This window comes from Bremerella sp. JC817 (assembly GCF_040718835.1).
GTDB lineage: Bacteria > Planctomycetota > Planctomycetia > Pirellulales > Pirellulaceae > Bremerella.
Map to the genome: position 1 here is coordinate 1 of NZ_JBFEFG010000259.1, position 54,559 is coordinate 54,559.

Below are 54,559 nucleotides of genomic sequence, written 5' to 3' on the forward strand. Positions count from 1 at the left end.
CGTGCGAGTAGGGCCGCATAAATTTGCCCGCCAGCTTCATGCTGAGGCGAGCCACGGCGATCAGGTTGTTTTGCTTCGTGCTCATGCCTGATAATCTAACGCTGGGGAATTGAAAACGGAAGATTGGTTTTCAACAGGGCAAATATTTTCAAAAACCTAAGCCCTCAAGAGCGAGAAAGCATCCGCCTTTATGTCCCGGCGATAGTTGACACCACTATTCATTCACTGCTCTCCATGCTTGATGAAGACAAATACGGAATTCGCGTGACTATCGAAGATGCTGGCGTCGACAACATTGCCGATATAAGCGATGGACTGCCACACGAACTATCGACAGAGGATGGATGGATAGCTAAGTACAGTCGTTACCCCGAGATTCGATAGCCAGGGTGCCATGGCAACGCCCCTGCGTGGCGACGCTTTGCACCGTGAAAAGATCACGCACTTCGCACTGGCCAGAGGCCAGTGGCACACGTAGGATGCGGAAGCAGGTGTTAGGTGTTGCCAGTGCCGCCTGGCCGAACAACGGCATTTAATCGCGCTGGGGTTACCCTTCATCTCCTGAAACAGCTTGGTTATTCCGGAGATGTCACCCAATTGCAAAAAGACGCAAGCAACAACTTGACCGTCATACGTATCGAAGGAGAAGTCGTGGGTTTCCTACCGGCCGCGGGATTTCCTCCCACCATCGTCAATATTCAAACCAGTGATCCTGGTCTGCCGGAGAATCTCCAGGAACGATGGGACCAGAAAATCATTGCAGGTTTCGTTCAACGCCACTCAATGGACTTCCTGCTTACCTCGTTAAGAAAGATCGTGGAGGGATCACAACACATGGCGCTGCGATTCTGTTCGCTAAAGGGAGCAATAAGACAGCACCGGTCGCGATTTGTTATGGCTGCGTGCACTACCATTGCCTTACTGCTTATCAACACGGCCATATGCGAGAGACAAGTCTACGCCGTGGACCCCACAACTTTAACGCAAAGCCAGCTTCAAGCGATCGTTGAGAAGGCATTTGACGAAGAAACGACAGTTGAACTAACCATGGCCCTTGTCGCTGCACAACGTCTCAAAGTTACTACCCTGATAAATCAAGAGAGGGCTGACATCAATGCAAAAGGGAATTTTGGCGTACGTCCGATTCATTTCGTGACCGACTGCGGGACGTTGGACAGCGTGAAGCTGGCACTTGAATTTAAGGCAGATCCGAATGTGGTTAGCCAAAGTCACCTGACACCTCTGTACCTGGCGACTAAGAATCCTGAGTCTTTTGGCAAGTTCAAGTTATTACTTGCAAATGGAGCAGATCTCTCCTTGGCGGATGAACATGCCATGGTCGGGTACAACTACGGGCTGGCATTTCGCCTTTTAAGGCACTCCTGGAAAGATGGTCGATATCACGTCGAACTGGCGGAAAACTTTTGGTGGTATTTAGACCATGGGGGAGACATTGACGCCAGGCTTTTCATCGGGATGCCAATCCTGGAATATCTCCACATGCGCAATTCCTTCGAGTTTATCCACGTATTGCTTTCGCGCGGGGCGAATCCATTCCTCGATTCAGACAGCTACGCATCCAAGATGAAGCAGGAATATTATACGAGAATGGCGGACGATCCCGATCATTGGTTGGAAAAGATCAGACAGAAGCTAACTACGCTTGAGGACAACAATGAACTGAAAGAAGAAGCAAAAAGAAAAGACAATCAGCTGGAAAAGTTGCATCAGCGATATCCATCGCAAATCGCAATCGAAGCAGGTCTGAAGTGGGAGGAAATGGAAGACATTATCAAGTCACTCAAATCGCATGACAATTCGGATCGCTAGCGGCTGCTTCAAAACCCAGACGTTATAAACTTGCGCCAGGTACCGCCTTGCGTGACACCTACCATCGAAACGAGTCCTTCGATGGCAGGAAAGCCTGAGGTTCTGCTCACCGGCGAGCAGTGGGAAATGGTGACACCGTTCTTTGCTGAGGTCCCGACAACTCGGCCAGGGTGCCATGGCAACGCCGCTGTGTGGCCATGCTTGGAAGAGCCAAGTGCTATTCACTCGGTAACCCAGTACGCACTTCACACTGGCCAGAGGCCAGTGGCACGCTTAAGATGCGGGAGCTGGATCTTGTCGATGCCAGCGTTATTTTGCCGAGCCCAGGGTGAGGAAATCGATTCATTTTCCAACCGCTGGCTTGAAAGACGCAAAGTGAGTCAGGGAGTTTACGGCATGTGTTATCGCAAGTTGTGGTCCGGTACTTTGTGGACAATTGCCGTTGTCACCGGTGTATTGCCGTGTGAAATAACTAGTGGTGCAGATCCGAATGATGTAGTGCAAGATCCGAATACCTGTGCATTCGCAGAAGATGTATTTGACTCGTTGCCGTCTGGTATGACGGGCAAGGTAAGGTATTCGGCTGGACAGGTCTTTGTGGATGTCGCGTTGCCAGAGCAAGAACTTGTACCCCGAAATGGCACGGGATTGCCCCCTGGCACAAAATACGGAGATTGGAAAGCGACTTTCATTCTCGTGCCCGTTTTGAGCAAGGATGATCTAGAGGCAATTCGCGACTTGGAATCACAACATGCCTCGAAGTTGCAAGAGAGTGTTCCAACGTATGCACACATCGCATGTCGTAACTATTGGTTTCGAGTTACTTACGGACGTTATCTGCCGTCGTCTGGTGCGGCAAGGGAAAAGCTCAGGGAATTCATCCACACGTTGGGGGAGAAGTCGACGAGCTTAATACCGAATAACGATGGAACCAGTATCTTGGTTCGACAATTGTTAACCGAGTAGAGTTTCCAAGCCCATCAAAAGACATTTCGTAGTGAATGGTGTCTGCGTGGATGACTTCCACGTTTCGGCTGGGTGTGACTACTGAAAGCCCCAACTGGTTCGATTTCCGACCATGTGCCACTGCTGCACTCCGTAGTTTTAGCAGGGTGCAGGCCCCTGCGTGGCCACGCCTTCACCCGCGAAACGCGAGAACCCGCCGAAGCCCGATTCCGCGTGAAAGCTCGGCATGCACTTCGCACTGGCCAGAGGCCAGTGGCACACGTACGATGCGCTCGTTAAAGAGTCTTCAAGGTGCCGTTTTGCATCGACTGCAGGAGCTTACTGGCCCACTCCCGGATGGAAAGGTGTTCGATGGGTCGGTCGGAGTCCGACTTCCAAAAGGCAATCAGTTGGCCAGCCATGCCACCGTCGACGGCCTCGGTGTCGACGCAAAGGTAACTGCCGCCGCCGTTGTGCAGGAAAGGGATCCAGCCGCGCCGCCAGTACCGTGGATCTTCAAAATCGCTGCCGATCATGCCGTCCAGTTCTGCCTTCGTTTCACAGACCTCGTCGAACGTCATGAAGGTCCGATTGCCTTGCATGGCATCGCTTGACATCGGATCTTGCCCGTCATGCCAGCGGTACAACGCGATCAAGTCTGCCGGCAGTTCCTGTGCGAATGCCGCTGCAAACGCCGAGAACTTCTCAGGCATCACGCCCGATCGCAACCGCCTGTGGTAAGCAGGCCGATGGACACGCAACCAGTCATCGATGCCCTTCAGAATCTCTTCCATCTCGACCTTTAACGCAGAACGAAAGCGATAACGGATCCGCCGCCCATGGGCGATAAACTCTCAGCCCGCGTCAGCAGCGGCCAACGTTTGATCCGATCGTTTATACTGAAAGCCAATCACGCAGCCAAGAGAATCGTCGCTACCCATATGGCGTTTAGAACGATTGCCAGGGTGCCATGGCCGTAGCAATATTACACTGGTAGCCTGCTGACACGCACTTCGCACTGGCCGAAGGCCAGTGGCACACGTACGATGCGAAGCTGGTGTTAGGTGTTGCCGGTGCCACCCAGCCGAATGCCTGGGCACCCGAGGCATTGTTTGCCTATTGAACCGTATGAGTCGTCGTGCCAATACTGGCAATATCAGGAATTACCGATGCAGGTCAACTGGTCAAAAGTGTGTTCTTCAGAAGTCATTTCTCTCATGAGAGAAGCTGGATGGTCGCCTGGGCGGGAGGTGTCCCCTGAACAATTGCACAAATGGAAAGTTGAACTGGAATCGGACGGATTTACGATAACGGATAACGCACGGAAAGTATGGCACGAACTTGGTGGGCTCAAAATTCATCAGCGAACGCTTGCGTCTGGACAGATCATTCCCGGACTGGATTTTGATCCTTTATGGGCAGACGGCGAATTTGATCGTATTGAATACTGGGAACGGAAGCTGAGTACCCGAATGACTCCCATCGGTATGATTGGAGGGGGGATGCTGATAATGCTGGCTGAGGATGACACAGTTTATATGTGTTTTGGCCCGACATTGTTCTTTTGTGCACAATCATTTACCGAAGCTATGGACTCACATTTGGTGGTTGATAAGAAACCACACCAATGGATCGGTGACATTGAATAAACTCTACTCTGTTGAAACAAATCCGGGGTAAGGTGCTTTGTTGCGAACTAATCGTTTGCAGGAGTCCTTATTCAATCGATCGCCACGCTGGCACGGACTTTGGTGACAAGCTCCCTGGCGATCACTTTCAGCTCACCTATCCCCATCACCTCGGTCGCACTGTTGCCCTGGGGCAGGGCATTGATACCGTTCGTCAATCTAGGTGCCAGGGTGCCATGGTCACGCCACAGCGTGGCCATGCTTTCCAACGCGACACGATCGATCTCGTCGAAGCGACATTCACCTGGCTACCTGAGACGCACTTCGCACTGGCCAGAGGCCAGTGGCACACTTAAGATGGCAAGTCCGGGTTGGTCGTTGTCCGGGCCTCCTGGCCGATGCTACGGACTACACGCGGTTTATTCAGAGTCATCATGAGAGCCATGGGGAGTTTCGTCGTCCGATTGTGGAAACGGAAGAGGGAAGCCCTGACTCAAAGTTGTTTCATGGTACTGGCCGTCACCAAACCGATTGCATCTGTTGTTATTGCCTCGATCTTGCTCCTGGTCATTATCATCGGTTGTGAGCGTGGGCACGTAGATCCCACTCGTCTCACCGATCGTCCCGGGGGTCGAACAACAAGCCAGGACTTAGCCGCGATCGCTGCGACGTTTCAATGGGAAACGGATAGGGACGTGGCCCAACGAAGAGGGGCGGCCATTGAACGGTTGAGTGAGCTCGGTCACGTTGACATCGCACAAAACTCATTGGACTGGGTCAACTATCGCGTGGTTGAACTCGAGAATCGTATCGACGTACCCTTGCCTGACAAGCTTGTGGAAGGCGTGGCGTTCGAAATCGAATGGCTAGGGGGAATAACCGAGACTGATCTCGGCGTTCCAATTCCACCCATGGCTGAAGAACCCACCAACCTTCCCCAGTGGAGAGTCAATGACAAGTTACTCGCAGAGACGCTACCTCACCTTCCCGATTGTCGATATTTGATTCTGCAGGGGTCGCTGGTAACCGATAACGGTATCGCAACGGCATGCGAGATTCCTTGCCTGGCAGAACTTCGAATCGCCAATACCTGGATCCATCGCTATCCCTCGTTAGTCACGAATCAGGCCATGCGTCACGTGGGCCGACATCCTTCTCTGCGAAAGGTGAGTCTTAAGTGCCAGCCGATCACCGACGAAGGAATCGAGCTTCTGAGTCAAAGCCGCACCATCGAAGAAGTCGACCTATGCAACTGTCCAATTACGTCGAATGCGATCATCTCGCTGGCCAGGATGCCGAACCTGTCATCGTTGAACGTGAGCACTTCTGACAGCCAATACATCGCCCCTCGGGCATACACGCCAGACCTCAGCAGCTGGTCCCCAGAAATAGGTCAGGCACTATCAGAATTGGATGGGAAGTTGATCTCTGTGACCATCCAAAATGTGCCGCTTCATCCCAAGATTCGGCAGGCATTTGAAAACATGGAATCGGTAACGGACTTCAAATTCAATGAAGTTTCTAAAGCAGAGTAGGGGTTTGGCCAGTACAAAGTGGATCATGGGCCTGAACGCCAAGGTGCCATGAAACGATCGATCTCGCCGAAGCGAAAATGACCACGCATCCTGACACGCACTTCGCACAGGCCAGAGGCCAGTGGCACACGTATGACGCGAAGCTGGTGTTCGGTGTTGCCAGTGCCACCCAGCCGGCTAAATCGAACTTCACCGAACTTTCCTAACGTTGAGTTTTAATAATGGCTGATCATTTAATAACTAAAGGTGCGCAAGACGCAAGACGAGATTGGGAACAAGAACGCGGTTGCTTCATGAACTTCGGCGAATTGTATAGCTATCGGCCAATTATAACTAGCCAAGGATACTACATGCGACTGTCGTGCGATGAATGCTACGTCAATGATTATAATACTGAGATGACACGGCTGATATCTGAATTTGGTGTCCCATGGTGGGCGCCAGGTAGTCGCATCCCTTCAGAAGAGATTGTTCGAGAGCTACTCGAAGATGGTACGTCTTACGAGAGGTATCAACCACCGAGTAAAAAAGTAAGTAACCTGCTTTTGTCTCGTGAATCGAACTGGATATCGGAACATGGTTGCAAGCCCACCGTCATCGCAGTGGACCCTGAGCGTCAAGTGCTTTTGGTTGGTGGGCACACTTCAAGTGGCTTTCGTGTTGACATCGTTGATCTGGTCTACAATTCATGGATGCATACTTATGAGCCTGGGCAGATTTAGGCTCTGTCAGAAAACGGTGATTTGACTTTCAATTGATGACCTCCAACCGTTGAAGAGCACATTCTCTTTTCAACACACAGAGGTCCATCATGGCACGCCACTGCCAGGGCCACGCCCTTGTGCGACCATGCTTTCCAACGCGACACGATCGATCTCGTCGAAGCGATATTGACTTGCCAGCCTCACACGCACTTCACACTGGCCGAAGGCCAGGGGCACACGTAAGATGCACCCACTTGTTTGCTGCACAACTCTTATGGCTTGCTACGGCACAGCTCGGGGCGATGGCCAATGATCATTCGTGATCGCGAGGGGCGGAATCTGGCTCAGGTTTGGAAGTCGCAGCGGCGGGCGATTCGGGCCGAGTTTTCTGCCGGGAACATTTCGGTTTGGTTCACCGGATATGTCGAGTCGTATTCCGAGACCGAGATCGTCCTGGCCCGCGACTCCGATCAGATTTCGATCTCGCTCTTCTGTGCGAACTTCCGCGTGATCGAACCTGATGGCTCGTCCAACGGCATCCAGTGGCAAGGCTTCGCGCGGGTCGTCGTGATTACGACCGACGCAAACACGGCCTGCACGTTGTGCGAACTGAATGCCTGACGATTCGCCTCGCTTCGACTTTTTGCTGGCCAGCAATCGCCCCGCCACGTAAGATGCGAGTCAAACGCCAGGCAGGTCGCCACACGAGAGAGCATGCGTGACCGTGACCAAAGAGATGCAGTGCCGCCTAACGCTGAACTACGACCACGACTGCGCCGAAGACCCCAAGTTCTACGACGATTAAACCGCTTCGCGATCAAGTCCAGCCAGATCCAGGACATGCCATGAACACCAAGCCGATGCGACGTTGCTGGATGGTATTGCTGCTGGGCGTTGGCATGTTGGTCGGATGCTTTGGCATGACGCAGGTCGAGCACGCGCATGTTGGGTTCGATCTTTCGCCGGACGGGCAGACGGTGGTTTTTTCGTCCTCGAAAGGAGACCTGTTTCTGTGGGAGATCGAGTCCGAAACGCTGACTCGGCTGACCGATACCAGCGTCATCGAAACGCTGCCATGCTTTTCGCCGGATGGCAAGTCGATTGTCTATGCCCGGAGCCAGGCCAAGGACAATTCGTTTCAAATCTGCCGGCTCGATATCGACACGCAGAAGGTCACCGAGCTGACCACAACGCCAGACACCAACGACATGTGTCCGCAATTCAGCACCGACGGCAGCACGGTCTTCTTTGCTCGGGCCACGCTGCTTCGCGACTATAGCCTGGGCGGAAAGATTTGGGACAAGTGGTATGTCTGCCAGGTTCCCGCCGCAGGAGGCCCGGCCACGCAGATCACCGACGAACCGTACGCTTCGCTCTATCGCATCGTGCAACAGGCCGATGGCACGCTGGTCTATTCCGCCGACAATTATAAGATGCCCAGGGTTTTTACGCGGCTGTATCGCGTGGGCGAAGATGGGATTCCCACGCCATTCACGCCGGCCGATCCCGACGCGGCCCTTCGCAAGGATGCGCGCTACTACGACGTGGCGCTGGCATCCGACCAGCAGACGCTTGTCTACGTGTGTGACGCGCGAAAAGACTTCTATTACGACATCCGCTCCGACCACGGAGACGCGGCGCCGCAGTTTCTCGCACGCAGCGAAGTCCGCTTGAATCGCCACCCAGCCATGGCGCCCAATGACGAGTACGTTTATTTTCTGGCCGGCACCAGCGCCAACTTCAGCAACCGCACCATCTATAGCCTGTGGCGAGTCGATCGCAACGGCGAAACAGAAGAGGTACTGCCAGAAGCGATGCTAACCGACCCGGTGCCGTAACACCCGCCAAAGCCAGGTGCCATGGCCAAGTTCCGCCGCGATGCGATCAACCTCATCGAAGCGTTATCCGCCCGTTAACGTTCCCCTCACTTCCCACTGGCCAGAGGCCAGTGGCACACGTACGATGCGAAGCTGGTGCCAGCGCCACCCGGGCGCACAGAAGGTGCTGGCACTACAAAAAGCCAATGAAGTCGATAAACGGTCATTACGACATTGCAACCTGAAGTTCTTTGCATTCACAAAAACACTATTCTTCCATTATTTCAAGACGCTGGAGAAAGTCTCCAAACGAGTCGGCGATCTCATAAACGTTTTGGAACATCGCTTCTGGCGGCCTTGGTACACCGTAATCTTCCAAGTAGTCTTCTTCGTCCAACGGTTCGTTAGCTTGATCCCAATAGTACACCTTCCCGGCCTCGTTCCCCTTTATTCCGAGACAAATCTGGCCCGCTCCGCCATCATCTCCTATTGGGATGATGCTTTCTGGCATTCTGCCAGTAAAACATTGAATCCGCACTTGCAGGCTGTACGGATCGCTTTCATCTCTCTTGCCCCCGTAGAATGCGTCGAACAATCCTTTGGATGTCTCAGAAATGTGCGACGGCAACGGATTCTTGGAGCAAAACACGATATGTGGATTATCTGGCGAAGCCCCATTAAATGTGGAAGCTCCGCAGGTCAACAAGAACTGTCGATAGGCTTTGGGGAGACAGACTCCGATTTGTTTCTCAACATCGGTAATCTCGGAATGCGTTGCCGGAGTGAGTTCATCCCCTTCAATTCCTTTGATGCCGCCAAGCCGTGAAAATGCTGTTATATCCATTGCCATAATCATAGTCTCTCCTGCCTCAACATGGGTTGCCAGGGTGCCACGGCCCTGCGTGGCCATGCTTTCCGCCGCGAAGCGTTCAACCTCATCGAAGCGTTCCCCACCCGTGAACCTTCACTTCACACTGGCCAGAGGCCAGTGGCACACGTACGATGCGAAGTTGGTATTAGGCGATGCCAGTGCCACCCGGCCCGAAGATCGTGATGCAGAAGCAATCATATTGACACCAGAGCCTCACTGCACTTTTGCCTTCGATCTTTAACCCAATCGAACGGCTGATTGCTGTGTTGCTCAACGACAATGTTGAAATGGTTCTTCGCTCTGTCCTGATCGCCGAGAACTTTGTAGCCAAATGCAAGGTTGTAGTGCTTCCAACCTTCATCGACACCGAAGAATGACCGAGGATCAGTAGGCGTTTCTATTGGGTTGGATGTCCGTTCAGCATCTTCGTACATCTCGATCATTTGCCTCACGTTACGAATGCCATTCAGAAAGGAAACGCCAGTGTGCAATAGCAGAGACTTCAACTGGCCGTAACTCGCCTCAAGGTCAGCCTTGGATTCGTGGCCCATCGATAACTCAGCTTTCCCAACTAGCCACCCAACATTGACGACATGATCGTATACATCTTCCGCCGCAACACCATCTGCCGTGTGCTTCCAGCCTAGGTTGCATGTGAATTTTCCGTCTAACCAGTCGTGCCCCGGTTGAACCTCAATGAACTGGTCGATGTGTGGAACAATTCTCTTCAACCGAAATGGCCCATCCAGCACAAACCCATGTGGCTCACAAGCAGTAGCCAAGTGCTTAACTTTTGTCTTCAGCATAGCTTTTGACATGACAATCATCTCGTCTTGAAAATTACATCTTGTGCTCTGATTCGTTCACCAGTTACCTGCTGACTGTTTGTACGGATGCGTTGAAGCACAGCCGGATCGATAGATTGGCCTCAGATGTCCAAGATCATACCTTGGAATGAGCCACTTGACTAATTCGCCCGGGTGCCATGGCCACGGCCCTGCGTGGCCATGCTTTCCGCCGCGAAGCGATCAACCTCATCGAAGCGTTTTCCACCCGTTAACCTTCCCCCTTACTTCGCACTGGCCAGAGGCCAGTGGCACACGTACGACGCGAAGCTGGTGTTAGGTGTTGCCAGTGCCACCCGGCCGATAGAACGCCTGCTGCCTGACGCCCAGTTTACGGCAGACCTTTTCCATCGGAGTCCCTGCCTCTGTCTGTTTCAGTGGGAATGCGAGCTGCTGATCCGGTAATTTCAACTTCTTCACAGTCATTTTCTCCTCGAAAATGACGACCAGATTTCACACTGACTTTCTCACTTACGTTGGTTCAGTCTTGCGTTGCAGGTCGAAGGCAAAACCGTTTTTGCTGCTACGGTTCTTTCTTTTTAAATTGCTCCCAGAAACCTGGCCTTGGTAAAGGGTCAATATGAATTGAAAAATGCGCGGAATCCTTAGAACAATAGACGGCAAAACACTTGTACGCACCAGTCGTCTCATTATACGACCCATCGCACCTCAGCAAGGACCTACACTTTGGGCAGTGAACATCCTCACCTTGCTCCATATGTCGAAACAGATCCGTAGACGACATAACATTCCTACCATATACCAACATAACTTCCTCCGCCTAATCAATAGCCAGGGTGCCATGGCTCTGCTATCCGTCGCGAAGCGATACACCTCTTCGAAGCGAAATTGCCCCATGAACCTTCCCCTCATGTCACGCTGGCCAGACGCCAGTGGCACACGCACGATGCGAAGCTGGTGCCAGGCGTTGCCAGGGCCACCCGGCCACTGGGTGATTGAAGACGGAAGGTTGGATTTCAACAGGGCGAGCTTTATTCTAACCCTGCCCGGGTGCCACGGCCTTACGTAGCAACGCTTTCCGCTACGATGCGCTCAACCTCATCGTAGCGTTACCCACCCATCAACCTTCCCCTCACTTCGCACTGGCCAGAGGCCAGCGGCACACGTAAGATGCGCAGTTGGTGCCACCCGGCCGCTCAAAAGGTCTGGTCTGCTGGAACAATCAATTTTAAAGAACAGTACCAAAATGCAACGGGCACAAGTCTAGATGACTTTTCCATCAAGAGAAATTAGGTTGGCGAGCCCTAGTTGCAGAGGAGAAGGCCAATGATGCATTTCCGTAATCTTAGGAGACGACCTCTCATCGGCCTTGGCCTGTTGCCGTTGATTTTCGCGACATCCAGCATTGCCTATGGTCAGCAAGCTACGGATTTCACGTCTCAGGGGGAATATCCACCAGGATTTATCCGTTGTGTACTCGATCTGGATAGGAAGACCGCTCGTGTTGATGCGTCGGAAGTCCGACTAGGTTTGGAAGCTTGTTACGGCACTCTCTTCAAAGAACAACAGATAGCTGATGCAATGGATGGCGTAGGGAGCTTCACGGCACTCGAAGAATGTTCTTGGAGTGGGGACATACCTATTGGCATCTTGCTGAATCACGAGAGCACCAGCAAGAGATTACGCCGACTGAAAGTGAATCTGGGGCCATTCCGGTCTCGCCCATCGGAATATCCGACTCTTCCAGAATTGGAATCGTTGTCGTGTTCTTGTGGCACGATGAGCTTGAAAGATGCCGAGGTTCTTGAAGCGGTTCGAAAATCTCCAAAACTAAGGGAATTGCACCTGAGGTTAGCCAAATTAACGGAGGTTCAATTGGCTGAACTGCTACAAGCGTCTTCAATAGAGCGTCTCACGCTTGAACAATGCGAGTTAGAACACAACACCCTAGCGGCGATACCGAAGAGCACGTCGCTGACCGATTTGACGGTAAACTACGATGGAATAACCGAAGATATCGTCGATGATCTGAGTGAACTCAAAAGGTTGACTGTTATCTTTACCGAGCCTGTCGAAAATGTTGACAAGCTAAAACAGATGAAGTTGAGCGGGGTTCGCTTCCACTTGTCAAACCCCGATGACGCTCGCTCAATTCTAGCTGCCCTCCCCAAGACACATATGAGGGAGTTATCCATAACCGGAAGGCTCGACCAGTCCCTTGTTGATCAGATTGTTCGCCTCCCTCATTTAACTCGTTTATCACTCCAGGGTGAATTTGATCAAGATGCGCTAGAACGAATTGGGCAGGCAAAGCAGCTTGAGTATCTCACCATCGAAAGCATGGTGCTTGGAGAATCGCCTCGGCTTTCGATCACCTGGTTATCGCAACTAACCGCGCTGAAGCGTTTGAAGTTGTCGCACCTGGAAATCGTCAGTGACCCAGCTAGTTTGACTAGACTAAAACTTCCCTCTCTTGCTTGGATAGAAATTGTTTCCGTGGAGAACGCTGGGAAGATGGTTGAACAGTTGCTTGCCAATGGCGACACGTTAAAGACCATCGCGATGTACCCAGATCAATTCAACACGCTGAAAGAAGGTTGGGAAATTGACGATCAGTCATGCTCACATGTGGTGCTCCATCTAATTGCTGATGGAGATGACGTTCATGACTTGGCTGTTCTAAGAGGTGTACTATCAGGGAAACCACATTTCAAAACACTGCAGGTTGTTACAGATTTTATCCACATTGACGAAGTCCGGAGGATCGTAGCGAAAGTGGCAAGCATGCCATAGCTCCTCGGCAAACACTGAGGCTGACTCAATGATTATGGATAAACACCATCTCAGCCAGGGTGCCATGGCCACGGCCCAGCGTGGCCATGGTTTCCGTCGCGATGCGTTCAACCTCATCGAAGCGATCCCCGCCCGTTAACCTTCCCCCTCACTTCGCACTGGCCAGAGGCCAGTGGCACACTTAAGATGCAAATCTGCTTCTGGTCGTTGCTAGTGCTACCCGGCCGACATCTTGGTTGTGCTGTCGGTCTACCCGGTGCAGAACCGTTGGATTTCGAGGATCTGTTCGAATACGCGATATGAAACTGCCCCCCTTCATTACGAAATGGTCGTTGAAAACATTACTCTTGGTGCAACTCGCCATTGCTCTCGGCCTCTGGAGCGTTGCGAGCTATTACTGGAGAGATTATGAAACTCCAGAACTATTGCGGAAGGCAGGGGCAATACCAAAACACGCAAGTGCGTTTTACGTCTCACGCGGCGGCGACATAGGAGTTATGGGGCGTTCGGTCAAAGACATCGAGAGTGAGGAGATCCATCTGGCTGCAAGTGATGTTGCCGGTGTATTCGTCAAGGACAAGAATTGGAATAAACAGGAGGTATTTCGCCTTTTGGATTGGCTTCCACAACTACAGTTTTTATCACTGGAGCATCGAGAAATCGGGGATGACGATGCCAGGTTCCTGGCGACACTAGACGTCGCAATGCTTAATATCTGTTTTAACCCGTTATCGGATGACGGTCTTATGGCACTTACCGCCAACAAGTCACTTAGGCAGATATGGATCTACAGGACGAACACAACTGAAGAGGGAAGACAGAGGTTTCGTCAACTTCGCCCAGATGTACTAGTTCATGATCGGCACTGAAAATGCGCTCGTGCAGCCCGGGTGCCATGGCCACGGCCCTGCGTGGCCATGCTTTCCGCTGCGATGCGTTCAACCTCATCGAAGCGTTTTCCGCCCGTTAACCTTCCCCGCACTGGCCAGAGGCCAGTGGCACGCGTACGATGCGAAGCTGGTGTTTGGTGTTGCCGGTTCTGCCGGGCCGGATCCGCGGTATAGATAAAAGTAGAGGTTTCATGAAGAGTGTGAACTACTACGTGCTTGGGCAGTTGTTTCGGCTCTTGGAGCGCGTGGAGCTAATCGATGGAGTATTTATGGGAGATTACGATCCTGACAATCCATCGGACGTGGAGGCATTGGCTTGCGAGTTTTTGTGGCCATCGGTTCGGGAGGCTACCCAAGAAGGTCAAATGGCCATCAGGAACGCGCTCATCTTTTATTCCAGTGCCAACAGTGCCCCAATTCAAACAATGAAAGATCGATGCCAGGAGCTAACGTTGCCAGATGCTGATTCGTGGCCGTTGTTTTTCAATCGGATAAGTCAAACCATGTTTGGCGATAACGACTGCAACCAGTTCGATCCAAGCGAATACATTGAGATTCCAGACGAAACAGCCAGCGAATTCGTCCTGATGAGAAAAATCTAGAACGACTTTGGATTTGACTTGTGTGCCTACGAGATAACGGCAATTAGGCCCAGCCCGGGTGCAATTGCCACGACCCTGCGTGGCCATGCTCTCCGCCGCGATGCGTTCAAACTCATCGAAGCGTTATCCACCGACTAACCTTCCACTCACTTCGCACTGGCCAGAGGCCAGTGGCACACGTACGATGCTAAGTTGGTGCCAGGCGATGTCAGTTCTGCCGGGCCGCTGTTGGTCAGGGCGAGTGCTTTGCGTGACTTGCCGACTCCTTTCCGTGGGAAACCTTGATGCCAATGCCTCTCGAACGCCCGGCTTGCAAGTGCTTTCAGTCTGCTGGTGAGTCTGTGATTCACACCGAGCCGCAAGACCTTGAAATCGACGCGTGGCATCAACTGCTCGAATTGATCGATCGTGCTGTGGCGACTGGGGCAACTGAATTCGCCCCTGGGCCGGCTCTTGGCTGGGAGACCTGGTGGCAGATCGTCACGCTGCCTCCATCGATTGGCAGATTGACGTCGGTCCGAAAGCTGATGCTGTACGGCAGCAATCTTGATCAGCTACCGCCAGAGATTGGCGAGATGGAGTCGCTGGAAGAACTGGAACTGTACACTTCGTATCGCCTGCATTGGCTTCCGTACGAAGTCACGCGTTGCCCCAACTTGAAATCGAGCCTCATCAGCACCCGGGCCTTGTACGGCAACTACAAACAGCGGCATCCATTTCCGCGTCTGCAGGACGGGCCCGATTTCCTGCCTGAGGTCACTCCCATGCAGTGCAGTGTTTGCCGCTCGCCCCTCGCTTCGACGATCAAGCGTCGCTGGATTTCGCTCAACATCGCCACCGATGTCGTCCCGTTGCTCGTGCATGCCTGCTCGAAGGACTGCCTCGATTCGCTGCCGACACCACCAAGCAACTACGTAAGCCGCCCGCACACCGGCGGCACGCACCTGCATCAACCTCAACGAGGTCGCATGTAAACCGCCCTGGTACGCCCGACCTCCACGGTCGCTGGTACAGCAATCATCTCGAAGGATTAGCAACGTGGATTCTAACTTGCAGTCGGCTTGGATCTTCATGGGAGAGGGCGCGACGCATCCGGCGGGTCTGTTTTCAACGCGAGAACTCGCGGAGCAGTGGATTCTGCGGCACCAGGTCACCGGCGTCCTGACGCGGTACCCCATGGATCAAGCGCTGTACGATTGGGCCATCGCAGAAGGGCACTTCGCCCCGAAATTCCCCAGCCAGCAACGTAGCGAGTTCGTCCAGCGATTCACGTCTGCCTACGCCGAGCACTACCACTATGTCGATGGCATCGAAGCAGGCGCATAGCGTCGAAGCTCAGGGTGGCTTGCATTCTGATTGTCAAGGATTACTCTCACCGAAGAATTAATCACCTGATCGCCTTCCCTTCACTTCGCACTGGCCAGAGGCCAGTGGCACACGTGTGATCTGAAGTTAGTGCCAGGCGTTGTCAGTGCCACCCGGCCGACCACCAAGATTCCCATAAACCGTGGGCTAATCGAGAATGAAGATATTTGAAAACGAAGATTTAGAGTCGTTTCAGGATCGCGATTCTGGAGCCGTGTTCGCTGATATCGAGTTTCGGAACTGCTACTTTCGTAGCTGCATTGTTTCCGTGACCAAGGATCCGGCACTTCGTTCATACGTGAAGAACGTAACGCTTCGTCAATGCTCTCAACGAGGCTGCGCCATCTATTCCGGCATCTTCGAGAATGTGGTCGTCGATGGTTTGAAAACGAATACCCAACTCGTTCAAGTATGGGGGGCCGTCTTCAAGCACGTGGTGCTGCGAGGCAACATTGACCGCTTAATGATTAGCCCCAATGTCGATGTCAAAGGGGAGAGACCAGCGGTCCAGGTAGCATTCGATCAAGCCAACTCCGAATACTATCGCCATGTCGATTGGGCACTCGATATCAGCGAAGGTGCGTTCAAAGACCTCTGGATCCAAGGTGTGCCGGCCCACCTGATTCGACGCAACCCTGAAAGCCAGGTCGTGGTCACTCGGGAAAAAGCGATGGCTGGCGAATGGCGAGAATTATCCCTGCATGAACAAATCTGGTCTTTGGCCCTGCGAAGGTTCTTGGAGGGCAAGGACGACGCTGTCGTTCTTGTGGCCCCGAAACGTCATCGCAAGTTCCGGCGGTATGTCGAAGACCTGAGAACCCTTCAGCAGGCGGGCGTTGCTGAGCCTGATTAGAATGGGTGCCATGGCCACGGCCATGCGTGGCCATGCCTTGCGTCACGGAAAGCTCCACCACATCGAACCGTTATCCACCGATTAACCTTCCACTCACTTCGCACTGGCCAGAGGCCAGTGGCACACGTAAGATGCGAAGCTGGTGCCATGCGGTGCCCGTGCGCCAGCGGACGCTTGGAAGCGGTTCGTGCAATGGTCTACAGAACCAGGGGGACCTCGGCCTGATTTGGGATGTGATAAAGAGATGAATGACATTCACCTGAACGTTCATGGCTTGGGCGTATTCCTATATTCCCCTTTTGCCGCAGAGACAATCGCACCTCACTCCAATTTCCTGGAGCAACGTTTTCTTACGCCCGAACAAGTTCTGCCATTTGTTTACGAGGGCACATTGGTTGCGTTTCAGACTGGCGAAGGCTTTTTCCGACTTAGATTTCGTCAGGGTTACCCTGCTTACCCTGAAGAGTATTTGACCTACATGCTCCGGCTTGCCGTGCTCGTCAAGGGCGGCAAGCTTTGCTTCCGAGACTTATCCGATCTCTATGACTGGAATCCGCACTGTAGCCAGGAACAACAATTGAGCTTGGATGACGGCTACTACCACCTTTCTGTCTGTAGCAATCGAGATCTCACGCAGGATGAGATCGACATTTTGATCTACCTCAACCCCCTTGAAGAGATGCCCGCGCTTGATTTTCGAGGCAACGTGCCGGTCTTGTTCGGTTGACCGCCCAGGTGCCATGGCCACGGCCCTGCGTGGCCATGCTTTCCACCGCGAGGCGATCATGTCGTGGAAGCGTTATCTCCATCAACCTTCCACTCACTTCGCACTGGCTAGCGGCCAGTGGCACACGTGCGATGCGATGCGGACGCTTGTCCGCGCCAGTGCCATCGTGCGGTCTTTCTTCCGATGAAGATTCGACTTCTCTGGAACTGCCCCGGTGGCATGCGTCTGATAAGACATCTATGCTAGGCGTGTTACCCATTCCATTCACCTCTTGTTAGTAGCAGCAACGGTTGACCATGGCGTACGTCCTCGGCTCTGCGGTTTTGAAGATGGAGGCGAACTTGAAGACCTACGCGGCACTTCGCAAGCGGTTCAAGTTCGACGAAGTGCTGTTTGGGCGTGGAGCCGATCCGTGGGTCATTTCGTTCTGGTACGATCTGCCGGCCGGGCCACTCACCAACTTTCAGGTAGACCCTGGCCAAGACAAGCTTGCCTCGCTCGAGTACTCTTTGTGGCAGTCGGCCAAGGACCGCACGCTGTTTCCAGCGACGATCGAGCTGGCAGGTTCGCTTCTGCAAGATCGGATGGAGCTTCATTCAATCGGCAAATTCCCGGACGGAGACCTCTGGGTTGTCCGAGACCGCGTGGATGGCGACACGTATAAAGTGAACTACGATTCGCACACGATGCTGCCCCCAATTGATGTCGCGTGGATCCGGCGATGGGCAGCGACGGAGCTTGAGATCGAGCTCTTCGAGCCTGGTAACGACACCGCGACGCTTTTGAAATTGACCGGACCAGACATCGAGAACTACTTCGCCACAGTCGACGCGACAAGTTTGCAATTGAAGTCGATCGAGTTCAAAGGGCCCACGCCAGAGAACTACCGCGAGCTGCTTGGCGAAATCAGCGAACCGCTTCTCTCACTGGACGCCTATGTGCAAGTCGGTGTGAATCTCGCCTACCTCGAAGACCCTCTCGCCGCGCTCGCTCGGCATCGAGACCTGCTGCCCCATTTTGAAGGCGTGAAGGTCTCGGGAAAATACGCCGACGGTTTCGATCCGTTTGAAGCGACGCATGAAGGCATCGACTCAGGCCGGCCTGTTCGCTATCCGCTGGCCTGGCGGTTGTACGACAAGCGCGGGCTGCTTCAGCTCGACCTGCTTTATCGTGTCGATGGCACGCCGCAGTTCGAGGTGCAGTTTATCCCGACACGCCCCAAGGTGGACGGGGACAAAGAACTTCTCAAGCACTTGAAAAAGCTCGACTGCGAATACGAGTTGTGGGATGGCGAGCCGTTTGGTCGCTGGCAGTAAACTTGTTGCGAATCACCACGACGAACTAACCACGAAAGGCATCGCATGTTAGAAGACCCCGACCAGATCGACATGGTGCTGAAAGGCAAAGATGGCATGATCACCTTCGTGATTATCGACGCCGGCATCACGACCGACCAGGACAAGCGGCTGGAACTGCTGAACCACAAGATCCAATGCTGTGCCGCCGCCTTGTGCGACCCGGACCAGTGGCAAGAATTCGGCGGCCCGACCGAAGTCGCGGTGGAAGTTCAATGCAACTTCGAAGTCAACGAAGAAGCCCCACCCCAACAACTAAACTTCACCACCCCCGCCGGCCAAGACATCTCGATGACCGTCCGATTCGTCTACCGCCCAAGTCCGTACGGCGGGTAGTGGGGGGCCTACCCGGCCATTTCATTCACTTTGGTACCAAGCCGCTGCGCGATGGTTTCTGCGAAGGGGAGGGCGTGTTCTTCTGGCGTGCTGCATTGCTTGAGGATGTAGAGGGTGTCGGCCGACATGATGAGCCGAAATTCTGTCTCTTGATCGATCACTGCCAGTAGCCAAATCTCGCCGAAGCGACGAATGTTTCTGACCTTCGATTGCAGGAACACATCCTTGACCCGGTCAGGCGAGTCGAGCATCGCGGCCGCCTCGCGGTATCGTTCTTCGTACACCTCCATCATGTCTCGCCGCACAACCGTCGTTGCGGGAAACAGCGATTCGATCTCCGCAACCATCCGCGGCAACGTCGATGGGCCGAACCCGAACACGCCATAAGCGGTCACGTACGCCCCCTCGTCAAACTCCCACCTCATCGCCGACACCTCTGCTTGACCTGACCGTGATTCCGCGTGACGCGCTGTTGATCGAGATCGCGCCACGTGCTTCGCTGAGAAGGTTCATCGTACAAACAGACCGAGCCGTGAGCTATTGCAGACGATCGGTTGTCGCGAAACCTGTTTCGCGAGTGGAACGCACACCAAGCTGCGTCGAGGCGCGCTCTCCGGCGTGATGCCGGGCGTTCTGAGTAATCACGCGGCCTGGGCTGTGGGATTTCTGGCTAAGAAAAGCAGGTCGCTGAGGGTTTTTAGTTGGTCGCGGGTCAGGTGTTTGAGTTGGTCTTGGTGGAGTTGGTCGAGGGGGGCGTCGATCTTTTTCAGGAGGGCTTTGCCTTTGCGGGTCAGCGTGACCCAGACGACGCGGCGGTCGTTTTCGCAGCGGTTTTTTTCGGCGAAGCCGAGGGTCACCAGGCGGTCGACCAGCCGCGGCAAGTCAGGCTGGCGTGTTAACATCTGTTCGCCGATTTGATAGACCGAGACCGGGCCGCCATGTCCGCGAAGGATTCGCAGGGCGTTGTACTGCACCGGCGTGATGCCATACTCTTTGAACAGCTCTTCAAACGGTTGGCTCAGCACGGCGAACGTCTTCGACAGATTCAACAGCACCTCGCGTTCGAGCAGGTCGATCGGGTTCCGCATGCCGATTTCCGCCGCGATGCCTGTCACGTTTGCCTTCTTTGCCATCCGACCCTCGCCTCGTTCTCGATCACCGCAAGTAGGTTTTTCGTTACGTCGTCGCGCCTTGGACAGGCTCGCGTTTAGCCGAGCCGAACCGATGTCATGCTAAGGCTGCCGCCGAGCATTTCGTTGTTGAACAACTTCAACTGCTCTTTGTTGTGCTTCAGACCAAGCACGTACAGCAGCGGCAAGTAATGTTCCGGCGTTGGCACCGCCAGTTGCATCGGGCGACCTTGCTTCGCGTAATCGACCAGCGGGGCATAGTCCCCTTTGGCGAGTTGCTGATTGACGAAGTTCTGCGCTTCGACCGCCCAATCGAAACCATAGTTCGGCTTATCGAGGTTGCGGCCGTCGACCAGGCCGAGGTTATGCACAATGTTGCCACTGCCGACGATCAGAATTCCGCGATGCCGCAGCACGTCCAGCTGTCGGCCAAGTTCCAAGTGAAACGAAGCAGGCCGCGTTCGATCGACGCTCATCTGTACGACTGGAATGTCGGCGGCCGGGTAGAGATGCTTCAGCACCGACCACGCTCCGTGATCGAGGCCCCACGACTGATCGAGCGCCGCCGGATGTTCAGGCACCAATCGCGCGGCGGTCGCGGCGAGTTCCGGGCTGCCTGGGGCAGGGTACTGCACGTCGAACAATGCCTGGGGAAAACCGCCGAAATCGTGGATCGTCTTCGGCTGCTTCATCGCCGTGACCTTCGTCCCCCGCGTAAACCAATGCGCCGAGATGCATAGCACCGCCTTCGGTTTGGGAACGGTCTTTTCGATGGCCCGGAATCCCTGGACGAAGCGGTTCTCTTCGATCGCGTTCATCGGACTACCATGCCCCAGAAACAAGGCCGGCATCGGCTCGGAAAGTGGAAGGTCCTGAGCGAACGCATCGAGCTGGTTCAAACTTCCAATCGACAAAGCCGCACCTGCTGTTTTGATCCCAAAGTCCCGCCGATCCATCGTGAATCTCACCTCCACGGTTGGTCACTGCATCAATTCCCGCCATCCTCAGACTGTATGTCATAACAGATATTGCGGCAAGGCCAGCCTGGGAATGGGTAGGGGAGCATGCAAAATCACACGAGGCCAATTGGCCGCGGTGCTTTTGGTGTGCGGGAGAGAGGACTTTTTTGCCAGGTTGAAGTATCGACAACCAAAGAACGACTCTGCGAGTTGCTGCCAATTGCGGTCGATTGATGTCAGCCGATGCATGGAGTCATCAGAGGATTCCGCTATTTGATAGACGTTTCTGAACTGTTCTTCAAACGGTGGTGATTCACCAATGTCTTATCAATATTCGTCCTCATTCAGAGCATTGCTTGCCTGATCCCATTAAAACACCTTGCCCTACTCGATCCGTCTAATTGCCCAACACACTTGCCCTGCATTCACCCGGAGAATTTTCGATTGGCATTTAAATCATCCGGCAATTGTAGTCGATCCAAGTCCACAGGAAAGAAAAGGTTTGCAACAGACGTGAGTCTTGCTCATTTGAGATGTCATTAGGCTAACGTCAGAACACGCTGTCTTTCGCAACAGTTATTGCGGAAACGCCTCCTGGTCCATTGTTACGCCCCATATTTGAAACAAAGCTAACTTAGACAAGTTCATGCAGACGAGTTGTTTTGAACTGGCCCCATTTTCACCGGTAGCACAACTTGCTCTAGTGCAAGCAAGTGATTTATCGACTAGGGTATAAAGCGCTGGCTGGACTTCTAAATTCCACTTGTTGAATCGCAACGGTTATATTTGGATAGTAACATCGATGGGCCTATTTAACCTCTTGAAGACCTTGTTTTCCTCGAAGCAAGTTGCTATCGGAAATACAGATCCGGTGTGCCCTTACTGTGAACACCGTTTGGATAAAATGCCCGGTCGCAAAAAGAAATGTCCCGCATGCGCGAAATCTATGCTCGTACGAACACGACCATCTGACCGGAAGAAAATCCTCATTAAGGAAGATCAGGCAGTACTTATTGAGGAACAATGGTCGATAGCCAACGGCACCCACGATGAATTCCTCGCAGCAAGACGTGACCATCAACTGGAGCGTGCGCGACTTCAAAAGCAACTACGTCGAAATCCGTCTTCGAACGAGGTTGAGTATTCACAACTGGCGAAATCACTTGACCATTTTGCGAAGCAAATGCAGTGGGGGTTTTACCGTACCGCACGTCTTGCAATGGGAGATCTTCTTAAGAACGACCAGCGTTTCGAAGAGGCACTCAATGTTTATTTGGAAGTATGCTACATAGACCTGAATGGCCCGAACAACTGCGGAACAACAGAACCAGAGATTTTGCGCGAGGACCCTCCATTTGAGCCTGAATTCGGACTACTGGTGATGGAAGTTATTTGTGATGTGGACGTATTATTTCACAATTTGAATTTAACGAAGGCCCAATTGAAGTTTCGATTTTTTCAGATCGCAAACAATGTGAGGAGTTCGCTTGGGACACCATTAAAGCCCAACAGGGCGTGGCACTTGCTGTTGCAAGACTTGAACTGATTGGCTGTTTAACTCTTTTGCGTCAGAATCGATTAGCGATCTGACTATTTATGCCATCCTAATCGAAGGTCTTTCGCATCCCGACTAATCCTAGGTCTTTGGCCGTAACCAACGTTCAAATTGGGCGTTGAACATTGGCTGTTTCTTTAGTTTCTGACATCTTCAGACACGGGACATTGGTTTCAACCGCGATGCTACTAAACGTTGCTTGCATCGCGCGGTGGCAGACGCTAGTTTCAATCCATATCCAATTACGCAAGGCCAACCCGTGTGCCTGCCTGGCATTCGCCAGCGGTTCGCAGGGGACAATCATCGAGGAAGAGGTCGCGATGAGTTGGGATGTGTTGCTCATGAAGTTTGGCCAACCGTACGAATCGGTTGCAGAGATCCCCGATGACGCTACGCCACTTCCGCTCGGTTCACACTCCGAGATTCGTTCTTCCGTCAGCCGCTTCTTCCCCGGCACCGATTGGTCGAATGAGGCATGGGGCATTTTCAATTCGTCGATTGATTCGATTGAATTCAACCTTGGAGAAGATGTTCCTGCAACGAGCATGATGCTTCACGTTCGCGCGTCGAACGAAATCGTGCCTCCGATCGTCGCCATGTGTCAAGAACGGAACTGGAGCGCACTCGACTGCTCGGATGGCGAGCTACTCAACCATTCCGATAACCCAGCCGCAGGGCTCGAAGCGTGGCGAGAGTACCTCGGCAGAGTCCTGGAACAAGAGCTGCCAGAGTCCGAAGAATAGCGGCCAGATGTTATCGATCACGATACCGCCCAGCGACGCGTATTCCGTGCGACCATACCGCATCGCCTGCTTCAAGGCATGCATGTTCGCTACCTGCTTGCTGCTGACGCTAGGTGTGTTGCCGGGCCGAAGTACGTTTGCGGCGGAAGGGTCGGTCGGGTTTGCTCATTCGGTTGGGATTCTTCCGGACGGCACCTTGATCTTAGGCATGTACGGCAACTCCGACGCGAGTGCGGTCCTCAGTTCGCCTCGCTGGTCACGGATTGATCAGGTGTTGGAATTCAACGCCAAACCATTTCCCCAGCGCAATCCCGAGACGTTGATCGTCGATTCGGTCAGCTCGGTGACATCGTCGGCCGACCGGACGCTGCATGGCTTCGGATGTAAGAGTGGCTCGATCTGGTTGTGGCACTCCACGTCCGACACCAAGAAACAGCTCCTGTATCTCACCAGCGTGAACGACGGGCTGATGATGATTGAAGTCAAGGAAGACAACCTTGCGGAAATCAAGAACTTCCCGGAACCGGTTCTCGAGGAAGAGCCCTGGCGCCGTGCGCTGCAGAAGCACCTCTTCCAGCGTCGCTTATGATAACCAGGCCCCGTGCGCTGACACCTCCCAAGACGCCGACAAGAGCGTGTCCGGCAGGCTCTTAGAACCGCTTGCAGAGTTCGTGAACGCTCGAGGTTGTCAGGCACTTCAGAGCCAAGGAAGCAATCTTCTTCGCCTCGTTGCAGTCGACGCTTCTCAAAGCGTGACGCACATCGGCGGCACGCGAAGGGGCCAGGCTCAATTCGCGAATGCCCAGCCCAATCAGGAGACGAGCAAAGTCGATATTGCTTGCTTCTTCTCCGCATACACAGACGGGGCAATTGTGCGTACGTGCCTTTTTCACAATCCAGCGAATGGCTCGCAATACCGCGGGATGCATGGCCGTGCAGTCATTGTGTCCCTCGGCGAGATCTCTGTCGACGGCCAGCATGTATTGGGTCAAGTCGTTGGTGCCAATGGCAACGAAGTCGGCTAACTCCAGAATCTCGTCGAGGGCAAACAGCGCCGCTGGCGTTTCGATCATGGCACCGATTTGTGGCCTTTGTTGGATGCCCACAAAGCCCGTCGCATTTCGGACGGCGTCGATCGCCAGAGAGAAGTCGTCGGGACCGATCACCATGGGAAACAAAATACGAACGTCGGCCGTTCGACCGACTTGCAAGATCGCCTTCAACTGCGTGTTCAACAGTTCGACCTCTTTCAAAGAGAATCGCAGTCCCCGTAACGCCAGCATCGAGTTGGTTTCGGCCCGGGACGACTGCAGAAACGGCGGCAGTTTGTCGCTTCCCAGGTCAAACGTTCTTAACGTCAGCGGGCGATTGTTCAAGCTCTTGGATACGCCGCTATAGATCTCGACTTGCTCTGCCAGGCTTGGCCGCTTGGCGGACTCAAGGAACAGAAACTCGGTGCGAAACAAACCGACCCCGGCCAGGTTATGTTTCGTGATTTCGGGAGCCTCCAGCGGGATCCCGATATTGCCTAGTAACTGGATCGTTGTCCCATCGGCCGTGATGCAAGGAAGTTGTTCGTCCACCACGCTCGCATGATGACGTTTCTCGTACAGCTTCTCCCGAATCCAAAACCGAGATTCAACTGCCCTCGACGGGTTTAACTCGATGCAGCCGGTTTCCCCATCGACCAGGACGTTAGTCCCAGCTTCGATGCAGGAGGTGATTTCCGGGATGCCGCTTATGCCCGGAATCCCCAACGACCGGGCAATAATCGCCGTATGGCTGAGGGGACCACCAAACTCTGTGAGTATCGCGACGACGCCTGAGTTGACGAGTTCAATGGTTTCCGATGGCAAGAGTTCCCGCGCGACGACAACCGAGCCTTTGGGCAACGGTTCCCGTTGATTCAAGGAAGGATCCAGCAGGTGTCTTAACAGCCGATGTCCTACGTCGCGCACATCTTGTTCCCGTTCGCGAAGGTAGTTGCTGTCGAGTTGCTGGAAGCGCGTGGCGAATTCCTGAACAACCGCATTCAATGCGCCTTCGGCATTAATTCGATCGCTGGCAATTTGCTTACGAACGAGGGCCGCGAGTTCCTGCGCGATCGTCGCGTGGGCAGATAATACTTCGGTAGCTTCCAGGCGTTCTGCCAGCCGGTTGGTCTGTTCTTCGATTGACGTTAACTCATGCGTGGACTGGGCGAGGGCATCGTCGACCCGGTGTCCTTCGAGTTCGATCTCGACATCCGAGATGGGATGCTGCGGGAGTTCAATTCTCCGTTCCCCCTCGAAGTCGTAGATGATCGCGATTCCGCCTGCAAATCCCGGAGAGATTGGAGTTCCCGTCAATATTTTCATGTAGTACCGTCTCTTATTAGGATCTGAAGACCAGGAAACGAAGCCGATTGGCTCTTATCGCCAAGGTGAAGTTGTCTTGTCCGTCGAGCGAACACGTTGGACTCAAGCAGGCGTTGGCAATCTCTCGCCGCTATGCCAAGGCTGCCAGGTGCTTGAGGTGCGGAAATGGGGAACGCACTTTTTGAGGCTTGGGCCTCTTCTGATCGCTTTGCACGCCACCGGCGCGAAACGCCTCGGCCATTGATTTGGGGATGGCGGCTTCCGCCAGGACGACGCGAACCTGGCTCTGAGAGCACTTCGCTCGCATCTCTTGATGCCTGGCAATTGCCATGGCGCGGCGCTGTTCGGCGAAGGCCATCGCGACACGATAGTCCGCGTCTGCCTGGTCGATCTGAAGCCGTGCTCCGATGTTTTGTCCGACTTCAATTTCAGCAATGTCGATGGATACGATCGCAAACGCCGTGTTGGCGTCGAGTTTCTCTGACAGCACTTTCCGCGTGATCAACATGGGATCGCGCAGGGCTTCGTGATAATGCTCGCAGGTACCAATGGCGGAAATGACGCTTTGCCCCACGCGAGCAATGATGGTCGACTCGGTGGCTCCGCCGACCAGTTGCGCGAGGTTCGTCCGGACCGTTACCAGCACGCAAACCTTCAGTTGAATTCCATCTCGGGCGATTCCAAACAGAACGTCGCTGCGGGCATCCTTCGGGTCAGGGCATACGATCACTTTGGGATCGACGCTTGTTTTGACGGCCTCGAGGATGTCTCGGCCAGCCAGGTCGATGGCGGCAGCCGTATCCCAATCCAGAGGAATACCGGCGCGGTCGGCGGCGATCACGGCGAGAGTGACCCGGCGGATATCTCCTCCGGCCAGGTATTGCGCTTCCAGCAACCTGGTCTCGATCGCGGGCATTCCTGATTGACTCACCATAATCTTGCACTCAACGATCGCGCGAGGATTGACCTGCCTCAGAGACATGAACACCAGGTCGAGGAAGCGAATTCCGGTTCCTGTCGAATAGGCTTGGATCCAAAGCTGGAAATACCAATAGCCAACAAGAACCAAACCAATGGCGGTGGCAATCGCCAGGCTCCAGACGACATACATGTTGTTCTGCTTTCGCACCACCAAGGCTGGCGGTCGCCATCATGCATGGCGACGGATCAGGCCAGGTAAGGTGCTTGGTGACAGAGCGAGGCTGGAATGGGGCGACGAATTCTGCCGGAATGTTGGTTGAGAAAAGAAAGGATCCGTTCGGTCCGACAAAGACCATTGCAGAGTAGTTGTGATTAGTGCGGGCTCGCGTTCGAAGCGTCTTTCACCTCACGCGGATCGCTGACGACGATCTCGACGGTGTGAGCGTCCCCCACGGTGACGATGATCTTTTCACCGATCAAAATCTGCTCGGTTGACGTTGGGCCAAGGACAAGCATTGGTCACTCCTTTGTGCCATGCGATTTTGCATCGTCGTTAGACTCGGTGCCTGGTCCGCGATTCTATTTTGGCGAGCTTTTGTTGGGCGGCTTTTTTGACGTTCGCACCTGCTTCGTTCATCGTGAGAACAGCATTAAGATCGGCCGCGCCTTGCTCAGCCATTCCCGATGCCACATAGACGAGCCCGCGGTTGTACAAAACCATCGCGGTCAGTTCCGGGGTGATTTCTGGGGCATCCAAGGCCGCTGTATAGAACACAACGGCTCCTTGATGATCGTGCTTCTGGGCCCGAACCATGCCCCGTTTGTAAAGCACGTGGGCGCGGTCGCGTTGCGTAAACCAATCGGTCAGCCAGGAAAGTGAACTCATGAAGCCGTCCTTACTGTCGTGCGTCTTTTACCAGGCTTGGAGCGCTGGGTTGTTTGGGCGGCAGAGTAGGCCTGGCAGCGTTCTTGAACTGAACGGAACGCACTTCCTTCGATTCTCTCGTAGCGTTCCGCGCGAACGAACCAGAATGCCAGCCCACCGCTGTTATGACGCGGAACTTGATCGACCGTGGTCGCACGCACGCCGAGCGAGCCCTTCTTGCCAGTCTTACGCCATCCTCGGCGTTCCATGATCATCCGCACCAGCACACCGATCGCTTGGCGCAGTCGCGTGGTACGTTTGACATGAATCTCAGAGAGAAACTTGTCGATATCGGGCTTCGACTCCAGCTCTCGCACGACACCGGCGAGTGGAGCACGATCGTGGTGCAGTTCGGACTCTTCCATGCGTCGTTGCCGATTGGCATCGTTGAAAAATTCCAGCACCGCCTCGAAGGGCTGCTCAGGGTCTTCGACCACATCGGCAAACTTGTTTCCTTGGCGATCGGCCAAGAACGCGTTGCGGGTAATTCGTGCAATTGACATTGGGTTGAATCCTCGAAGTACCGGTCAACGGCGTGAAGATACGAAATCCGTACATGCAAATATTGTATGTCTAAACAGCCTCCAACCGACCGACAATCGCCATAAGATTCGTAACTATTACACTTCCAATACGTAGTTCCGGCCCGAAAACGGTAGTGTGGGCTGTTTGCGAGGGAAGGGGGCGAACGCCGTCGATCGACTCACGAGCCCTCTGCTTGAGTATGTTTGTCAATTCCTGGCCGTCAGCGACTGCTGCTTGCTTTGCGAATCGATCAGGCATAGGATGCGGACACCTGAAGGGGCTTCGCGAAATACGTTGCGATGCGACCACGTTCCGGATGACGGACCCCAGGTCAGCCAGCTGAAGTTTGCAGCAATGCGGGAATAAGATGTGGAGTTCTGGTACCACATCGCGAGGCTGTTGTGCTCTTGGATACTCACGAACGAATCGGTTTCGCTCGGTCGGGATCTCGCGTCAAAGGTCCCTGCGGATTGCTTTCAGAAATGTTCGTCTAGGATCGCGTGTGATCCTTTCTCGGGAATCGCCTCGCACGCAGAAGAGGCGAATCGATGGTGCGTGCATCTCGCTTTGATGGTGAAGCGGTTGGCGCGTGGTTCTGCTTCGCTCTGAGCCGAGCCAACTTGAAAGAAGGATTGCCCATCCTCATCCACGATTACGATCGGCGACCATTGCCAACGATCGAGCAGGGGTGGGTATGTGTTGCGGTGGCGACAGCTACGCAACATTACCGTCGCGATTTGCGGCGGACAAACGGTTTCTAACAAACGTCGGCAGCCTCGAGGTAATGCCCTTGGAACTGCCCGGAAGGTAACGCAACAATGCGGCAAATAGTTGAGGATGCGTTGAGTACGGTTCCCGATTCGGAATCATTCGCAACGCCCAGATATGTCCTGATGGATGAACACGAACGGGTTGGGCCCCGGCTCGAGGAGGGAACCAGTCACTCTTCTCGTCAAGTGCTGTATGGGTTTTCCGATTCCGACGCCTACGAACGGTTCCGTTCCCACAGCACGAATGACTACCGGCCCTATCCACTCGTGAAGGGCTATCTGCGCGAACAACTTCAATCGGATTCGGAACGAATCGGCTTGATCGTGCTGGATGCGGTCAGTGCTCGCGACGAGCAGTTGAACGCGGCAGCGATGGACAATGTATTGCAGGCTCTTGAGGCATCCGATGCCAAGGTCGGCAGCAGGTATCGCTTGACATACGACGCCGCGACGCTCGCCTATCAGGTAAGCGAGCGCGAAAAATAGATTCGGCGGCTTTCGGCCATACGACTCGCGGAGCGAATCACGTCGCGCATCACGCATCGACGGAGAGGCTCTCCGCTTCACGACTTGGAATGCACGTCGCAGATTCGGCGAACAATTGGCAGGTAATATGCTTATACGTGTTGGGTTTGATATTGAGTTTGATTCGCCCGAGCCAGCGCCGATGGTGTTGATGCTGTTTCTGCATCCATCTCGAGAGCTAACGACGAGGCGGCCAGATCGCCTCGTGATTGCACCGAATGTGCCGGGAACGGAGTATTACGATCTGTATGGCAACCGCTGCGCCCGCATCGTCGCCCCGGCAGGGCGGATTTCGCTGCGAAACGAGGCGGTCGTCGAGGATTGCGGTCTTACGGATCTTCAGGCACCTGGCAGTCGCCAACTCCAAGTCCAGGAACTTCCCAACGAAGTCATGCTCTACTTGCTTGCGAGCCGCTATTGCGAGGTCGACAGCGAGTTGAAGGATATTGCGTGGAGCTTATTCGGCAACACCGCGCCCGGCTGGCCCCGAGTGCAAGCGATTTGCGACTTCGTTCATTCCCACATCCGCTTCAATTACATGGAGGCGCGTGCGACGCGAACGGCCTTGGAGGTCTACCTCGAGCAAGTGGGCGTTTGCCGTGACTACATGCACCTGGCAATCACGTTCTGCCGCTGCTGCAACATTCCGGCGCGCTATTGCACCGGCTATCTGGGAGACATCGGTGTTCCCCCGGCGCACGATCCGATGGACTTCAGTGCGTGGTTCGAGGCCTATCTGGATGGCCAGTGGTATACCTTCGACGCGCGGAACAATGTTCCTCGGATTGGACGTGTCCTGATGGCCCGTGGCCGCGATGCCGCTGACGTCGCGCTGACAACCACGTTCGGAAAGAACACCCTGCACAAATTTACGGTATGGGCCGATCCGATCCAGGAGTGAAGCTGGCTGCATGTTGCCAGGCCAGCCGTAGAACGGCGGCAAGCCCTGCTGGGTTCGAACCATCTTTCACCAAGCCAGGCACACCATTACGTGGGCATCAGGCGATCGAGCGTGACTTCTCCATCCAGCTTTGAAGGATCTCTTGCAGGTTAACGCTTTGCGTTTCTCCCTGGCGAAAATACATCCGCTCGATTGAATCGATCGTCCCTTGAAGTTCCGAGCGGTCTTGCTCGCTGAAATCCGCTTCCTGCTTCAAATGCCTCAGGAAGTTAATGGCCGAGAAAGGAGTGATCTCTGGCGGCATTTGGATTCGCTCTGCTTGCGCCTGAACCTCTGCATTCGGAGCGAGGTACATGTAAGCCAGACCGCCAGCCAGGCAGACGACAAAGATCATGCCCCCCACAATCCAGGGACGATAACTGAAGTGATGGACCGGTTTCGCGAGAGGAATCGTCGAGCCGACTGTCAGAATATCGGCGTCATCAAACCGCTGATAAACGAGCTCTTCAATAGCCGCTTTGGCTTGCGGGTTCGCAAACTGGAACGTCGTGATCGGGGCCTGCGTGTCGACCGACCGGAGCGAGACGTTGCATGCTCGTTCGGTCATGATGACATCGGACGAAGCAGAATCGAATTTCGTGACCGATACCGGGGTGAACTTGAGTTCGGTAATCTCGAATCCCGGGAAGTTCATATCGATCAGTTGGTCGACTTCGGGAAGTACCCCGTTGCCGGTAGCTTTGATTTCCAGCGCGAGCTTTTGCTGGTCGAGTTCCCGCTCGTCGAGGGTCTGAACGAGCTTCACCTGGCCGTAAGGACGAGGGTCTCCTTTCATGGGTGCCGCATCGAGCGGAATGATCGCCGACTCGATCGGCAGGACGACGTAGCCTGACGTGTCGACGAAATCCATATCCAACGAGAACGACGGAATGGTATCGACCTGGGGTCCTTTCGCCTGCAACAGCAGGAAGGCGTAAGGCGTCACTCGCCAGCCATATTGGTTGAGCGATTTCGACTGGGTCCCTTGCCCTTGAAAGGTGACCGAAAGAACGTCGAACTGTTCTTCCAGAGCGGCACGGACCGCGGCCTCGAACTTGTCGCGATAGTTTTCCTTCGGACGTCCATAGTTGTAAGCGAATGCCATGCTGTTCTGGTTCTGCAGGTATTTGCCGAATCCGCCTGACTCGCGTTCGATTTCCGCCGTATGCCGAATATTCACGTAGACACCGAAGGGCGTCTCGTGGCCGACGACATCACTTCCATCGATAGCGACATCCAACTGGATTTCAGTCACCAGATCTTTGTAAAACGAAAAGACCTTCTGGGCTTCGTTCGTCAGGGGATGATCGCCGGCGACTTCCAGCCCGGTCTTCAGGTATCGGTACTTCGCGTTGGGACTGACCCCCGACAGCGTCTGAAACAATCCGTTGGCAAACTGCTCTTGATGATATTCGCGTGCCGGCGGAGGCAACTGTTCGATTGCCGCGATGATCCTAGGAGGCTGCGAAGGGGCCAGGCGGTTGCTTTCGTCGATGTTGCCAACGTCGCAGGCACCCAGCGCCGCCAGAAACCACAACTGGTAGACCTCGGGCGAGTAGTCATCCTTCGAGAGCTGAGGGACCTGCTGACAGTACCACTCGGCCGCTTCGTGAAAGGCGGTGAAGGCCTTCTGTCGCTGCTCTTCAAAGTTATGGTGGGCATCGATCTCGCTCAGGTAGGCGTTCTCGTCATGCAGCAGCGCGGCATAGGCAAGCTTGAGCGCCCAGCTTTGCGGATGAGCGGCCAGACCGCGTTCGATCAACTGATAGGCGACCTGGTAACCACGCAAGATCTCGGCCTGCAGGTCTTCCATTTTTCGATTGGTCTTAAACCGCTGCTGGACGTTCGGATCTTTCCAGACCGTTGCCAGGTTGGTTCGCATCGTCTGGGCGATCTTTCCCAGGGTTGTGTCGTCCAGCGTTGCCACGTCCCCCAACACGCTTTCGATCGCTTCCAACCGATAGACTTCCGCCGTGGAATGGCATTTCATGAACGCTTCCAGCAAGATGCCTTCATCGATCGGGTCGATCGGAAGTGCTTTCAGGCGATCGAGCCAGGCCGACAATTCGCTGAGGTTCCGTTCCTGCTGCGAACGGGTCAGAGGAATGCTCGCCGAGCGGGGCTGATATCCGTAGGCCATGAATACCTGGCCAGCGTTGGCCCGGTTCTGCGAATTCAGATCGTGATTGGTGATCCAGGTCTTCATGAACGCTTCGGCTTGCTGGTGGGCCCGGTCCGGCATCAGCGTTGCCAGCTGTTCGATGTAGGGGAATGCCTTGATCTCTTCCCCCGCTTTCAAATAAAGCTTCGTCATCATGGTGATGAATTCCGGCTTCAAGCTCGGAACGATCATCGCCTCCCAGGATGGCTTCGGAGCGAGCTGAATCATCTCGCTGAGGGCAATTGGCTGCACCGGCCCATTCTGCTGCATCATTTGGTTGGCGTTGATGAAATAGGTGTTGCCAAACTGGTCTCGACGAAGCTGCGAGTTGATATTGCCTCCCTGGGCCAGGTCCAAGGTGATCTCGGCTTCTCGCATCCAGTTTTCGGCCAACAGCGAAACCATCGGCATCCAGCGCGCACGCTTTGCTTCGGGCTCTCCTTCAAGCGTCGTCACCAGGGCATCGACCGCCTGCGATTGCAGACGCAAGTACTTCAGCCGCTGCGGAACATCGCGGGCATAGCGAGGAAGCCCCTGCGAGACCTGCGAACCGAGGCTCGAAAGGATCATGATGCCGCGCTGCGACTTCTCTTGAAAGCTTTCCTGCAGCCAGGCCTTTCCCTGGTCTTCCGGCATCGACGGCACCAGGTCCAAACAGCGCGTCACCGCCTCCATCTCGACCCCTTCCGGCAAGTCGTCGAGGCTTAAGATCGCCTGCAGCGACTTCCATGCTTGTTCGTTGTGATCTTTGCTCGCGCCAGCTTCCTTGTCGGCAAGGAAGTGTTCGGTGAGCAGCAGCAAGACGTCGTGATCGTCCTCGGCAATCGCTTCGTCCAGCGTCGGCAGAAATGGGCCAGCTTTGGCCGGATACCCTGCCAGGACAAGCAGTCGTGCGACCTCGCGCTGGTTCAGCGGGAAGTTGGAATCGCCTTCCAGTTGTTTCGAGAACCGCGTGGCGAAGGTCTCTACGGCGTGTCCTTGCTCCAACGAAAGCTCCAGGATCGGTGCGAATTTGGTCGTGGTTTCCTTGTCGAAGGAACCAGGGCAAGCAGCGATCAGACCCAGAATATCGTCCGCGGTGAAGACATTGGTCACGGCGTACTTCTTCATCGCCGGGTCACCCATGCCAGGCTGAGGATTGCCGTTCTGGCTGCCGGCCAGCGAAGTAAGCATCATCTGATAGACCCGCGAACCGGTCTCGTCTGGCAGGTTCTTCAGGTAGTCGGCAACTTCCGCCCACTCCGAGAGCGTCACGTTTCGCGACAAGGCTTTCAGCTCGCGCTGCACGTCCGAGTCTTCCTCGGTCGGCTCGTCCGAGTTGCGGGAACCTTCCTGCTTCCAGGCTTCCAGGATGCTGGCCGGAAGGCGATCGAACTTGATCTTCTCTGCCGCTTGCAGAAGCGACTCTTCGGCGGGCTTCTCGGCAGCAGCGTCTTCGCCAGCTTTCGCATCCGCCGGATTGGCTTCCGTCGCGGACGGTTCTGCCGGGGCGGGTTCCGCTTGTTCGGCAGCTGGCTTGCTGGCCGCCGTAACGCTTTGTCCGTACGTCGTGCCAACCAACCCGGCAGTGGCCAACAGCATCGCCATCAGCGGCTTGAACAATTTGAAATTCACCTCTGCCTGTCCTCGGTATTCGCACATTGTGTCGGTCGATGAGATATTCATAAGGTTGAAGAATTCATTCTTGGAAGTTGCACGGTTGGGTCTGCCGCTAGGAACCATCTCGTCGGATGAGGTTGCCTGCGCCAGCTCCTTCGCGGTCGTCGGTCGGTGGGCCTTGGCCGTCACCTTTTCCTTTGCCTTTACCGGGGCCTTTGCCTTCGCCCATATCGCCTGAGCCTTCGCCTTGGTCGCCTGACATGGCATTGCCTACCGCTGGAGGAAGGGGCATCCCTTGCAGCTCTTCAATGGTCATCCGTTCGAGTCGAATGACCCGTTCCAGGTTCTGCCGATACGTCAGCGCGTCGTCCGAAGTCGGCGGGGTGGCCTCGCTGAGATATCGAAATCGTTGTCGCGACGATTCGGCGAAGGGAAGCCAGACTTCCTTCGGTTTTCCTTCCAGTCGCATGATCCACGTACCGTAGAATTCTGCTGCCCCTAAAGCCGATGTCAGCTCGTTCTTCAGAGATGCAGGCAGTTGTTTGTCTGGCAGCACCAGCGGCGCCAGCTCGACCAGTTCGGCATACGCCTTGGGAGTGGCGCCAGCTTCGATCTGCAGCTTCGCCTTCTCGATCCGAACCTCGAACACCTTAGCCCGCTGTTCGATGGGAAGCTTCGACAACGCCTGATCGTAAAGGGGCATTGCCGCGTCATACTCGCCGTCCAGCGCGTAACGGTGAGCCGCCGCCAGCTGACTCGAAATCTGGTCACGTGTCATTTGCCCCTGACCTGGCCCGAAGTGATAAGCCAGGCCGGCAACGCCAACCAAAATCCAAATGGTGAGAAGGATCAACTTCACAGCAGTTCCCTCCGCGCGAGACCAACTTCCGGAGACGCGGCGGAACGGGCCGATACAGTGGCCATCTCTTTCCGGCGAAATGGACGCGGATGTCGCTGGCCAGGACTCCACTCGGTACCGAACCAATCCAGCAACACCGGCAACGTTGCCAACAGCAGGCTGCCCAGACCGATCGCCAGCATGGCGTACTCACGCATCGTTAAATACTCGAAGGGCTTCGCCTCTGGGACCGCCATGATCGAGCGGGCGAGCGAGGTTTCCAGGTGCTGGCTGTTTCCATTGTGATAGTGCCCACCCAGGCGAATCGCCGTGTGGTTCAAGGTCGAGACATCTTGGCGCGATTGATGACCATCGATGAAAGTACCAGAAGCGGTGTCTCCGACTCCCAGCACCAGGATCTGACTGACTGACGGAGGCATCCGCGGCATGCCGGTGGCTGGCACCGTGTCGCCATCGCTGACGATGATGATCGACGTGCTGTCGGCCTCCCAGCGGCTGGCCAGCTCGGCCGCTTTTTCCAGCCCTGAAAACAGGTTGGTCTTGCCATTCTGGAAGACCGAGTACATCGGCAGATCGTCGAGAATATTACTGATCACTTCGGGATCGGTCGTTTCTTCCACAACGGCAAACGCGTCGGTATAAACGGCAAACACGCTGGTCTTGAAGTTATGGACGACGGTTCGCTGAAAGATCGACTCCAGCAATTCTTTGCCCCGGGCTTTACGGGTCTGCTTGCCGTCGACACCGGCATCTGGCAGATCCATGCTCGGAGAGACATCCAGCAGCACGATCAGATGTTGCTTTCTTTCGGTTTCGATCAGGCTGTTGCCCCCTGACAAGGGCTCGATCAGCAGCAGCGTTACCAGTCCCCAAGTCGAGAGAGAAAGCGCCAGCACGCGCAGCGCCGGCGCGGCTTGAGCCCATCGCTGCGGCCGACCGGTCGGACCGAACGCCAGGATTCGAATCTTGTTGACCCGTCGCAGGTGAAGCCCTTCGGCCAACGCCACCAACAAGCCGACGCCTAGTGCGGCAAACAAGGCTACCATGGGGTGTACCTCCAGCCGAACAGGCTCATTTGAAACAGGCCCGAGAGACACAACGCCACCAGGCAGTATGGCTGGAAGTTGTCCAGCGGTTGCCCGACCGTTCGTTCGATCTCCGCCGGTTCCATTTTGTCGATCTGTTGAAACACTTCGGCCAACGTTTCCGGATCGCCGGGGTGATACACCTCGCCGCCGGTTAACATTGCAATCGTGGCGATCTCGGCCGGAGTGTCCTCTTCGGCAACGTGAATGTCGTAGACGACGATATTGCTGTCGCGGAGCAACTTGCCAATGGCCTCGGCCTGGCCGTTGGCGAGATCGGCACTTTGGCCATCCGAGATCAGCACGATCAGGCGATCCCCCTCGGATCGTGCACTGAGCACTTCCTGGCAAGCGAGCAATGCCTTGCCTACTTCCGTGCCCTGGAACCAGTCCGAGCGATTCGGATTCGAGGGATGCATGAAGGGTGGCGCGCACTTCAGTGCCGACGAATCGGTCGTCAGTGGAACCCAGTGCACCACCGCGTTGCCAAAGAAGGTTAAGCCGAAGGCGTCCCCCTCTCGGTAATCGAGGAAGCCATTGATCGCTTCCATCGCCTTGTCGTAACGGGTTGCGTCGCCAAACTTGGCGGTCATGCTGCCGGAGACATCGACGCAAAACTGAATGTTGGTCAGCGATCGCTTCGCTTGCGGTACGCCCATCCGCTGCGGGCCGGCCAAAATCAAGATCACCACCGCCAACAGCAGCACCGGCAGCGATTCGACCAGACGCAGCACATTCAGCCAGAAGCGTGACGGAGGTAGCTCGGAGTGATCGAGCGGAAACGCGATTCTTCCGGTCTGACGTGTCCACACCCAGACCATCAACAGGGCTGGCACGCACAACAGAAACAGCCATAAGGGTGCCGAGAAATTAATCATGATGCTCCCATCGCCTCCTTGGCCCCATTTGGCAATGGGGAAGACGCCTCGTCACGTGGCTGCTGATGACGCAGTTGCCGCAATACATCGTCCAAGTCGATCGCTTCCCCCGCCGGCACATGCAACCACTGCTCTAGCTTCAGCAGCATGGGGCCTGCGTCGGGGTCTTGCTTCAGTGCCACGAACGCTTCCGAGGCACTCTGGTCCGACCCCTTCAGCCGATACCAGATCGTATAGACGAGCCGTTCGATCTCCGCCTTCTCCGACCCGGTGAGTTCCTCGATCGGTTTGTGGCCGATCTTCTCTTGCAGCCGGGCCCATGGCGTTTGTATCTGCTGCGGAGCGACCGCTGGGGCTTCCTTCTTTTTGCCAACCCTCAGAATCCATACCAGCCCCGCAATCCAGCCGATCACAGCCATCCAGAAGAGGACCGTATACGTCCGAAACCACGAAGTGGCACGAAACAGGATTCCCTGGAGCGAGAGTGATTGATTCTCGGTTAGTTCCGAAGTCACCTGCACCCACAGCTCCGAAGGTTCGGCGAGCGGTTCCCCTTCAGCCGGGGTCAGGTAATCAATCAGATTGTGCTGGCCTGGCTCGAGCGCATAGTACTCGAAGTCGTAGCGAAAGCCCTGGTCGGCTCGCTTGGCGGCAAGGACCCGGACGACAACCGGGGTCATGCTGTTCTCGATCGGCCGAGTTTCGAGCAACGGACCGGGTATCTCGACGTCTCGGAGGACGGACGGAATTCCGACGGTCGACGAAGTTGACGCTTCCGGCAACGTCTGGCCATTGGCGGGTCGTTCACGCGAGCAAAGGAAGCCGACGACCAACAGCAGGAAGACAAGCTGGGGCAAAGTTCGTTTCATCGCTGCGCCTTTCCCAGGATGCTGCGGGAAGCGAAGAAGCGCCTCAGGTTGCGTTCGTACGGCTTGCCGGTATCGATCAGCATGTGGTCGATGCCGCCTCGTTTCATGCTTTGTTCCATCGCGCTTTGCTTGGCGAGCTCTTGCGTCCCTTTCGCCATATAGAGGTGGCCTGTTTCGACCTCGCGAGCGCGAATGAAGCCAGTTCCTTGCTGACCAACCTCGGCTGGATCGCGGAACTGCAAGACGCAGACATCGTGGTCTTGCGCCAGCAGGCGAATCGCGCCGACGCAACCAGGATCGTGCAGATCGCTTAGCACGATCACCATCGCCCGGCTGACCAGCATCGGGGCCAACTCGGTGATCCGCCGAGTCAGCGAGGTGCTTTCGTCGAAGCGATACTTCTTCAGCTCGTGCGACCACGTCAAGATTTGATCGCGCGACAACGACGGACGGATCCGAAGATCGCGGCTGCCGACGGCGATCATACCGACCGGGCTCACGCGATCCAAACAGGCCAAGGCGAGGCCGGTGGCGATGATGACCGCATGCCCATACTTGCTGCGCGGCAGCGAACTGACCGTCATCGAGGCTGACGTGTCGATCAGCAAATAGCAAGGCAACGCCTTGGTCGCTTCAAACTGCTTGACGAACGGCTTGCCGGTTCGGGCCATGACGCGCCAATCGAGCGAGCGAATCGGGTCGCCACTCTGATAAAGCCGCGACTGCACGTATTCGGTGCCGGATCCTAAGAACTGGGAAGGATCGGTACCATACGCCAGGTCGTTGGCAAGTCGTTTCGCCGCGACCAGGAAGCGTCTCGAGTCGAGGAACTCGTCGTCCGAAAGTACTGCATGATGCGTCATAAGAATTTCAGCAAGGTCATTCTGGCCGGGGTCTCCGGCGGGATCGGCAAGCAAGGGAGAAGGCAAATCCAGCGCGAAACCGACTACTCGGTGACCGCCGAGTTCGATTCCACGGGCAGGTAACCCACTTCACTGAGAATCTGCTCCAGGACCATTTTGCCCGTTAATCCATCTGCCAACGCTTCGTACGTGAGCCGAATACGATGCAGCAGCACGTCGTCGGCCAACGCATACAAATCTTCCGGAGTTACATAATCACGACCATGAATCAAGGCACGCGCTCGCGAAGCTTTAATCAGCGAGATGCCGGCACGAGGGCTCGCTCCCAGTTCCAGGGCTGGGTGGCGGCGCGACTTCTCGACGATCGCCGCAATGTGTTCGATGAACGTGTCGCTGACATACACATCGTGAACGGCCTGCATCGCGGCGATGAGATCCTCGAGATCGCCGACCGGTTCATTTTCGAGAACGTCGAACTCGGTCTTGGCGATCGCTCCGGCACCTTCGCGGCGGATCCCCAGGTTCGCATTCCGGCGAAGAACAATGATTTCTTCCTCCGGGGTCGGGTAACGCAGACGATGGCAAAGCATGAAACGATCGAGCTGCGCTTCGGGAAGCTCGAAGGTTCCGGCTTGCTCCACCGGGTTCTGCGTGGCGATTACCAGAAACGGAGCGGGCAGCGAGAAGTTCTCGCCCCCCAGGGTCACCTTGCGTTCCTGCATCGCTTCAAGCAGGGCCGACTGAACTTTCGGCGCGGCGCGATTGATTTCGTCCGCCAACATCAGGTTCGTAAAGATCGGGCCCTTCTGGACTTTGAACTCTTGCGAACGTTGATCGAGAATCTCGGAGCCGAGAATGTCGGAAGGGAGCAAGTCGATCGTGAACTGCACGCGCGAGAAGTCGAGCGAGATCGACTTCGAAAGCACCGACACCAGCAGCGTCTTCGCCAGTCCAGGAACCCCTTGCAGCAGAAGATGCCCCGAAGAGAGCAGGGCGATCAGCAGACGTTCGACAACGATATCTTGACCAACAACAACCGTGCCGATGCGAGCGCGGACCTGGGAGATGTATTCCGCGGTGCGAGTCACCGAGGAAGTGGGCGGATCATGAGACATGAGAAACCTTGTCAGTGGACGGAGGCCGTTCCGATGCGTTGGAAAAATAAGCGTATTTATCAGCGTTTTATTGAATACACACTTCCAAGGTTCGATCTCGATGGAGCGTGCAGTTGCCTGATTAAAACGGCAATCGTCATGCCTTACGACCACCACGTCTTGCCCTGGCAGAGTTTGGTTCTCCTTCGATGAACGCGGTACGTTGTTTCCAGGTAAGCACTTGAGGTGGGTACGAACCGCTCGAGGGCCCGCTGTTTCCTGCCGTAAGAATCTTCGCGGTAATGTCTTGGTTTCAGAAATGTGCGCGCGGTGCCAGGTGGACTCGCCTACCAAACAGACGGCCATGCCGGAAAAAGTGGCAGCGTCCGCTGCGCTTCCCCAGCAAGATGCGCGGCTCGTCGATGCGGCGGTCGTTCGCCAACGGCCCGACCAGGAGAGCAGGGGATGGAAGCGGCTACGTCTTTCAGGGGGCGAATCGAGAGAGCCCGAAGCGAGAAGATTGCGACCACCAAGACGAGTCGACGGAAAGAAAACAAGCCCTGGAAGGGAGACTGTATCGGATCAACGAGGCAAGTCGATCGATGATGTCAGTCACCCTAGCAGGGCTTGTGTGCATTCAAGGCAAGCGGATGAACGGGCGAAACGCCTACTGCGGTTTGCCTGGTAACGAGACCCCCACTTCCTCGATGACGATCGGCGGCAATTCATTGCTGCCTGATTCGATGGTGACCTCCATCAACGGTTTGTCGATGCGGCGATACTTGCCTTTCAGCCGGTCCGCCGAGGTTTGCTTGTCGGGCCATTCCAGCGTCACCGCATATTCCCCCACCGGGCATCCATCGTTGTACTTATAGGTCGACACCAGGAAGCTACCATCGGCATCGGCCAAACCAAAGGGGGTCGACTTGCGAAGATCGACCGGCTCGCCATGTTTATGAAGTCGAACGATCGCGCCATCCGCAGGCTGACCATTGACCGAGATCGTTCCGTGCACTGTATTGAGCGGTGCCTTCCACGAATCGGTCCCGCATCCAGCCGCGAACAGCAGCATTGCCAGGCCAAACGCTGGCCACGTTGTTTTCGTTTGCATATCTCTTCGTTCCTGGCCTGAAGCCCAACCCTATTGGATGTAACCGCTTTCGATCATGTCGCCATTGTCCGACGAGACGATCGCTTTAAAGACATCTGGCGAGACATACTCTGGCAGAAAGTGAACACTGCCATCGCACATCAAAACACCAACGCCCCCGGGGTGGAACGAATAAGGCCACGCATGCATGTTGGTCTGATTGATATTGCCCCCCGTAAAGTCGACCCGCGTAGGAATGCCGCCCGTCGGATCGGTCGGGTTCGGGGTGAACGTGGCGTAGGTCGACATAAGCTGTCCACAGCAAACCGCACCGGTGCCGGTCCACGCTTCGGTATCTTCACCCCACGCCCAGTCTGAACCGTGATAGTCGTAGTTCGGATACCACGACAAACGCTGACCTTGAATCCACACGTGGGCCCGGCCTCCCGATTCGATCTGCAGCATCGTATTGCTCAGGCCATCGGTAATCTTGCCAAAAGGTCTTTTGCCAGACTGAAGTGCGAAGTTATACCGGGCGTAGTGGATCGAAGGAGAAAAAAGCAACTCGCCCCAGGGGCTCCCGCCGGAAAAGGCATAGTCGGAGGTCTGCACGCCGGTCTCGATGGTGGGGACGCCTGATTCGGGTGCACTGGGGCATTGGAACGTATCGGGCATCATGGTCAGCAGGGCGACGTTGGTTCCATCGTCGTAGGCCAAACCAGGGTCATACATTTCGGACAGAGCATCTTCCTCGATGTACGGCAGAACCGCACGGTTCGCGTTGATCGACAGCGGAAGCGTATTGAACGAGTCGTGATAGTTGTGGGTCGCCAGTCCAAACTGTTTCATGTTATTGATGCACGCGATCCGTCGCGCAGCTTCGCGGGCCTGTTGAACTGCCGGCAACAGGAGGGCGATCAACACCCCAATGATGGCAATCACCACCAACAGCTCCACAAGCGTAAAACCTTTTCTCCGCAACCATGTCGAGGGCATCGATGTCTCTCCCGAAAGACGAAATCAAATAAATTGCACCAATGCTTTGTTGATTCGCATGTGCTGTTCCTCGTGGATGCCAAATGACTTATGGGACCTTTTCCAGAAATCGAAAACAATCGCGTAACTCACTACATGATCGAGAGTTGCGAAGCAACGCGTTCCCCCGTCTCAGAAGCTGAAACCGAGCGAGCCGGCTGAAAACTATCAGAAATCTCGCGCGGGCCGATGGCGGCGCGTGCCAATCGGCAGCGCGTTTTGCTTAAATTCGCGACAAGCTTGCCACGTAACTAGACGCTCTGCCTCAGTTCCCTCGCAAGCGGTAGGCTCTGGGTGAAACGCCGACCTGTCGCCGAAACTCTTGCGAGAAGTGCGAATGCAACGAGAAGCCGCACTGGGTGGCAACGTCGGCAATCGCCACGTCGTCGCCACGGAGCAACTGCTTGGCATGCTCGATCCGCAGGGTCAACAGATACTGCTTGATGGTGACCCCTGTCGAATTATGAAACAGCCGCGAGAGATAGTTGGGGTTCACTTCCGCGATCTCGGCCAGGCGATCTCGTTTGACGTTCGTCTTGAAGTGGGCATGCAGATACTCGATTGCCCGCGTGACCGCCGCCGGGCGAAGTTGGTCGTCGGTTGAAATCGGCTTCGAGGCGGCGCCGGCCAGCACCAGCAAACGCTGCAGCACGGCGTCGAAAGCATCCTGGACTTCCCAGTCATTCTCTGGTTCGTGCCGTCGTCGACAAGCACGCAGGACGCCGCCGATGAGAATTCCCAAACCTTCGTCGTGATGACTCTGTTGCGAAAGGTGTTCCAGCGAAACCTGGCGGCCGCCGGAAAGCACTTCCAGCCGCGCCATCAGTTCTGGATACTCCAGGTTCAGCGATTGCGAATGAAACGGGCCATGCCCTTGAAGATGCTGAACATCGCAATTCCGAAACATCAGCAAGGTACCAGGCACATTCGGCCGAACGAATCGCTTGCCGACGACCTCGCATTCAATCGGCCGTTCCGCCCAGCTGTTCTTCAGGACCGAGATCGAGTACCGATTGGCTGAATGGCAACCTGCCTCCGCCACAATATGCTCGCGAACCTCCAGCGAACTACCAGCAACATAATGGTGCTCGCAACGCATGAAGCGATCTCGAACCCAGCCAGGGGCATCATGGTACCAGCGCCAATCGGTCACCTTGCTGAGCACCTGCTTCTTAGCGCGATAAAGCCCTTCGAATATGTGAGGTTGCTCTCCCATGCTTGTTTTCGCTTTGTGGAGGTCGGCGCAAGTGAAACGAACAACGCATCCAGCCCTGCGGTTCACGATCTCTCGAAGATCCGTCAGGGTTTCGAGGGTTGGGTTCCCCATTCCCGACGAAGAGAAAGCGTGCCTTGCAAAGTTCGCGCTCAGAACGAGCCAAACTTAGAAAACCGGCCTGGGTGCCTGGAAGAAGCCTCTTCCGGCTTCCTTCCGAGTTTATAAACTAGCCAAAGAGTGGCAATAGAGCAAACTCATCGTACCGAAAGCCGCGGCACCCCTACGCCTCGGACCGGAGCCGCTGCCCCCAAAGGTGTCACGACTCCGGCCTTTGGCAGGAGAGAAATACCTACTGGTAATTGCCGGATCACTTTTTACGGATCGGTAGTTCCACTTCGTAGTAGCGCGATTGGGACGCGACCTGTGGGCTGTTATAACCGAGCAGGCGTAGTTTGCCGGCTCGCTCGTATTCGGAACCCTCGCGAGCCAACCACTTTTCCAGTCGCTGCTCAACTTCCGCCAGTTTCGCGCGGTCGCTTTCTCCTTTGAGACCGATGCAGACCGTCGTCATCGCGGGAACATCCTCGACTTTCACGCCACCCATCTTCTTACCAACTTCGCCAAGCTTTGGGTCCCCGTACAGAAACGCCATGTCGACCTGTTCGAGTGATTTGTCTTCGCTCGACTGATAGGTCATTTCGACCGGGGCGGTCATTTCAATCCGATTGACCGTGATGTGGGCCAGCAGTTTGAAGAAGCCGGAATCTCTCTGCGATTCCGTCCTGGCCAGGCGATACGCCGGATAATGCTTCACCCGGATCTCGCCAACCGGTGTCGGTTCGGGAAACCCCTCAGGCAAGTCAGCCTCGTGCTTCATTTCAAACGAGAGAATGTCGTACGACTGGCGAAGCGCTTTCTCGAGCGTCTCGACGTTGTCGGCTGCCTGAAGTTTTTCGGCGATCAGAACATTATTAGGGCACTTCTCTTGGACGGCCTTGGCGACGCGTTGGTAGCTCTCTAGCCGAGCTTCCGCCGATTGGTCTTTCGCCTGCGTCAACGCGTCGGAAATCATTTTCGCGGCCTCGACATGTGTCGGGGGATCTCCCTCTTCCACCTCCCGCGCGGTTACCGAGCCTACCAAACAGATAAGGGAAGTCAGCGCGAGTACGATCTGCAAACGCATCATGATTTAGTCTCTCCTAAAAGAAGTTGCTTCCATCCGGGACATCGTTGGTTGATTGTTCCCGGCAGGTCGCGTCTGGAAAACCGAAAAATTGTGGCCTGCCCAACAGGTGCCCCCGAAGATTGAGCTTCATTTCTCCCAATTCATTCGACAAGGGAACGCCGACAGATTCATTTTCTCGGAAACCGGGCGTCTTATCCACGATTTTTGGAAACAACGCGACTCGAACGATTTTTTCGAATCCGCCACGCGAATCGGTACGAATACGAACGTGAACAGACTGAAATGGTCGACCTGAATTGCTTTCCGGCCGGAAGCATCCGAACGAAACTTTTAGTGAATACAGGAAAATGACTATGAAGATGTTAACTGCTGGTTTGATCGCACTTGCCGCCGTATTGGGTACCTCGACCTGGGCGGTCGCCGAAGACGCCAAGCCGAAGGATATTGTCGACACGGCTGTCGCCGCTGGACAGTTCAAGACCCTGGTTGCCGCGGTTAAGGCAGCCGACCTGGTCGATACCCTGAAGAGTGAAGGGCCTTTCACCGTCTTTGCTCCGACCGACGAAGCCTTCGCGAAGCTGCCCAAAGGGACCGTCGCCTCGCTGCTGAAGCCTGAGAACAAAGATAAGCTGATTGCAATTCTGACCTACCATGTTGTGCCAGGCAAAGTGATGGCGGAAGATGTGGTGAAGCTTTCCAAGGCGAAGACGGTCCAAGGCTCGACCGCCAAGGTTACCGTCAAGGAAGGTAAGGTCATGATCGACGAAGCCAACGTCGTGAAGACCGACATCGTGACCTCGAACGGGGTGATTCACGTGATCGACTCGGTCATCATGCCAGAGTAGTTCCCGCCCGCTGAAATCACAGTCCATTCGCGAGGTCGGTTTGCTTGCCGGCCTCGCGTTTTTGTGATGGCCCTCAGGAGATTGACTTTGGAGAACTCGCTTTTGCAGCGCATCGCGGCCGGAGACTCGACCGCCACGACCGCATGCATCGAGAAATATGGCGGCCTGGTATGGTCGCTGGCACGTCGCCTTTCGCCCACCACCACCGACGCGGAGGACGCCGTCCAAGAGATCTTCGTCGATATTTGGCGGAACGCCGAACGTTATCGAGCAGAGCTTTCGGAAGAAGCGACGTTCGTGGCGATGTTGGCGCGGCGGCGACTGATCGATCGTCTCCGCAAGCACCGCCGCGAATTGGAATCACAACCGATCGACGAGCAAGCCCTGCAATATCCTTCGCCCCCCCAGACACCTCAGACTGAAATCGCCGAAGAAGCGTCGCGGGCCACGGCCTGCATGGAAGGTCTCCGTAGCGACGAACGAAATGTGCTCGAGTTGTCGATCTATCATGGCTTACCGCAGACGCGCATTTCCGAGCGAACCGGCATTCCCCTGGGCACGGTCAAAACACATGCCCGGCGCGGCCTCGTGAAACTGAGGGACTGCATGCAGCTTAGAGCATTGCGGCCGCGGAAAGGAGCGGAGGCGCGATGAGCAACCACTCGAACGAAGAATCCGATCGCTGGGAAGAACTTCAGGTCACGCGGCTGCTCTTCGGCTTGTCGCCGGAGGAACAATCGGAGTTTGATGAATTGGCCCGACAACCTGCGAGAACGACCGATGCTTCGCTGGAAAAAGCAGTGGCATCACTCGACATGGCCTGGTCCGATCACCCATCGGAACATCTGCCCGAGCACCTGAAGCAAGCCATCCTGGCGCGGGCCGAAGAAGAGCTTGCCTCGAAGCGAGCCGGTTCCGTCGAACGGCCTTCCCGCAGCGAAGATCCCCAACCGAACGCCTCACGACGCGAGGCCTCCCAATATTGGCCTTGGCTCGTCTCGGCTGCCTGCCTGGCGTTTGCCTTGTTCTCGTGGTGGTCTTCCAACGTGCGCGACGTGGCCCAGCCTGACCTCGCCCAGCGTCGAGCGGAGCTTCTCGCCGCCGACAACGATCATTTGCAAGTTGATTGGTCCAGCGGTCCCACCCCGGTCGAAGGTGCCAGCGGCGATGTCGTGTGGAGCAACCGTCAGCAACAGGGATACATGCGTTTTCGCGGTCTGCCGATTAACAAGCCCACCGAAGAGCAGTACCAGCTCTGGATCTTCGACAAAAACCAGAGCGAGGCCACACCGATCGATGGGGGTGTCTTCAACATCAGCTCGACCGGAGAAACAATCGTTCCGATCGACGCGAAGCTGCAAGTGCAACAGCCTTACCTGTTCGCCGTTACCATCGAGAAGCCCGGCGGCGTGGTCGTCTCTTCCCGGGAACGATTGCCGCTGGTGGCAGAAGTGAAATAGCAACGCTCGCCAACCGAGGCGGGTATCGCGATCGCCTCCCCGAGACGCAACACAATGCCTCGGGGAGAACGGGCTCGGTAAAACCTGGCCTCGGCTCGATGCAGCGAGCCTAGGTGGAATCGACACAGACGGCGCCAAACATTCGCGAAAAGAATGCCTACGGAATCGAAGGCGACGCCATTTCCTGTTGAATGAACGCAACGATCTCAGGCGTGCCATACTGCTTCGCATAGCTGAGGACATCGATGGCTGGTTCGCCGAACTTGGCGTCTAAGCTGGCGCCGTGGTCGGCCAACAGCGTTACCACTTCCAGCGACTTTCCGTAAATGGCGCTGAAAATAGGCGTAGCCGTTTGGCCGAATCCTTGATTCACGTCGGCGTTATGCTTGATGAGCCACCGACAGGTTTCGACTCTTCCCAGACCTGCGGCGATATCGAGTGCCGTGCTCGTTCCATCGTCGGTTCGCGAGTCGACTTCTAACCCCGCATCGACCAACATCTGAGCGATGTCGGTGTTGCCTCGCTGCGCCGCCCAGTGCAGCCAATTCTTTCCCACTTTCGATGCGTGCAACAGCGGCGGGTCGCTCCGAAGCAGGTCCTGCACTGCTTCGACATCACCGCGAACGATCGCTCCATACATTGCTGCTTCGCTTGTCATGGTTCGTCCGTTGGTATCATGCTTCGGGATGAAGGTCCGAGATCACGATGTTGCTTCGCTTCTCGCTGAGAATGTGGGGCCACAGTTCGATGGCTTCGTGAAGCTGAAGCCGTGTTGGGCTCTTGATTTTTGAGATATCCAGTTGCTGGGAATCGGTCACCGGAACCAACAGGAACATGCCGCTACGATGCACCATGTCCAGCAACCGCTGCAGGTACTTGGAGAAGTCTTGCCGTGTCACATGGCAGCCGGCAACCCCCATCCGTCCGTTGCGGTTCTCGGATCGAACTTGCTTGCCGCGCCAGAAAGGGGTCTCTTTCAGCGGACCAAACACGCCGCTATAGATACCATAGTTTTCACCCACCGAAAGCAGATGATTCTTCTCGGCGAGATAGGAAGATTCCCCCTGAAGCTCGGACCGATCCACGAGCCTGCATCGCCCCCACGGATACTCCCTCGCCAGAATCGGTAGGTGGTCCGCCACGAGCCTGCTGGCAACCAGCAGCACACGACACTCGCTCATGGCAAAACTCCTGATTCCTAAACCGAACGGGGATGTCAGGCGACGCCTCCGACCTGCTTTTCATCTTAAGTTTATCCGTGACCTTTCGCCAGCGCGTCGTCGGTCCTCGGCTCAACTCACTGCCTTCGGCACACATTCGAGTCGAAGCCTCATTCCATCGGCTTCTTGCAAGTGGCCTGGAGGGAATATAACCTCAGTCGAAGTTGAAACTGCCGAGTCCCACCCAAGCGGTTTTCCCATGTTGAGCGAATTCCTGAGACGCTACCAGACGCGCTGCGGTGAGGCCTCTGCGGCGAGGGAATATTCGAAAGCCAGGCGTATCTTGGACGAAATGACGCGGGAGCTTCGCGCGACGCCTCCTTCCAGCGAAGAAGTGCTCGCGCTGCTACACGTGATTCGTGAGCAACCGCAGTATGAATTGGCTTCCTTTGTCATGGTCGCGGCGTGGTTCCAACTTAGTCCGGACTATGTGCCGGTGCTGTGCGAGATCGTCTTGGATACGCGGTGCAACGACTGGCACGAGCAAGCGATCGAACTGCTGGACGAATTGCGTGACCCAGCCTCCATTCCGGCCCTCATCGCTGCGATCGGATACCGCTGGGACTACGATCCGTGGTATAACGTCCCGCGAAAAGCGTTACAGGCGCTCGCTGCGATCGAAACGCCCGAGGCAATCGCAGCCATCCAGTCAGCCACAACTTCGGACATCGATCTCATCCGGCAAGAAGCGATCGATATGCTCAAGAATTGAATCCGGTCTGTCTGCGAATGCCGAAGAACCAACTCTTAGAGACACGCCCATGAATGCCCCGTCGCGATACCTGGCTGCTATTGACGAGCATGGCGAACTGCCGTTCCCGGTTCGATTGTCGATCCTGAGGTCGCTCGATCGCAAGGCGCGAGAAGTATTGGCCTACCGGTGCGCGAAGCATGTCGAACCGATATGGGTAACGTCCTTCCCCACGGACACCGACCCGTTCGATTTGCTGGACAACTACTTCGAGAGATCGAGGACAACCGGTCTCGACTTCGGCGCGGAGATCACGCCGCTCGATGATTTGGAGAACTTCCTAGGTGAAAAAGGGGACTCACCCGACGAGTGCTTTCCGGCCCTATGTGCCGGACACGCAGCATGGGCGGCTTGCCATGTACTTTGCCACGATGAGTCCCTCGAAAACGACACTCCGGAAGAAGAAGGCGACCTCGACGACTGCGGCCCCGCATTCTACGCCGCATGTGCATTCTCAGGCGGCATGTATTGGAGATCCGACTTCCCCGGCGATCGCCTAAAACGAAGAGAGTTCTGGACCTGGTACCTCGCACAGCTTGGCGATTAGTGTGGAGAAAGCTGAGCGGATTGCAGGCTGATTGACATGCCCCGTTACTTGATCCTGCCGCAATCCAAACCAACCCGCCTCACAGCTGCAGGTCGTCGCGCGTTTGTTGCTTCAGGAGATACCGCTCCAGGCGTTCCTGCGCGGTGCGGTCTTCGGGGTCGATGGCGACCGCCTGGCGATAGAGGGCTTCGGCTGGTTGCCAATCGCCTTGGGCCTGGCGGACATCGCCCAGGCACCAATAGGGGCAGGCTTCATCCGGCATCAGGTCGATCGCGGTTTGAAACGACTCGGCGGCCTGATCGTAGTGGCCGATGCGATACCATAAGTGGCCGATGTAGATATGCGGCCACGCATCGCTCGGGTCGAGCCGCCAGGCCCGGTGGAAATAGGTGCTGGCCTGATGCAGGTCTTGCCGCTTGATGTATCGCAGGCCAATCTGCACCAGCAAATCGACATCGCCCCTCTGCTGCCGCTCAATGGCCAACAGGCTTTCAAGATCCAGCGACCGGTAGTATTCATAAGAATCAAACGCGTCACATCCCATGCCGCAAAAGACACGAAGCTCGGACCGAGGTTCACCAATCGACGCCGGCCACACCTTCAACTCGCATGGCATCCGGTCCCCTCGCCCCTGAGGGGAGAGGGTTAGGGTGAGGGGCTTTTCGTTGGATTGAGGAAGCACCAGGAAGCACAGGCCAGCCACTAACCCACCAGCGTTGCTCCTTTGATCTTGCCTTCATCGATCGTGACGTCGATGCTGTGGCCGCCGAACATGTCGGAGTCTTCGAAGAAGACCGAGGCGGCGTTCAGGTCGTCGAAGATGACGATCTTGGGCGAGGCCAGGTTCGCTTCGAACTGGGCGGCGTCGAGTTCGGGGAAGCCTTCTTCTTCGTCGGCCCATGAATCGTTGTAGGTTTCCAGCAGCGAGTCGGTTGCCGCCTTCTTCATCGCAGGCAACATGCCGATCAACTTGCGGCCAAACTCGGTGGCAGCGGAGGTCACCTTGCCTGCTTCGATATAAGGACCTTCCATCACGCGAATCTCGTGACCATCGACCGTCAGCATCGTATCCATGCCTGCTTCCTTGTTCGTTGCTCGCCGCCGCAACGTTGCCCCGTCCAAAAGGAAGAAGCGAATGTGGCGCCGCGCGGGGATTGTTGATGCGTATCTTAAGTCACTGGAACCCTTCACGAAAGTTGTCAGTCAGGGTCTGCGCATGTTTGACGACGAACGTGGCAGAGGGTAACTTCAGAACAACTTTTGCGAACCTGGCCGCGCTGATAAGTGGAACCGATGCCCAACCTTCCTGACTGCGACGATCTCTTCCAACGCTTCTTCGCGCCGTGGTACTCGGAAGTGGACCTGGCATCGCGCGGCTTCGAGGCAACGCGGCCTGATTTATTGTGTTACGGCGATCATATCGGAAGGCCTGCGGCGGAGCTCAGCCGACTTCACCCCGACGCCCAGGCAGGCGTCATCCAGCATCTTTCCGTCGCGATGACCGACGCCGCGATTGGTGACTTCGGCAAGCTCGTCGGACTCGAGCCGCCGCTGAGTGGCCGCTGGATTCAGGCGATCGATCAGTATTACGATGAACAGCACATCGCGGAACTGATCGCCGAATCCGACCCGACCGACGACGCCAACTCCTACTTGATTACCTGTATCGAACTGGGGACGCTGATTGCCAAGATGCTTCAGGCGATGGTACCTGATCTGGAGTGGTGGGCCGAGTCGCCTTACTGGGAATCGTCGCTCTGGCATCCCGCGACCGGGCACATGATTCCGCCGACCCACTGGGCGATCAAAAAGTTCAGTGGCTATGGCTGGGACGATGGCCTGGCCCCGAAGATCTTTGCCGCCGTCCAGGCCCTGCGTGAAGACACCCATGATAACGAAGACAAGACAGGCTAACCGATCCGATGAAAACGTTCTTATGGCTTAGCTTGGCGTTTGGTCTGTTGCCGGTGACGGCATTCTCGCTGGTGCATCTGATCGCGACGGTGATGATGCGGCGCGCGATCCCGGCGGAGTTGGCCGAGGAAGAGGGCTCGATCACGCTGGTGACCCGTTCGTTCACGGCGTTTGGAGAATCGTCTCCCCCAACCATTGTCAGCAACCAGGCCTGGCCGGCGATCCTCGTGCTGATCGGCACCCTTTGCTGCGTGGTGGGGCTGCTCTATCTTATTCCGAGACAACCGCTCCGCGTGTCGCACGATGGTTATGCCCGGTTCGAGCCGTTGATCGCAAAGCTGCTTCGCTCTTCGCGCGATTACCCATCGCTGATCATCTCGGCCCGGGAAGGACACGAAGCGTTACTCATCTCGCGGGGCGACAGTGGCTTCGAGCTAAGTTTCTCGGCGGATGGCCAGCACGAGAATCTGGCCGCCGTGAAAGCCCTTTTCGCCAGCCGCGGCGTGCAGCCGCTGGAGGAGACGACTACCCACGACGATCAATTCGACATCGACACCACGTACGTGTCGTTCCCCCTTCCAGCAACCGCCCCCGAGATCGCCACCCTCTGCACCGAAGTCTTCCGCGACGCATGCGGCGTGAAGGAGGACGAACCCATGGAATTCGCGCTGCAGGATTAAGACGTCAATCTTCTTTCCGGCGGCTAAGCTCGCTCTCGATCACTTCGATTGCCTTCTTCATTTCGCCTGACGATTGGTTCTCGGCTTGATAGCGGCGAGTTTGTTCGTACTGCTCGCGAAACTTGCGATGGGCCGTCAGCTGTTCTTGTGCCTTTGCCTTAAGCCCTTCAACGTCGCGGGGCTGTTTCGTCTTTTCAATAAATTGACTGAATGGCACGGCCAGTTTCTTGGGTGGCCGAATGTCGTTCTCGCGCTCTAGCAAGTCCATCAGCGAAGGCTCGCCAGAGTACGGATTCGCGCCGCGGTCTAGCAACTTTCCAGCGAAGTTGTAGCTAAACTGGTTGAATGCAACACTTAGCATACTCATCCCATTAGCATTCAGTTCATCGATATCACCGCCGTTCTCGAGATAGAACCAATACAGCTTTATAGGCTCCGGATCGTCACGCCCGAACTGAATACCGTGACCGAGAATATACTCGCCCAGCGAGAGCGATGTGGCAAGCTTGGCTTGCTCCGATGCCCACGCTAAATCGGCATCCGCTTCAACGAGTGTGCGAAAGACTTCTGGATGCCTTAGCGGATAGAGCGCATACTGCAGAGGCGATTCGTGATGCCCGGTGGCGACATCAACTTTCGCGCCCAGGGCGATGGCAAGCGTCACCCCCTCGTCGCTTCCGTATAACGCTGCAATATGGATCGGGCGGAGACCATTGGCCCCTTTGGCATTGATATCGGCTCCATTGGCGATCAACGTCCGCGCCTCCGTCTCATTGTTTTGCAACATGGCCGCCACCAACGCGGAGACGTTGGGCTTGTCCTTAAATGCCGCTTCAATCGAAATCATGCCAGGGCGAGGCGGCTTTATTTCTGACGTTTCCTCTTGCGCCGAAACAACGCGGCCTAACAAGGCAAACACCAGGCCAGTACCAAGTAGGTATGTCGCAAGCCTCGGCCTTCGTGTCGCATTCGATTTCACACTGGTACTCCTGAAATGATTCCATGCGGGCGACCTCACGTATTAGAATACGGCCTCCAACGCAAAATAATCGCATGTCGTCACAACCTGCGATTCTAGCTTACTGGTTACGGTTCTGCCGCTTTTCGCGCAAACAAGCGTCTCCCTTTATCTTCAGGAACAATCGAGTGGATGGCGTGTTTTGGTTTGGGGAGGTTGGGTTTGTGGTCGATCCTCAGGCGATGGCTTCGAGGTTTCCGGATGGGGTTCGGGTAGAACAAACGTCGCTTGATGCGTTGCTGGTCGAAGGGGATCGGTTGCCTCCGCTGGGTGCGGCTCCGGTCGCATCGTGGCTACTCGCTCGATTGATGTTTCTGACGAACGAGCGACTTGGCTTCGAGGCGAACGACACGCTGCATCACGACGGGGGCGGGTACTACCTCAACTTCATTGCCTTCTCGAAACAGATGAAGCCGCTCGCGTTTTTCAACGTGCATGGCACCTCGGCCGGGTGCCAACTGTGGGGCCAGTGCGACCGGAATTTGTCGGTCGAACAACTGCTGATGACCTTTCGCGACGCGCTGTTGGAAGAACCCACGGCGCTGATGCCTTGCCGGCTGCAGTCGTACGACACCGACCCGCCAGATCTCGATCGCCGACGCGTTCGCAAGCTACAACCGCTCGGCTGGAATGGCGAGCAGTTTCTGGGAACGCAGCCTCGCCCGGCTTGATGAATCGATTGAACGACGCGTTGAAATTGTTCATCTGCTTCTACGAATGAGCAGCCTACGCAGGCGGACGTTCCCCATCGCCGACCAGGTACTTCGACCGCTCGCTGCAGCCGCAGCTCAATAGAATCGGCAGCGTATCGCCGGAGAGCCAGTCGTCGCTGTAGGCAACCTGGCACTCGGGACAACGCCAAGCAACGTGGCCTGTGCCTTCCTCCAGAAGCAGCTGCACCGGAATCAACAATGCCGCGACCTTGACTTCCCGGATGCGCCAACCATCGTCTCCCTCGGCCTTCGCCCACTGGTCGCTCAGGGCATCCTCGCTTTCAGCCGGATCGCCGAACCGCCAGCTCGACTCGACCAACTTCTTCGCCGCAGCAGGATCGAGCGCGAAGATGTAATCGCGTCCTGAAAATTCGCCAAGGTAAATCGTGATCGTCGTGGCCTGGGCGGTCATGGTCATCCTGAAGAAGTTCGTCTGCGGGGAAGGTTTGTCGAGAGAGCGTTCGCGATTGCTTTGTTGTCCCTGACACGGCGCGACGTGACAATAGTGGACGCTGAAACCTATTGAATTTCTTTTCACGCGTGCTGCGATAGCACGTCCCCCGCACTGGCAGGTTTTGCGAACTCCCCTTGATGGATCGGCAGGGGCCAGGGACACTAGCCTGACGTAGGTCTGGTGGCTGGAGCATTGCTTTGGCGGGGAATCAGGCCAAAGGCTTGTTTCCTTTTGAATGGCGGATTGCGATGACCATGCGTGAGCTTCACTACCCAGGCTTCTCTTTGCAATGTCCTGCGAACTGGGAGGACATCACCGATCAAGTCGACGCCGACGATCCGCCGATCACGCTGGCCGACCGCGACGCCGATACCGGGGCGCTCCAGTTTTCGGCAGCGATGTTCGAGTCAGGCGAGTTGCCGCAGATCGACGAAGCATCGCTCCGCGAACTGCTGAACGACTATGCCGAAGCGTACGAACTGGGCGAGCCGCTAGAAACGACCTTCCAGTCCGAACCGGTCCAGCGCATTACGGCCACCTTCGAAACGTACGACGACCTGATCTGCCTGTGGTATCTGACCGACGGCAAGAGCCTGGTCTTCGCCAGCTTCATCA

60 protein-coding genes (1 of these 60 cut by a window edge) are annotated in these 54,559 nt (G+C 55.7%); 31 read left to right on the forward strand and 29 right to left on the reverse strand.

The genetic code is table 11. The annotated features are described in order from the left end of the window. The first annotated feature begins 498 nt into the window (after positions 1–498). Both AB1L30_RS04870 and AB1L30_RS04875 read left to right on the forward strand, forming a co-directional pair. A complete protein-coding gene (locus tag AB1L30_RS04870) occupies positions 499–1,830 on the forward strand; it encodes an ankyrin repeat domain-containing protein (protein WP_367012298.1) in 1,332 nt (443 codons plus the stop codon). Positions 1,831–2,130: 300 nt separating this feature from the next. Beyond that, complete coding sequence (locus AB1L30_RS04875) at positions 2,131–2,796, forward strand: hypothetical protein (RefSeq protein WP_367012299.1); 666 nt, start codon at positions 2,131–2,133, stop codon at positions 2,794–2,796. 275 nt (positions 2,797–3,071) lie between these two features. Here AB1L30_RS04875 and AB1L30_RS04880 read toward each other — a convergent pair whose 3' ends face one another. Then, positions 3,072–3,569: an SMI1/KNR4 family protein gene (locus tag AB1L30_RS04880; RefSeq protein WP_367012300.1), complete on the reverse strand. Its 498-nt coding sequence runs from the start codon at positions 3,567–3,569 to the stop codon at positions 3,072–3,074. Between the two features lie 375 nt (positions 3,570–3,944). Between AB1L30_RS04880 and AB1L30_RS04885 the strand changes: the two genes are divergently transcribed. Beyond that, on the forward strand, positions 3,945–4,424 hold the full coding sequence (locus AB1L30_RS04885) for an SUKH-3 domain-containing protein (protein WP_367012301.1): 480 nt from the start codon (positions 3,945–3,947) through the stop codon (positions 4,422–4,424). Positions 4,425–4,495: 71 nt separating this feature from the next. On the opposite strand, the gene AB1L30_RS04890 is transcribed toward AB1L30_RS04885, so the two are convergent. After that, on the reverse strand, positions 4,496–4,663 hold the full coding sequence (locus AB1L30_RS04890) for a hypothetical protein (RefSeq protein ID WP_367012303.1): 168 nt from the start codon (positions 4,661–4,663) through the stop codon (positions 4,496–4,498). Between the two features lie 246 nt (positions 4,664–4,909). Between AB1L30_RS04890 and AB1L30_RS04895 the strand changes: the two genes are divergently transcribed. The 5 genes from AB1L30_RS04895 to AB1L30_RS04915 all read left to right on the forward strand — a co-directional run bounded on the left by AB1L30_RS04895 (position 4,910) and on the right by AB1L30_RS04915 (position 8,480). Beyond that, on the forward strand, positions 4,910–5,938 hold the full coding sequence (locus AB1L30_RS04895; RefSeq protein WP_367012305.1) for a hypothetical protein: 1,029 nt from the start codon (positions 4,910–4,912) through the stop codon (positions 5,936–5,938). A gap of 77 nt (positions 5,939–6,015) precedes the next feature. Continuing rightward, a complete protein-coding gene (locus tag AB1L30_RS04900; protein WP_367012306.1) occupies positions 6,016–6,144 on the forward strand; it encodes a hypothetical protein in 129 nt (42 codons plus the stop codon). A gap of 15 nt (positions 6,145–6,159) precedes the next feature. Beyond that, positions 6,160–6,660 carry a hypothetical protein gene (locus tag AB1L30_RS04905; RefSeq protein ID WP_367012307.1) on the forward strand — a complete coding sequence of 167 codons (501 nt, stop codon included), beginning with the start codon at positions 6,160–6,162 and terminating at the stop codon, positions 6,658–6,660. 291 nt (positions 6,661–6,951) lie between these two features. Further along, the gene (locus AB1L30_RS04910; protein ID WP_367012308.1) at positions 6,952–7,263 is read left to right on the forward strand and encodes a hypothetical protein; all 312 of its coding nucleotides are present in this window, start codon (positions 6,952–6,954) and stop codon (positions 7,261–7,263) included. Positions 7,264–7,487: 224 nt separating this feature from the next. Next, positions 7,488–8,480, forward strand: a complete 993-nt coding sequence (locus AB1L30_RS04915; protein ID WP_367012309.1) for a hypothetical protein — start codon at positions 7,488–7,490, stop codon at positions 8,478–8,480. 247 nt (positions 8,481–8,727) lie between these two features. Here AB1L30_RS04915 and AB1L30_RS04920 read toward each other — a convergent pair whose 3' ends face one another. Continuing rightward, a complete protein-coding gene (locus tag AB1L30_RS04920; RefSeq protein WP_367012310.1) occupies positions 8,728–9,315 on the reverse strand; it encodes an SMI1/KNR4 family protein in 588 nt (195 codons plus the stop codon). 209 nt (positions 9,316–9,524) lie between these two features. Further along, positions 9,525–10,148 carry a hypothetical protein gene (locus AB1L30_RS04925; RefSeq protein WP_367012311.1) on the reverse strand — a complete coding sequence of 208 codons (624 nt, stop codon included), beginning with the start codon at positions 10,146–10,148 and terminating at the stop codon, positions 9,525–9,527. A 1,314-nt stretch (positions 10,149–11,462) separates the two neighbouring features. Between AB1L30_RS04925 and AB1L30_RS04930 the strand changes: the two genes are divergently transcribed. The 9 genes from AB1L30_RS04930 (at position 11,463) to AB1L30_RS04970 (ending at position 19,057) form a co-directional block, all read left to right on the forward strand. Then, on the forward strand, positions 11,463–12,929 hold the full coding sequence (locus AB1L30_RS04930) for a hypothetical protein (protein WP_367012312.1): 1,467 nt from the start codon (positions 11,463–11,465) through the stop codon (positions 12,927–12,929). A gap of 299 nt (positions 12,930–13,228) precedes the next feature. After that, positions 13,229–13,798 (forward strand): hypothetical protein, encoded by a 570-nt coding sequence (locus AB1L30_RS04935; protein WP_367012313.1) that lies wholly within the window; start codon positions 13,229–13,231, stop codon positions 13,796–13,798. A 212-nt stretch (positions 13,799–14,010) separates the two neighbouring features. Next, positions 14,011–14,421 carry a hypothetical protein gene (locus tag AB1L30_RS04940; protein ID WP_367012315.1) on the forward strand — a complete coding sequence of 137 codons (411 nt, stop codon included), beginning with the start codon at positions 14,011–14,013 and terminating at the stop codon, positions 14,419–14,421. Between the two features lie 284 nt (positions 14,422–14,705). Further along, complete coding sequence (locus AB1L30_RS04945; RefSeq protein WP_367012316.1) at positions 14,706–15,395, forward strand: leucine-rich repeat domain-containing protein; 690 nt, start codon at positions 14,706–14,708, stop codon at positions 15,393–15,395. Between the two features lie 64 nt (positions 15,396–15,459). After that, positions 15,460–15,747, forward strand: coding sequence for a hypothetical protein (locus tag AB1L30_RS04950; RefSeq protein WP_367012317.1), 288 nt, complete (start codon positions 15,460–15,462; stop codon positions 15,745–15,747). A 196-nt stretch (positions 15,748–15,943) separates the two neighbouring features. Beyond that, positions 15,944–16,639 carry a hypothetical protein gene (locus AB1L30_RS04955; protein ID WP_367012318.1) on the forward strand — a complete coding sequence of 232 codons (696 nt, stop codon included), beginning with the start codon at positions 15,944–15,946 and terminating at the stop codon, positions 16,637–16,639. A gap of 244 nt (positions 16,640–16,883) precedes the next feature. Continuing rightward, on the forward strand, positions 16,884–17,366 hold the full coding sequence (locus AB1L30_RS04960; protein ID WP_367012319.1) for a hypothetical protein: 483 nt from the start codon (positions 16,884–16,886) through the stop codon (positions 17,364–17,366). 296 nt (positions 17,367–17,662) lie between these two features. Continuing rightward, positions 17,663–18,682 carry a hypothetical protein gene (locus AB1L30_RS04965; RefSeq protein WP_367012320.1) on the forward strand — a complete coding sequence of 340 codons (1,020 nt, stop codon included), beginning with the start codon at positions 17,663–17,665 and terminating at the stop codon, positions 18,680–18,682. 45 nt (positions 18,683–18,727) lie between these two features. Further along, positions 18,728–19,057: a hypothetical protein gene (locus tag AB1L30_RS04970; protein WP_367012321.1), complete on the forward strand. Its 330-nt coding sequence runs from the start codon at positions 18,728–18,730 to the stop codon at positions 19,055–19,057. Between the two features lie 8 nt (positions 19,058–19,065). Here AB1L30_RS04970 and AB1L30_RS04975 read toward each other — a convergent pair whose 3' ends face one another. The 3 genes from AB1L30_RS04975 to ygiD all read right to left on the reverse strand — a co-directional run bounded on the left by AB1L30_RS04975 (position 19,066) and on the right by ygiD (position 21,143). Then, positions 19,066–19,482: a hypothetical protein gene (locus tag AB1L30_RS04975; protein ID WP_367012322.1), complete on the reverse strand. Its 417-nt coding sequence runs from the start codon at positions 19,480–19,482 to the stop codon at positions 19,066–19,068. A gap of 216 nt (positions 19,483–19,698) precedes the next feature. Beyond that, positions 19,699–20,190, reverse strand: a complete 492-nt coding sequence (locus AB1L30_RS04980) for a MarR family transcriptional regulator (RefSeq protein ID WP_367012323.1) — start codon at positions 20,188–20,190, stop codon at positions 19,699–19,701. 74 nt (positions 20,191–20,264) lie between these two features. Further along, a complete protein-coding gene (gene ygiD, locus AB1L30_RS04985) occupies positions 20,265–21,143 on the reverse strand; it encodes a 4,5-DOPA dioxygenase extradiol (RefSeq protein ID WP_367012324.1) in 879 nt (292 codons plus the stop codon). 805 nt (positions 21,144–21,948) lie between these two features. On the opposite strand from ygiD, the gene AB1L30_RS04990 reads away from it, so the two are divergent. The 3 genes from AB1L30_RS04990 to AB1L30_RS05000 all read left to right on the forward strand — a co-directional run bounded on the left by AB1L30_RS04990 (position 21,949) and on the right by AB1L30_RS05000 (position 24,033). Further along, positions 21,949–22,692: a hypothetical protein gene (locus tag AB1L30_RS04990; RefSeq protein WP_367012325.1), complete on the forward strand. Its 744-nt coding sequence runs from the start codon at positions 21,949–21,951 to the stop codon at positions 22,690–22,692. Between the two features lie 350 nt (positions 22,693–23,042). Then, positions 23,043–23,444, forward strand: coding sequence for a hypothetical protein (locus tag AB1L30_RS04995; RefSeq protein WP_367012326.1), 402 nt, complete (start codon positions 23,043–23,045; stop codon positions 23,442–23,444). A gap of 7 nt (positions 23,445–23,451) precedes the next feature. Then, positions 23,452–24,033 carry a hypothetical protein gene (locus tag AB1L30_RS05000; protein ID WP_367012327.1) on the forward strand — a complete coding sequence of 194 codons (582 nt, stop codon included), beginning with the start codon at positions 23,452–23,454 and terminating at the stop codon, positions 24,031–24,033. 61 nt (positions 24,034–24,094) lie between these two features. On the opposite strand, the gene ptsP is transcribed toward AB1L30_RS05000, so the two are convergent. The 5 genes from ptsP to AB1L30_RS05025 form a co-directional block, all read right to left on the reverse strand. Then, positions 24,095–25,801 (reverse strand): phosphoenolpyruvate--protein phosphotransferase, encoded by a 1,707-nt coding sequence (ptsP, locus tag AB1L30_RS05005; protein WP_367012328.1) that lies wholly within the window; start codon positions 25,799–25,801, stop codon positions 24,095–24,097. A 130-nt stretch (positions 25,802–25,931) separates the two neighbouring features. Next, positions 25,932–26,912, reverse strand: coding sequence for a flotillin-like FloA family protein (locus tag AB1L30_RS05010; protein WP_367012329.1), 981 nt, complete (start codon positions 26,910–26,912; stop codon positions 25,932–25,934). Positions 26,913–27,094: 182 nt separating this feature from the next. Further along, positions 27,095–27,238, reverse strand: coding sequence for a hypothetical protein (locus AB1L30_RS05015; RefSeq protein WP_367012330.1), 144 nt, complete (start codon positions 27,236–27,238; stop codon positions 27,095–27,097). Between the two features lie 37 nt (positions 27,239–27,275). Next, the gene (locus AB1L30_RS05020) at positions 27,276–27,608 is read right to left on the reverse strand and encodes a hypothetical protein (protein ID WP_367012331.1); all 333 of its coding nucleotides are present in this window, start codon (positions 27,606–27,608) and stop codon (positions 27,276–27,278) included. Continuing rightward, positions 27,605–28,150 (reverse strand): hypothetical protein, encoded by a 546-nt coding sequence (locus AB1L30_RS05025; RefSeq protein WP_367012332.1) that lies wholly within the window; start codon positions 28,148–28,150, stop codon positions 27,605–27,607. Before AB1L30_RS05025 ends, AB1L30_RS05020 begins: the two co-directional genes overlap by 4 nt. A gap of 915 nt (positions 28,151–29,065) precedes the next feature. Between AB1L30_RS05025 and AB1L30_RS05030 the strand changes: the two genes are divergently transcribed. Then, positions 29,066–29,428, forward strand: coding sequence for a hypothetical protein (locus AB1L30_RS05030; RefSeq protein WP_367012333.1), 363 nt, complete (start codon positions 29,066–29,068; stop codon positions 29,426–29,428). A gap of 127 nt (positions 29,429–29,555) precedes the next feature. Continuing rightward, a complete protein-coding gene (locus AB1L30_RS05035) occupies positions 29,556–30,368 on the forward strand; it encodes a transglutaminase family protein (RefSeq protein ID WP_367012334.1) in 813 nt (270 codons plus the stop codon). Positions 30,369–30,465: 97 nt separating this feature from the next. Here the strand turns inward: AB1L30_RS05035 and AB1L30_RS05040 are convergent, their stop codons facing one another. The 11 genes from AB1L30_RS05040 to AB1L30_RS05090 form a co-directional block, all read right to left on the reverse strand. After that, a complete protein-coding gene (locus AB1L30_RS05040; protein WP_367012335.1) occupies positions 30,466–34,182 on the reverse strand; it encodes a hypothetical protein in 3,717 nt (1,238 codons plus the stop codon). Positions 34,183–34,279: 97 nt separating this feature from the next. Continuing rightward, positions 34,280–35,026: a hypothetical protein gene (locus AB1L30_RS05045; RefSeq protein WP_367012336.1), complete on the reverse strand. Its 747-nt coding sequence runs from the start codon at positions 35,024–35,026 to the stop codon at positions 34,280–34,282. Beyond that, positions 35,023–36,072 carry a vWA domain-containing protein gene (locus AB1L30_RS05050; RefSeq protein ID WP_367012337.1) on the reverse strand — a complete coding sequence of 350 codons (1,050 nt, stop codon included), beginning with the start codon at positions 36,070–36,072 and terminating at the stop codon, positions 35,023–35,025. Before AB1L30_RS05050 ends, AB1L30_RS05045 begins: the two co-directional genes overlap by 4 nt. Further along, the gene (locus tag AB1L30_RS05055; RefSeq protein ID WP_367012338.1) at positions 36,066–36,989 is read right to left on the reverse strand and encodes a vWA domain-containing protein; all 924 of its coding nucleotides are present in this window, start codon (positions 36,987–36,989) and stop codon (positions 36,066–36,068) included. Before AB1L30_RS05055 ends, AB1L30_RS05050 begins: the two co-directional genes overlap by 7 nt. After that, positions 36,986–37,858 (reverse strand): hypothetical protein, encoded by an 873-nt coding sequence (locus AB1L30_RS05060; RefSeq protein WP_367012339.1) that lies wholly within the window; start codon positions 37,856–37,858, stop codon positions 36,986–36,988. The genes AB1L30_RS05055 and AB1L30_RS05060 overlap by 4 nt, the downstream gene beginning before the upstream one ends. After that, positions 37,855–38,721, reverse strand: coding sequence for a DUF58 domain-containing protein (locus AB1L30_RS05065; protein WP_367012340.1), 867 nt, complete (start codon positions 38,719–38,721; stop codon positions 37,855–37,857). Before AB1L30_RS05065 ends, AB1L30_RS05060 begins: the two co-directional genes overlap by 4 nt. Before the next feature lie 83 nt (positions 38,722–38,804). Continuing rightward, the gene (locus AB1L30_RS05070; protein WP_367012342.1) at positions 38,805–39,836 is read right to left on the reverse strand and encodes a MoxR family ATPase; all 1,032 of its coding nucleotides are present in this window, start codon (positions 39,834–39,836) and stop codon (positions 38,805–38,807) included. 646 nt (positions 39,837–40,482) lie between these two features. Continuing rightward, a complete protein-coding gene (locus AB1L30_RS05075; RefSeq protein WP_367012343.1) occupies positions 40,483–40,926 on the reverse strand; it encodes a carboxypeptidase regulatory-like domain-containing protein in 444 nt (147 codons plus the stop codon). Positions 40,927–40,956: 30 nt separating this feature from the next. Beyond that, positions 40,957–41,901, reverse strand: coding sequence for a DUF1559 domain-containing protein (locus AB1L30_RS05080; RefSeq protein ID WP_367012345.1), 945 nt, complete (start codon positions 41,899–41,901; stop codon positions 40,957–40,959). A 304-nt stretch (positions 41,902–42,205) separates the two neighbouring features. Further along, positions 42,206–43,156 (reverse strand): AraC family transcriptional regulator, encoded by a 951-nt coding sequence (locus AB1L30_RS05085; RefSeq protein ID WP_367012346.1) that lies wholly within the window; start codon positions 43,154–43,156, stop codon positions 42,206–42,208. 367 nt (positions 43,157–43,523) lie between these two features. Then, positions 43,524–44,342 carry a heme-binding protein gene (locus AB1L30_RS05090; protein ID WP_367012347.1) on the reverse strand — a complete coding sequence of 273 codons (819 nt, stop codon included), beginning with the start codon at positions 44,340–44,342 and terminating at the stop codon, positions 43,524–43,526. A 353-nt stretch (positions 44,343–44,695) separates the two neighbouring features. Here AB1L30_RS05090 and AB1L30_RS05095 point away from each other — a divergent pair, with 353 nt between their 5' ends. The 3 genes from AB1L30_RS05095 to AB1L30_RS05105 all read left to right on the forward strand — a co-directional run bounded on the left by AB1L30_RS05095 (position 44,696) and on the right by AB1L30_RS05105 (position 46,647). Next, positions 44,696–45,187, forward strand: coding sequence for a fasciclin domain-containing protein (locus AB1L30_RS05095; RefSeq protein ID WP_367012348.1), 492 nt, complete (start codon positions 44,696–44,698; stop codon positions 45,185–45,187). Positions 45,188–45,274: 87 nt separating this feature from the next. Continuing rightward, on the forward strand, positions 45,275–45,841 hold the full coding sequence (locus AB1L30_RS05100; protein WP_367012349.1) for a sigma-70 family RNA polymerase sigma factor: 567 nt from the start codon (positions 45,275–45,277) through the stop codon (positions 45,839–45,841). Further along, positions 45,838–46,647: an anti-sigma factor gene (locus AB1L30_RS05105; RefSeq protein ID WP_367012350.1), complete on the forward strand. Its 810-nt coding sequence runs from the start codon at positions 45,838–45,840 to the stop codon at positions 46,645–46,647. Before AB1L30_RS05100 ends, AB1L30_RS05105 begins: the two co-directional genes overlap by 4 nt. 157 nt (positions 46,648–46,804) lie before the next feature. Here the strand turns inward: AB1L30_RS05105 and AB1L30_RS05110 are convergent, their stop codons facing one another. Both AB1L30_RS05110 and AB1L30_RS05115 read right to left on the reverse strand, forming a co-directional pair. After that, entirely contained in the window at positions 46,805–47,305 is a 501-nt protein-coding gene (locus AB1L30_RS05110) for an ankyrin repeat domain-containing protein (RefSeq protein ID WP_367012352.1), read from the reverse strand. Positions 47,306–47,321: 16 nt separating this feature from the next. Next, on the reverse strand, positions 47,322–47,828 hold the full coding sequence (locus AB1L30_RS05115; RefSeq protein ID WP_367012353.1) for a hypothetical protein: 507 nt from the start codon (positions 47,826–47,828) through the stop codon (positions 47,322–47,324). A gap of 331 nt (positions 47,829–48,159) precedes the next feature. Here AB1L30_RS05115 and AB1L30_RS05120 point away from each other — a divergent pair, with 331 nt between their 5' ends. Both AB1L30_RS05120 and AB1L30_RS05125 read left to right on the forward strand, forming a co-directional pair. Continuing rightward, positions 48,160–48,579, forward strand: a complete 420-nt coding sequence (locus AB1L30_RS05120) for a HEAT repeat domain-containing protein (RefSeq protein WP_367012591.1) — start codon at positions 48,160–48,162, stop codon at positions 48,577–48,579. A gap of 49 nt (positions 48,580–48,628) precedes the next feature. Beyond that, complete coding sequence (locus AB1L30_RS05125) at positions 48,629–49,165, forward strand: Imm5 family immunity protein (protein ID WP_367012354.1); 537 nt, start codon at positions 48,629–48,631, stop codon at positions 49,163–49,165. 79 nt (positions 49,166–49,244) lie between these two features. Here AB1L30_RS05125 and AB1L30_RS05130 read toward each other — a convergent pair whose 3' ends face one another. Beyond that, positions 49,245–49,781 carry a tetratricopeptide repeat protein gene (locus AB1L30_RS05130; RefSeq protein WP_367012355.1) on the reverse strand — a complete coding sequence of 179 codons (537 nt, stop codon included), beginning with the start codon at positions 49,779–49,781 and terminating at the stop codon, positions 49,245–49,247. Positions 49,782–49,867: 86 nt separating this feature from the next. Further along, complete coding sequence (locus AB1L30_RS05135; protein ID WP_367012356.1) at positions 49,868–50,239, reverse strand: DUF2262 domain-containing protein; 372 nt, start codon at positions 50,237–50,239, stop codon at positions 49,868–49,870. 219 nt (positions 50,240–50,458) lie between these two features. On the opposite strand from AB1L30_RS05135, the gene AB1L30_RS05140 reads away from it, so the two are divergent. Beyond that, positions 50,459–51,079, forward strand: coding sequence for a hypothetical protein (locus AB1L30_RS05140; protein WP_367012357.1), 621 nt, complete (start codon positions 50,459–50,461; stop codon positions 51,077–51,079). Positions 51,080–51,087: 8 nt separating this feature from the next. Continuing rightward, a complete protein-coding gene (locus tag AB1L30_RS05145; protein ID WP_367012358.1) occupies positions 51,088–51,759 on the forward strand; it encodes a hypothetical protein in 672 nt (223 codons plus the stop codon). Positions 51,760–51,763: 4 nt separating this feature from the next. On the opposite strand, the gene AB1L30_RS05150 is transcribed toward AB1L30_RS05145, so the two are convergent. Continuing rightward, positions 51,764–52,738 carry an ankyrin repeat domain-containing protein gene (locus AB1L30_RS05150; protein WP_367012359.1) on the reverse strand — a complete coding sequence of 325 codons (975 nt, stop codon included), beginning with the start codon at positions 52,736–52,738 and terminating at the stop codon, positions 51,764–51,766. A gap of 167 nt (positions 52,739–52,905) precedes the next feature. Between AB1L30_RS05150 and AB1L30_RS05155 the strand changes: the two genes are divergently transcribed. Further along, positions 52,906–53,448, forward strand: a complete 543-nt coding sequence (locus tag AB1L30_RS05155; RefSeq protein ID WP_367012360.1) for a hypothetical protein — start codon at positions 52,906–52,908, stop codon at positions 53,446–53,448. Positions 53,449–53,503: 55 nt separating this feature from the next. On the opposite strand, the gene AB1L30_RS05160 is transcribed toward AB1L30_RS05155, so the two are convergent. Then, positions 53,504–53,908: a hypothetical protein gene (locus tag AB1L30_RS05160; RefSeq protein ID WP_367012361.1), complete on the reverse strand. Its 405-nt coding sequence runs from the start codon at positions 53,906–53,908 to the stop codon at positions 53,504–53,506. 290 nt (positions 53,909–54,198) lie between these two features. On the opposite strand from AB1L30_RS05160, the gene AB1L30_RS05165 reads away from it, so the two are divergent. Then, positions 54,199–54,559: the 5' portion of a hypothetical protein gene (locus tag AB1L30_RS05165; protein ID WP_367012362.1), read on the forward strand. The gene runs 77 nt beyond the window's last position; 361 of the gene's 438 nt are visible here — the first part of the coding sequence; its start codon is at positions 54,199–54,201; its stop codon lies off the right edge, out of view.

Excerpts from the sequence above, each read along its gene's own strand:
- AB1L30_RS04895 (WP_367012305.1), top strand. The coding sequence starts at position 4,910 with ATGGTACTGGCCGTCACCAAACCGATTGCATCTGTTGTTATTGCCTCG.
- AB1L30_RS05020 (WP_367012331.1), bottom strand. The coding sequence starts at position 27,608 with ATGAGTTCACTTTCCTGGCTGACCGATTGGTTTACGCAACGCGACCGC.
- AB1L30_RS04915 (WP_367012309.1), top strand. The coding sequence starts at position 7,488 with ATGAACACCAAGCCGATGCGACGTTGCTGGATGGTATTGCTGCTGGGC.
- AB1L30_RS04890 (WP_367012303.1), bottom strand. The coding sequence starts at position 4,663 with ATGGCCACGCTGTGGCGTGACCATGGCACCCTGGCACCTAGATTGACG.
- AB1L30_RS05085 (WP_367012346.1), bottom strand. The coding sequence starts at position 43,156 with ATGGGAGAGCAACCTCACATATTCGAAGGGCTTTATCGCGCTAAGAAG.
- AB1L30_RS04980 (WP_367012323.1), bottom strand. The coding sequence starts at position 20,190 with ATGGCAAAGAAGGCAAACGTGACAGGCATCGCGGCGGAAATCGGCATG.
- AB1L30_RS05070 (WP_367012342.1), bottom strand. The coding sequence starts at position 39,836 with ATGTCTCATGATCCGCCCACTTCCTCGGTGACTCGCACCGCGGAATAC.
- AB1L30_RS04955 (WP_367012318.1), top strand. The coding sequence starts at position 15,944 with ATGAAGATATTTGAAAACGAAGATTTAGAGTCGTTTCAGGATCGCGAT.
- AB1L30_RS05035 (WP_367012334.1), top strand. The coding sequence starts at position 29,556 with ATGCTTATACGTGTTGGGTTTGATATTGAGTTTGATTCGCCCGAGCCA.
- ygiD (WP_367012324.1), bottom strand. The coding sequence starts at position 21,143 with ATGGATCGGCGGGACTTTGGGATCAAAACAGCAGGTGCGGCTTTGTCG.
- ptsP (WP_367012328.1), bottom strand. The coding sequence starts at position 25,801 with ATGAAAATATTGACGGGAACTCCAATCTCTCCGGGATTTGCAGGCGGA.
- AB1L30_RS05030 (WP_367012333.1), top strand. The coding sequence starts at position 29,066 with ATGGATGAACACGAACGGGTTGGGCCCCGGCTCGAGGAGGGAACCAGT.
- AB1L30_RS04900 (WP_367012306.1), top strand. The coding sequence starts at position 6,016 with ATGACCACGCATCCTGACACGCACTTCGCACAGGCCAGAGGCCAGTGG.
- AB1L30_RS05060 (WP_367012339.1), bottom strand. The coding sequence starts at position 37,858 with ATGAAACGAACTTTGCCCCAGCTTGTCTTCCTGCTGTTGGTCGTCGGC.
- AB1L30_RS05075 (WP_367012343.1), bottom strand. The coding sequence starts at position 40,926 with ATGCAAACGAAAACAACGTGGCCAGCGTTTGGCCTGGCAATGCTGCTG.
- AB1L30_RS05095 (WP_367012348.1), top strand. The coding sequence starts at position 44,696 with ATGAAGATGTTAACTGCTGGTTTGATCGCACTTGCCGCCGTATTGGGT.
- AB1L30_RS05080 (WP_367012345.1), bottom strand. The coding sequence starts at position 41,901 with ATGCCCTCGACATGGTTGCGGAGAAAAGGTTTTACGCTTGTGGAGCTG.
- AB1L30_RS04910 (WP_367012308.1), top strand. The coding sequence starts at position 6,952 with ATGATCATTCGTGATCGCGAGGGGCGGAATCTGGCTCAGGTTTGGAAG.
- AB1L30_RS05125 (WP_367012354.1), top strand. The coding sequence starts at position 48,629 with ATGAATGCCCCGTCGCGATACCTGGCTGCTATTGACGAGCATGGCGAA.
- AB1L30_RS04920 (WP_367012310.1), bottom strand. The coding sequence starts at position 9,315 with ATGATTATGGCAATGGATATAACAGCATTTTCACGGCTTGGCGGCATC.
- AB1L30_RS05025 (WP_367012332.1), bottom strand. The coding sequence starts at position 28,150 with ATGTCAATTGCACGAATTACCCGCAACGCGTTCTTGGCCGATCGCCAA.
- AB1L30_RS04945 (WP_367012316.1), top strand. The coding sequence starts at position 14,706 with ATGCCAATGCCTCTCGAACGCCCGGCTTGCAAGTGCTTTCAGTCTGCT.
- AB1L30_RS04935 (WP_367012313.1), top strand. The coding sequence starts at position 13,229 with ATGAAACTGCCCCCCTTCATTACGAAATGGTCGTTGAAAACATTACTC.
- AB1L30_RS05065 (WP_367012340.1), bottom strand. The coding sequence starts at position 38,721 with ATGACGCATCATGCAGTACTTTCGGACGACGAGTTCCTCGACTCGAGA.
- AB1L30_RS04965 (WP_367012320.1), top strand. The coding sequence starts at position 17,663 with ATGGCGTACGTCCTCGGCTCTGCGGTTTTGAAGATGGAGGCGAACTTG.
- AB1L30_RS04905 (WP_367012307.1), top strand. The coding sequence starts at position 6,160 with ATGGCTGATCATTTAATAACTAAAGGTGCGCAAGACGCAAGACGAGAT.
- AB1L30_RS05115 (WP_367012353.1), bottom strand. The coding sequence starts at position 47,828 with ATGAGCGAGTGTCGTGTGCTGCTGGTTGCCAGCAGGCTCGTGGCGGAC.
- AB1L30_RS05000 (WP_367012327.1), top strand. The coding sequence starts at position 23,452 with ATGTTATCGATCACGATACCGCCCAGCGACGCGTATTCCGTGCGACCA.
- AB1L30_RS04975 (WP_367012322.1), bottom strand. The coding sequence starts at position 19,482 with ATGAGGTGGGAGTTTGACGAGGGGGCGTACGTGACCGCTTATGGCGTG.
- AB1L30_RS04970 (WP_367012321.1), top strand. The coding sequence starts at position 18,728 with ATGTTAGAAGACCCCGACCAGATCGACATGGTGCTGAAAGGCAAAGAT.
- AB1L30_RS04940 (WP_367012315.1), top strand. The coding sequence starts at position 14,011 with ATGAAGAGTGTGAACTACTACGTGCTTGGGCAGTTGTTTCGGCTCTTG.
- AB1L30_RS05105 (WP_367012350.1), top strand. The coding sequence starts at position 45,838 with ATGAGCAACCACTCGAACGAAGAATCCGATCGCTGGGAAGAACTTCAG.
- AB1L30_RS05010 (WP_367012329.1), bottom strand. The coding sequence starts at position 26,912 with ATGTATGTCGTCTGGAGCCTGGCGATTGCCACCGCCATTGGTTTGGTT.
- AB1L30_RS05050 (WP_367012337.1), bottom strand. The coding sequence starts at position 36,072 with ATGGTAGCCTTGTTTGCCGCACTAGGCGTCGGCTTGTTGGTGGCGTTG.
- AB1L30_RS05120 (WP_367012591.1), top strand. The coding sequence starts at position 48,160 with ATGACGCGGGAGCTTCGCGCGACGCCTCCTTCCAGCGAAGAAGTGCTC.
- AB1L30_RS05090 (WP_367012347.1), bottom strand. The coding sequence starts at position 44,342 with ATGATGCGTTTGCAGATCGTACTCGCGCTGACTTCCCTTATCTGTTTG.
- AB1L30_RS04930 (WP_367012312.1), top strand. The coding sequence starts at position 11,463 with ATGATGCATTTCCGTAATCTTAGGAGACGACCTCTCATCGGCCTTGGC.
- AB1L30_RS04960 (WP_367012319.1), top strand. The coding sequence starts at position 16,884 with ATGAATGACATTCACCTGAACGTTCATGGCTTGGGCGTATTCCTATAT.
- AB1L30_RS05145 (WP_367012358.1), top strand. The coding sequence starts at position 51,088 with ATGAAAACGTTCTTATGGCTTAGCTTGGCGTTTGGTCTGTTGCCGGTG.
- AB1L30_RS04875 (WP_367012299.1), top strand. The coding sequence starts at position 2,131 with ATGCCAGCGTTATTTTGCCGAGCCCAGGGTGAGGAAATCGATTCATTT.
- AB1L30_RS05130 (WP_367012355.1), bottom strand. The coding sequence starts at position 49,781 with ATGCCATGCGAGTTGAAGGTGTGGCCGGCGTCGATTGGTGAACCTCGG.
- AB1L30_RS04995 (WP_367012326.1), top strand. The coding sequence starts at position 23,043 with ATGAAGTTTGGCCAACCGTACGAATCGGTTGCAGAGATCCCCGATGAC.
- AB1L30_RS04990 (WP_367012325.1), top strand. The coding sequence starts at position 21,949 with ATGGGCCTATTTAACCTCTTGAAGACCTTGTTTTCCTCGAAGCAAGTT.
- AB1L30_RS05110 (WP_367012352.1), bottom strand. The coding sequence starts at position 47,305 with ATGACAAGCGAAGCAGCAATGTATGGAGCGATCGTTCGCGGTGATGTC.
- AB1L30_RS04885 (WP_367012301.1), top strand. The coding sequence starts at position 3,945 with ATGCAGGTCAACTGGTCAAAAGTGTGTTCTTCAGAAGTCATTTCTCTC.
- AB1L30_RS05160 (WP_367012361.1), bottom strand. The coding sequence starts at position 53,908 with ATGACCATGACCGCCCAGGCCACGACGATCACGATTTACCTTGGCGAA.
- AB1L30_RS04925 (WP_367012311.1), bottom strand. The coding sequence starts at position 10,148 with ATGTCAAAAGCTATGCTGAAGACAAAAGTTAAGCACTTGGCTACTGCT.
- AB1L30_RS05015 (WP_367012330.1), bottom strand. The coding sequence starts at position 27,238 with ATGCTTGTCCTTGGCCCAACGTCAACCGAGCAGATTTTGATCGGTGAA.
- AB1L30_RS05140 (WP_367012357.1), top strand. The coding sequence starts at position 50,459 with ATGCCCAACCTTCCTGACTGCGACGATCTCTTCCAACGCTTCTTCGCG.
- AB1L30_RS05135 (WP_367012356.1), bottom strand. The coding sequence starts at position 50,239 with ATGGATACGATGCTGACGGTCGATGGTCACGAGATTCGCGTGATGGAA.
- AB1L30_RS05055 (WP_367012338.1), bottom strand. The coding sequence starts at position 36,989 with ATGATTAATTTCTCGGCACCCTTATGGCTGTTTCTGTTGTGCGTGCCA.
- AB1L30_RS04880 (WP_367012300.1), bottom strand. The coding sequence starts at position 3,569 with ATGGAAGAGATTCTGAAGGGCATCGATGACTGGTTGCGTGTCCATCGG.